General features: G+C 71.7%; 45 protein-coding genes, 1 pseudogene and 1 riboswitch (2 of these 47 cut by a window edge). Of the genes and pseudogenes, 31 read left to right on the top strand and 15 right to left on the bottom strand.

What is annotated here, in order from left to right:
* Positions 1 to 574 carry the 5' end (the start) of a DNA topoisomerase (ATP-hydrolyzing) subunit A gene (locus tag ACIQUT_RS21100; RefSeq protein ID WP_403564575.1) on the bottom strand. Its footprint begins 1,883 nt before the window's first position, so the window shows 574 of its 2,457 coding nt (coding positions 1–574); it begins with the start codon at positions 572 to 574; the stop codon falls past the left edge of the window.
* 259 nt (positions 575 to 833) lie between these two features.
* On the opposite strand from ACIQUT_RS21100, the gene ACIQUT_RS21095 reads away from it, so the two are divergent.
* The 4 genes from ACIQUT_RS21095 to ACIQUT_RS21080 all read left to right on the top strand — a co-directional run bounded on the left by ACIQUT_RS21095 (position 834) and on the right by ACIQUT_RS21080 (position 5,640).
* Positions 834 to 2,207, top strand: coding sequence for a M16 family metallopeptidase (locus ACIQUT_RS21095; protein WP_403564573.1), 1,374 nt, complete (start codon positions 834 to 836; stop codon positions 2,205 to 2,207).
* Between the two features lie 20 nt (positions 2,208 to 2,227).
* Positions 2,228 to 3,595, top strand: coding sequence for a M16 family metallopeptidase (locus ACIQUT_RS21090; RefSeq protein WP_403564706.1), 1,368 nt, complete (start codon positions 2,228 to 2,230; stop codon positions 3,593 to 3,595).
* 210 nt (positions 3,596 to 3,805) lie between these two features.
* Positions 3,806 to 3,961: riboswitch (cyclic di-AMP (ydaO/yuaA leader) on the top strand.
* A gap of 13 nt (positions 3,962 to 3,974) precedes the next feature.
* Entirely contained in the window at positions 3,975 to 4,769 is a 795-nt protein-coding gene (locus ACIQUT_RS21085) for a M23 family metallopeptidase (RefSeq protein ID WP_403564571.1), read from the top strand.
* Between the two features lie 205 nt (positions 4,770 to 4,974).
* The gene (locus ACIQUT_RS21080; RefSeq protein ID WP_403564569.1) at positions 4,975 to 5,640 is read left to right on the top strand and encodes a GntR family transcriptional regulator; all 666 of its coding nucleotides are present in this window, start codon (positions 4,975 to 4,977) and stop codon (positions 5,638 to 5,640) included.
* Between the two features lie 232 nt (positions 5,641 to 5,872).
* Here the strand turns inward: ACIQUT_RS21080 and ACIQUT_RS21075 are convergent, their stop codons facing one another.
* Positions 5,873 to 6,154: an HPr family phosphocarrier protein gene (locus tag ACIQUT_RS21075; protein ID WP_403564567.1), complete on the bottom strand. Its 282-nt coding sequence runs from the start codon at positions 6,152 to 6,154 to the stop codon at positions 5,873 to 5,875.
* 184 nt (positions 6,155 to 6,338) lie between these two features.
* Here ACIQUT_RS21075 and ACIQUT_RS21070 point away from each other — a divergent pair, with 184 nt between their 5' ends.
* From ACIQUT_RS21070 to ACIQUT_RS21055, 4 genes are all read left to right on the top strand, one after another.
* Positions 6,339 to 9,050 carry a GNAT family N-acetyltransferase gene (locus ACIQUT_RS21070; protein ID WP_403564565.1) on the top strand — a complete coding sequence of 904 codons (2,712 nt, stop codon included), beginning with the start codon at positions 6,339 to 6,341 and terminating at the stop codon, positions 9,048 to 9,050.
* Between the two features lie 51 nt (positions 9,051 to 9,101).
* On the top strand, positions 9,102 to 9,698 hold the full coding sequence (locus tag ACIQUT_RS21065) for a DUF5998 family protein (RefSeq protein WP_361093837.1): 597 nt from the start codon (positions 9,102 to 9,104) through the stop codon (positions 9,696 to 9,698).
* Positions 9,698 to 10,900 carry an alkaline phosphatase family protein gene (locus ACIQUT_RS21060; protein WP_403564563.1) on the top strand — a complete coding sequence of 401 codons (1,203 nt, stop codon included), beginning with the start codon at positions 9,698 to 9,700 and terminating at the stop codon, positions 10,898 to 10,900. Before ACIQUT_RS21065 ends, ACIQUT_RS21060 begins: the two co-directional genes overlap by 1 nt.
* Before the next feature lie 104 nt (positions 10,901 to 11,004).
* Positions 11,005 to 11,655 (top strand): thymidine kinase, encoded by a 651-nt coding sequence (locus ACIQUT_RS21055; RefSeq protein ID WP_403564561.1) that lies wholly within the window; start codon positions 11,005 to 11,007, stop codon positions 11,653 to 11,655.
* A gap of 107 nt (positions 11,656 to 11,762) precedes the next feature.
* Here the strand turns inward: ACIQUT_RS21055 and ACIQUT_RS21050 are convergent, their stop codons facing one another.
* Both ACIQUT_RS21050 and ACIQUT_RS21045 read right to left on the bottom strand, forming a co-directional pair.
* Entirely contained in the window at positions 11,763 to 13,172 is a 1,410-nt protein-coding gene (locus ACIQUT_RS21050) for an MFS transporter (protein ID WP_403564559.1), read from the bottom strand.
* Between the two features lie 92 nt (positions 13,173 to 13,264).
* Entirely contained in the window at positions 13,265 to 14,071 is an 807-nt protein-coding gene (locus ACIQUT_RS21045; RefSeq protein ID WP_403564557.1) for an HAD family hydrolase, read from the bottom strand.
* A 451-nt stretch (positions 14,072 to 14,522) separates the two neighbouring features.
* Between ACIQUT_RS21045 and ACIQUT_RS21040 the strand changes: the two genes are divergently transcribed.
* The gene (locus ACIQUT_RS21040; protein WP_403564556.1) at positions 14,523 to 15,704 is read left to right on the top strand and encodes a hypothetical protein; all 1,182 of its coding nucleotides are present in this window, start codon (positions 14,523 to 14,525) and stop codon (positions 15,702 to 15,704) included.
* 256 nt (positions 15,705 to 15,960) lie between these two features.
* Positions 15,961 to 17,712 carry a hypothetical protein gene (locus ACIQUT_RS21035; protein ID WP_403564554.1) on the top strand — a complete coding sequence of 584 codons (1,752 nt, stop codon included), beginning with the start codon at positions 15,961 to 15,963 and terminating at the stop codon, positions 17,710 to 17,712.
* A gap of 6 nt (positions 17,713 to 17,718) precedes the next feature.
* On the opposite strand, the gene ACIQUT_RS21030 is transcribed toward ACIQUT_RS21035, so the two are convergent.
* The gene (locus ACIQUT_RS21030) at positions 17,719 to 18,003 is read right to left on the bottom strand and encodes a hypothetical protein (RefSeq protein ID WP_403564552.1); all 285 of its coding nucleotides are present in this window, start codon (positions 18,001 to 18,003) and stop codon (positions 17,719 to 17,721) included.
* A 336-nt stretch (positions 18,004 to 18,339) separates the two neighbouring features.
* Entirely contained in the window at positions 18,340 to 19,164 is an 825-nt protein-coding gene (locus tag ACIQUT_RS21025) for a VOC family protein (protein ID WP_403564550.1), read from the bottom strand.
* Between the two features lie 174 nt (positions 19,165 to 19,338).
* On the opposite strand from ACIQUT_RS21025, the gene ACIQUT_RS21020 reads away from it, so the two are divergent.
* The gene (locus ACIQUT_RS21020; RefSeq protein WP_403564548.1) at positions 19,339 to 20,190 is read left to right on the top strand and encodes a sulfurtransferase; all 852 of its coding nucleotides are present in this window, start codon (positions 19,339 to 19,341) and stop codon (positions 20,188 to 20,190) included.
* A 170-nt stretch (positions 20,191 to 20,360) separates the two neighbouring features.
* On the opposite strand, the gene sepH is transcribed toward ACIQUT_RS21020, so the two are convergent.
* The 3 genes from sepH to ACIQUT_RS21005 all read right to left on the bottom strand — a co-directional run bounded on the left by sepH (position 20,361) and on the right by ACIQUT_RS21005 (position 24,586).
* Positions 20,361 to 21,413, bottom strand: a complete 1,053-nt coding sequence (gene sepH, locus ACIQUT_RS21015; RefSeq protein WP_403564546.1) for a septation protein SepH — start codon at positions 21,411 to 21,413, stop codon at positions 20,361 to 20,363.
* 604 nt (positions 21,414 to 22,017) lie between these two features.
* Complete coding sequence (locus ACIQUT_RS21010; protein ID WP_403564544.1) at positions 22,018 to 23,379, bottom strand: D-arabinono-1,4-lactone oxidase; 1,362 nt, start codon at positions 23,377 to 23,379, stop codon at positions 22,018 to 22,020.
* Positions 23,306 to 24,586, bottom strand: coding sequence for an MFS transporter (locus ACIQUT_RS21005; RefSeq protein ID WP_403564543.1), 1,281 nt, complete (start codon positions 24,584 to 24,586; stop codon positions 23,306 to 23,308). The genes ACIQUT_RS21010 and ACIQUT_RS21005 overlap by 74 nt, the downstream gene beginning before the upstream one ends.
* Positions 24,587 to 24,757: 171 nt before the next feature.
* Here ACIQUT_RS21005 and ACIQUT_RS21000 point away from each other — a divergent pair, with 171 nt between their 5' ends.
* Positions 24,758 to 25,927, top strand: coding sequence for a ferrochelatase (locus tag ACIQUT_RS21000; protein WP_403564542.1), 1,170 nt, complete (start codon positions 24,758 to 24,760; stop codon positions 25,925 to 25,927).
* Positions 25,928 to 25,940: 13 nt separating this feature from the next.
* Positions 25,941 to 26,780 (top strand): inositol monophosphatase family protein, encoded by an 840-nt coding sequence (locus ACIQUT_RS20995; protein WP_403564540.1) that lies wholly within the window; start codon positions 25,941 to 25,943, stop codon positions 26,778 to 26,780.
* A gap of 85 nt (positions 26,781 to 26,865) precedes the next feature.
* Here ACIQUT_RS20995 and ACIQUT_RS20990 read toward each other — a convergent pair whose 3' ends face one another.
* The gene (locus ACIQUT_RS20990; protein ID WP_403564538.1) at positions 26,866 to 27,033 is read right to left on the bottom strand and encodes a hypothetical protein; all 168 of its coding nucleotides are present in this window, start codon (positions 27,031 to 27,033) and stop codon (positions 26,866 to 26,868) included.
* 243 nt (positions 27,034 to 27,276) lie between these two features.
* Between ACIQUT_RS20990 and ACIQUT_RS20985 the strand changes: the two genes are divergently transcribed.
* From ACIQUT_RS20985 to ACIQUT_RS20970, 4 genes are all read left to right on the top strand, one after another.
* Positions 27,277 to 27,930, top strand: a complete 654-nt coding sequence (locus tag ACIQUT_RS20985) for a response regulator transcription factor (RefSeq protein WP_179178221.1) — start codon at positions 27,277 to 27,279, stop codon at positions 27,928 to 27,930.
* Between the two features lie 5 nt (positions 27,931 to 27,935).
* Positions 27,936 to 29,186 carry a sensor histidine kinase gene (locus tag ACIQUT_RS20980; RefSeq protein ID WP_403564535.1) on the top strand — a complete coding sequence of 417 codons (1,251 nt, stop codon included), beginning with the start codon at positions 27,936 to 27,938 and terminating at the stop codon, positions 29,184 to 29,186.
* A gap of 392 nt (positions 29,187 to 29,578) precedes the next feature.
* Entirely contained in the window at positions 29,579 to 29,875 is a 297-nt protein-coding gene (locus ACIQUT_RS20975; protein ID WP_179178219.1) for a DUF4193 domain-containing protein, read from the top strand.
* A 12-nt stretch (positions 29,876 to 29,887) separates the two neighbouring features.
* The gene (locus ACIQUT_RS20970; protein WP_403564533.1) at positions 29,888 to 30,814 is read left to right on the top strand and encodes a hypothetical protein; all 927 of its coding nucleotides are present in this window, start codon (positions 29,888 to 29,890) and stop codon (positions 30,812 to 30,814) included.
* A 118-nt stretch (positions 30,815 to 30,932) separates the two neighbouring features.
* Here the strand turns inward: ACIQUT_RS20970 and ACIQUT_RS20965 are convergent, their stop codons facing one another.
* A complete protein-coding gene (locus tag ACIQUT_RS20965; RefSeq protein ID WP_403564532.1) occupies positions 30,933 to 31,406 on the bottom strand; it encodes a DUF3093 domain-containing protein in 474 nt (157 codons plus the stop codon).
* Between the two features lie 58 nt (positions 31,407 to 31,464).
* Between ACIQUT_RS20965 and ACIQUT_RS20960 the strand changes: the two genes are divergently transcribed.
* From ACIQUT_RS20960 to ACIQUT_RS20930, 7 genes are all read left to right on the top strand, one after another.
* On the top strand, positions 31,465 to 32,049 hold the full coding sequence (locus ACIQUT_RS20960; protein ID WP_403564530.1) for a PaaI family thioesterase: 585 nt from the start codon (positions 31,465 to 31,467) through the stop codon (positions 32,047 to 32,049).
* Positions 32,049 to 32,594 (top strand): dUTP diphosphatase, encoded by a 546-nt coding sequence (dut, locus tag ACIQUT_RS20955; RefSeq protein ID WP_403564529.1) that lies wholly within the window; start codon positions 32,049 to 32,051, stop codon positions 32,592 to 32,594. Before ACIQUT_RS20960 ends, dut begins: the two co-directional genes overlap by 1 nt.
* Position 32,595: 1 nt before the next feature.
* The gene (locus ACIQUT_RS20950) at positions 32,596 to 33,372 is read left to right on the top strand and encodes a DUF3710 domain-containing protein (protein ID WP_403564527.1); all 777 of its coding nucleotides are present in this window, start codon (positions 32,596 to 32,598) and stop codon (positions 33,370 to 33,372) included.
* A gap of 169 nt (positions 33,373 to 33,541) precedes the next feature.
* Complete coding sequence (locus ACIQUT_RS20945; RefSeq protein ID WP_403564525.1) at positions 33,542 to 36,265, top strand: ATP-binding protein; 2,724 nt, start codon at positions 33,542 to 33,544, stop codon at positions 36,263 to 36,265.
* Entirely contained in the window at positions 36,262 to 36,948 is a 687-nt protein-coding gene (locus ACIQUT_RS20940; RefSeq protein WP_179174693.1) for a response regulator, read from the top strand. Before ACIQUT_RS20945 ends, ACIQUT_RS20940 begins: the two co-directional genes overlap by 4 nt.
* Before the next feature lie 25 nt (positions 36,949 to 36,973).
* A complete protein-coding gene (locus tag ACIQUT_RS20935; RefSeq protein ID WP_403564523.1) occupies positions 36,974 to 37,393 on the top strand; it encodes an OB-fold nucleic acid binding domain-containing protein in 420 nt (139 codons plus the stop codon).
* A 3-nt stretch (positions 37,394 to 37,396) separates the two neighbouring features.
* Positions 37,397 to 38,200, top strand: coding sequence for a DUF3159 domain-containing protein (locus tag ACIQUT_RS20930; RefSeq protein ID WP_403564522.1), 804 nt, complete (start codon positions 37,397 to 37,399; stop codon positions 38,198 to 38,200).
* A gap of 241 nt (positions 38,201 to 38,441) precedes the next feature.
* Here ACIQUT_RS20930 and ACIQUT_RS20925 read toward each other — a convergent pair whose 3' ends face one another.
* Together ACIQUT_RS20925 and ACIQUT_RS20920 are read right to left on the bottom strand one after the other, a co-directional pair.
* Positions 38,442 to 39,107 carry a potassium channel family protein gene (locus tag ACIQUT_RS20925; protein WP_403564520.1) on the bottom strand — a complete coding sequence of 222 codons (666 nt, stop codon included), beginning with the start codon at positions 39,105 to 39,107 and terminating at the stop codon, positions 38,442 to 38,444.
* The gene (locus tag ACIQUT_RS20920) at positions 39,104 to 39,772 is read right to left on the bottom strand and encodes a potassium channel family protein (protein WP_403564518.1); all 669 of its coding nucleotides are present in this window, start codon (positions 39,770 to 39,772) and stop codon (positions 39,104 to 39,106) included. The genes ACIQUT_RS20925 and ACIQUT_RS20920 overlap by 4 nt, the downstream gene beginning before the upstream one ends.
* A 221-nt stretch (positions 39,773 to 39,993) precedes the next feature.
* Between ACIQUT_RS20920 and ACIQUT_RS20915 the strand changes: the two genes are divergently transcribed.
* The 4 genes and pseudogenes from ACIQUT_RS20915 to ACIQUT_RS20900 all read left to right on the top strand — a co-directional run.
* Positions 39,994 to 42,045 carry an APC family permease gene (locus ACIQUT_RS20915; protein WP_403564516.1) on the top strand — a complete coding sequence of 684 codons (2,052 nt, stop codon included), beginning with the start codon at positions 39,994 to 39,996 and terminating at the stop codon, positions 42,043 to 42,045.
* A gap of 120 nt (positions 42,046 to 42,165) precedes the next feature.
* Positions 42,166 to 43,497, top strand: a complete 1,332-nt coding sequence (locus ACIQUT_RS20910; RefSeq protein ID WP_403564515.1) for a class I SAM-dependent RNA methyltransferase — start codon at positions 42,166 to 42,168, stop codon at positions 43,495 to 43,497.
* A 187-nt stretch (positions 43,498 to 43,684) separates the two neighbouring features.
* Positions 43,685 to 43,951: a hypothetical protein gene (locus ACIQUT_RS20905; protein WP_403564513.1), complete on the top strand. Its 267-nt coding sequence runs from the start codon at positions 43,685 to 43,687 to the stop codon at positions 43,949 to 43,951.
* A gap of 53 nt (positions 43,952 to 44,004) precedes the next feature.
* Positions 44,005 to 44,493: pseudogene (locus ACIQUT_RS20900) on the top strand (helix-turn-helix domain-containing protein); the annotation flags it as partial.
* Positions 44,494 to 44,692: 199 nt separating this feature from the next.
* Here ACIQUT_RS20900 and ACIQUT_RS20895 read toward each other — a convergent pair.
* A complete protein-coding gene (locus tag ACIQUT_RS20895) occupies positions 44,693 to 44,965 on the bottom strand; it encodes a hypothetical protein (RefSeq protein ID WP_403564511.1) in 273 nt (90 codons plus the stop codon).
* Positions 44,966 to 45,042: 77 nt separating this feature from the next.
* Positions 45,043 to 51,264, bottom strand: coding sequence for an RHS repeat domain-containing protein (locus tag ACIQUT_RS20890; protein WP_403564509.1), 6,222 nt, complete (start codon positions 51,262 to 51,264; stop codon positions 45,043 to 45,045).
* 699 nt (positions 51,265 to 51,963) lie between these two features.
* Between ACIQUT_RS20890 and ACIQUT_RS20885 the strand changes: the two genes are divergently transcribed.
* From ACIQUT_RS20885 to ACIQUT_RS20875, 3 genes are all read left to right on the top strand, one after another.
* The gene (locus tag ACIQUT_RS20885) at positions 51,964 to 54,690 is read left to right on the top strand and encodes a DNRLRE domain-containing protein (protein WP_403564507.1); all 2,727 of its coding nucleotides are present in this window, start codon (positions 51,964 to 51,966) and stop codon (positions 54,688 to 54,690) included.
* Between the two features lie 409 nt (positions 54,691 to 55,099).
* Positions 55,100 to 56,725 carry a TIGR02677 family protein gene (locus tag ACIQUT_RS20880; RefSeq protein ID WP_403564506.1) on the top strand — a complete coding sequence of 542 codons (1,626 nt, stop codon included), beginning with the start codon at positions 55,100 to 55,102 and terminating at the stop codon, positions 56,723 to 56,725.
* A protein-coding gene (locus ACIQUT_RS20875) for a TIGR02678 family protein (RefSeq protein ID WP_403564505.1) crosses the window boundary here: on the top strand, positions 56,722 to 57,671 show its 5' portion. It continues 298 nt past the right edge of the window; 950 of the gene's 1,248 nt are visible here — the first part of the coding sequence; the start codon lies at positions 56,722 to 56,724; the stop codon falls past the right edge of the window. Before ACIQUT_RS20880 ends, ACIQUT_RS20875 begins: the two co-directional genes overlap by 4 nt.

Below are 57,671 nucleotides of genomic sequence, written 5' to 3'. Positions count from 1 at the left end.
TGGTCGCCATGCCGACCGCGATCCCGGATGCGCCGTTGACCAGCAGGTTCGGGTAGGCGGCGGGCAGCGCGACCGGCTCCCGCTCCTGGCCGTCGTAGTTGGCGGTGAAGTCGACGGTGTCCTCGTCGATCGACTCCGTCATCAGCGACGTGGCGTCGGCCATGCGGCACTCGGTGTAGCGCATGGCGGCCGGCGGGTCGTCGTTGCCCAGCGAACCGAAGTTGCCGTGGCCGTCGACCAGCGGGAGCCGCATGGAGAAGGGCTGGGCCATGCGCACGAGGGCGTCGTAGATCGACGCGTCGCCGTGCGGGTGGAGCTTGCCCATGACCTCGCCGACGACGCGGGCGCACTTCACGTAGCCGCGGTCGGGGCGCAGGCCCATTTCGTTCATCTGGTAGACGATGCGCCGGTGCACCGGCTTCATGCCGTCCCGGGCGTCGGGCAGGGCGCGGGAGTAGATCACCGAGTACGCGTACTCGAGGAAGGAGCCCTGCATCTCGTCGACGACGTCGATGTCGAGGATGTTCTCCTCGAACTCCTCCGGCGGCGGGGTCTTCGTGCTGCGGCGGGCCATCGCTGCGCGGCTCCTTAACCAAGAAAGAAGGTGTGCTGGGGGTCTGGCTGGGTCGGACGGGTCCGGCTGGTTCCGGCGGATCGGCCGGTCTGGTGACAGGGGCTGACGTGGGTCGTCGCGACCATTGTGTCCCGAGGCACCGACAGGCCCGACTCCGACCCAGGCGTGCGGCGGGAACTTCTACGGTGCCCGGCGCGCTTGCATACAGTGGCAGGTCTGACGGAATTCTCTGCATCGCGATCGAAGGGACCACATGCCCATGGGTCACACGGCCACATCCCAGGCCGGCTCCGGAGGCCTGACAGCGACGGAACACCGGCTGGCCAACGGCCTGCGCGTGGTGCTGTCCGAGGATCACCTGACCCCGGTCGCCGCGGTCTGCCTCTGGTACGACGTCGGCTCGCGCCACGAAGTCAAGGGACGCACCGGTCTGGCTCACCTCTTCGAGCACCTGATGTTCCAGGGCTCCGCGAGCGTACCCGGCAACGGGCACTTCGAGATGGTCCAGGGTGCGGGCGGGTCCCTGAACGGTACGACGAGCTTCGAGCGCACCAACTACTTCGAGACCATGCCGGCCCACCAGCTGGAGCTCGCCCTGTGGCTGGAGGCGGACCGGATGGGCTCGCTGCTGGCCGCCCTGGACGACGAGTCCATGGAGAACCAGCGCGACGTCGTCAAGAACGAGCGCCGCCAGCGCTACGACAACGTCCCCTACGGCACGGCGTTCGAGCGGCTCACGGCGCTCGCCTACCCCCAGCCCCACCCGTACCACCACACCCCGATCGGCTCGATGGCCGACCTGGACGCGGCCTCGCTGGAGGACGCGCGTGCGTTCTTCGGCACCTACTATGCGCCCAACAACGCGGTGCTGTCGGTCGTCGGCGACATCGACCCCGTCGAGACGCTCGCCTGGATCGAGAAGTACTTCGGCACCATCCCCGGCCACGACGGCAAGCAGCCGCCGCGCGACGGCACGCTGCCGGACACCATGGGCGGCGAGCTCCGCGAGGAGATCGTCGAGGACGTCCCCGCCCGCGCGCTGATGGCCGCCTACCGGCTCCCGCACGACGGCACGCGCGAGTGCGACGCCGCGGACGTGGCCCTGACCATCCTGGGCGGCGGCGAGTCCTCCCGCCTGCACAACCGCCTGGTACGCCGCGACCAGACGGCCGTCGCGGCCGGCTTCGGCATGCTCCGCCTGGCCGGCGCGCCCTCCCTGGGCTGGCTGGACGTGAAGACCTCCAGCGGGGTCGAGGTGCCCGCCATCGAGGCGGCCGTGGACGACGAGCTCGCGCGGTTCGCCGCCGAGGGCCCGACCGCCGAGGAGATGGAGCGCGCGCAGGCCCAGCTGGAGCGCGAGTGGCTGGACCGGCTGTGCACGGTGTCCGGCCGCGCCGACGAACTGTGCCGCTTCGCGGTGCTGTTCGGCGATCCGCAGCTGGCACTGACCGCCGTGGAGCGGCTCCTCGACATCACCGCCGAGGAGGTGCAGGCCGTGGCCGCGGCCCGGCTGCGCCCCGACAACCGCGCGGTGCTGGTGTACGAGCCCCTCGCGGCCGACGCCGCCGAAGGCGCCGACGCCGCACAAGACGCCGACGCGACCGAGAACGAGAACGAGGGGGCGGAGCAGTGAGCGACAACGCAGCCGTCACGATGACCTTCCACCCGCGCCCCCAGGCCGGCCGGCCCCGGCCGTGGGCCTTCCCGGCCCCCGAGCGCGGCTCCCTGCCCAACGGCATGACCGTGCTGCGCTGCCACCGGCCGGGCCAGCAGGTGGTGGCCGTCGAGGTCAACCTCACCGCCCCGCTGGACGCCGAGCCGGCGGGCCTGGACGGCGTGGCCACGATCATGGCCCGCGCCCTGTCGGAGGGCACCGACAAGCACACCGCCGAGGAGTTCGCCGCCGAGCTGGAGCGCTGCGGAGCCACCCTCGACGCGCACGCCGACCACTCGGGCGTGCGCGTCTCCCTGGAGGTCCCCGTCTCCCGGCTGCCGAGGGCCATGGGCCTGCTCGCCGAGGCCCTGCGGGCGCCCGCCTTCGCCGACAGCGAGGTCGACCGCCTGGTCCGCAACCGCCTCGACGAGATCCCGCACGAGCTGGCCAACCCGCAGCGCCGCGCCGCCAAGGAGCTCTACCGCCGGCTCTTCCCGGCCGACCTGCGGATGTCCCGCCCGCGCCAGGGCACCGAGGAGACGGTGGCCCGGATCGACTCCGCGGCCGTGCGCGCCTTCTACGAGGCCCACCTGCGCCCCGCCACCGCGACCGCGGTGGTCGTCGGCGACCTGACCGGAATCGACCTGGACGCCGTGCTGGCGGACACCCTGGGCGCCTGGACCGGCACCGCGGGCCGGCAGGCGGAGGTGCCGCCGGTCACTGCCGACGACACCGGCCGCGTGGTCATCGTCGACCGGCCCGGAGCGGTGCAGACGCAGCTGCTCATCGGCCGGATCGGGCCGGACCGGCACGACACGGTGTGGGCGGCGCAGGTGCTCGGCACGTACTGCCTGGGCGGCACCCTCACCTCGCGCCTGGACAAGGTCCTGCGCGAGGAGAAGGGCTACACCTACGGCGTGCGCGCCTTCGGCCAGGTGCTGCGCTCCACGGCCGACGGCCGGGGCGCCTCGATGCTCGCCATCAGCGGCTCGGTGGACACCCCCAACACGGGCCCGGCCCTGGACGACCTGTGGAAGGTGCTGCGCACCCTCGCCGAGGGCGGCCTGACCGATGCCGAGCGGGACGTCGCCGTGCAGAACCTGGTGGGCGTGGCCCCGCTGAAGTTCGAGACGGCCGCGGCCGTCGCCGGCACGCTGGCGGACCAGGTGGAGCAGCAGCTCCCGGACGACTACCAGGCGCAGTTGTACGCGCAGCTGGCCGCGACGGGCACGGTGGAGGCGACCACGGCGGTGGTGAAGGCCTTCCCGGTGGACCGCCTGGTCACCGTGCTGGTGGGTGATGCCGCGCAGATCGAGGAGCCCGTGCGGGCCCTCGGGATCGGCGAGGTCACCGTCGTCACCAACTGACGGCGTCCTCCGCCCGCGGCAACCGGCGGGTGATTCAAGGGGCTTCGGCGGCTTGTCCGCCGAAGCCCCTTATGTCTGTTTGGCCCGAAGGCTGGCTTATGCGGTGTGGCGTGCGCAACAAAAGGCCGTGACCATTTGGTGATTGACTGATGATCCGCCTAGCGTCGGCCGTGCTGTTCGTCAGTTGGTACGCGCCGCACCCGCGGCACCGGACAGCGATCGCCGAGTCCCCGTCAGGCGCAAGCCTGGGGAGCCGGGGACCCACACGTCCCTGGGGTGAATCGGGCCGCCTCGCAAGAGGGGCCCGTAGGAGACCTTCCTGCTCCGAACCCGTCAGCTAACCCGGTAGGCGAGAAGGAAGGAAAGGATCAGCCTCCTCATGGCCTTTGGCAGCCGTGCCGCCGGCAAGCACCGTGGTTCCAGCCGTCTGAGCCGCAAGACCGCCGGTTACGCCGGTGTGGCCGCCCTCGCGACCACCGGCGTCGTGGGCACCCTCGCGGGCCCGGCGTTCGCCGCTTCGGACAAGGCCCCCTCCATGGAGGACACCGGGCTGAACGCGGTCGTCACCGCCGCCGACGTCGCAGGCGACGTCGAGGCCCAGGCCGAGGCCCAGAGCGCCGCCGCAGAGGCCGCCGCCGCCAAGGAGAAGGCCGAGGCCGACGCGAAGGCCCGGGCCGCCGAGGCCAAGCAGAAGGCCGAGGAGAAGGCGAAGGCCGAGCGCGAGGCCGCCGAGCGCGCCGCCCGCGAGGAGGAGCGCAAGCGCCTCAACACCTTCGTCTCCCCGCTCGACGACTCCTATGTCTCCACCCAGTACCGCGCGGGCGGCGGCATGTGGTCCTCCGGCAGCCACACCGGCATCGACTTCCACGCCGCGTCCGGCACCTCCGTGCAGGCGGTGGGCCTCGGCACCGTCGTCGAGGCCGGCTGGGGCGGCGCGTACGGCAACAACGTCGTCATCAAGCACGCCGACGGCACGTACACGCAGTACGGCCACCTGTCCTCGCTGAGCGTCTCCGTCGGCCAGCAGGTCACCCCCGGCCAGCAGATCGGCCTGTCGGGCTCCACCGGCAACTCCAGCGGCCCGCACCTGCACTTCGAGGCCCGCACCGGCGCCTCCTACGGCTCGGACATCGACCCGATCTCGTACCTGCGTTCGCACGGCGTCAGCCTCTGATCCAGGCGCGTCGCGCACGCACCCGCACACGCTTCGCCCGAAGGCCCCGGCTCACCGAGCCGGGGCCTTCGGCGTTGTGGCCCGTAAATACCCCCGATTTCCTTCCCCGCTCGGAAAATTCCGCCGGTTGCAATAGAGTCCCCGTACGATCCCAGTACGGTCACGGCATTGTCGCCGGCAATCGGAAACAAGCGGAGGTCCCGTCTTGCGTATTCCCGCGCACGCGGTATGCACTGCAATCCGCGACGACATCGTCTCCGGGGTGTTCGAACCGGGCGGCAGGCTGACCGAGGAGGTGTTGGCCCGCCGCTACGGTGTCTCGCGCGTCCCGGTCCGCGAGGCGCTGCGGACGCTGGAGTCCGAGGGCTTCGTGACCACCCGCCGCCACGCGGGCGCCTGCGTCGCCGAGCCCACCGAGCAGGAGGCGGCCGACCTGCTGGAGCTGCGGATGCTGCTGGAGCCGCTGGCGGCCTCGCGGGCCGCCCGCCGGCGCAGCGAGGGCCACCTCAAGGTGCTGCGCGGGCTGGTCAGGCTGGGCCAGGAGCGGGCCAGGCAGGGGCAGGGCGAGGACCTGCGGGCGCTGGGGAGCTGGTTCCACGAGACCTTGGCGCAGGCCTCCGCCAGCCCCGGGCTGATCACGCTGCTCACCCAGATGCGGCACAAGGTCGCCTGGATGTACGCCGTGCAGGCCCCGGCCCGGCCGGCGGAGTGCTGGGCCGAGCACGGCGCGATCGTGGACGCGGTGGCGCGCGGGGACGCCGAGCGGGCGAAGGTGCTCACGGCTCTCCACGCCGACCGGACGACCGGGTCCTACCGGCTGCGGGTGAGGACTTCGCAACCTGCCGTAAACACGGGGAGCCGCTCCCATTAACAGGAGCGGCGTATGAATGGGGGATGCCGCCGCGCCCGGGCATTTCACGCCCCGGAATTTCCGCCCGGCTTTCCCGGCCGGGTGATGTGAATTCCCGCGGCCGCCCGATGCCCCGCCCGGACGCCCGCCCGGAATTCTCGCGGCGAGGCGGGGGCGGAAAACAGTGAAGCCGCGGTCCCGGATTTCCCCGGAAGCCGCGGCCCCACCGTCCGCGCGGTGCGAACCCGAAGGGTCAGACGGTCTCGGGGAGCTCCTCCAGCCCCTCGGCGACCAGCTTCGCGAGGCGGTCCAGCGCCGCCTCGGCGCCCTCGGCGTCGGACGCCAGGACGATCTCCTCGCCGCCCTGTGCGCCCAGGCCCAGCACCGCCAGCATGGAGGCGGCGTTGACGGGGTTCCCGTCGGCCTTGGCGATGGTCACCGGGACGCCGGAAGCGGTCGTCGCGCGGACGAAGATCGAGGCGGGACGGGCGTGCAGGCCCTCGGTCCAGCCGACGTTGACGCGGCGCTCTGCCATGGTGATGCCCTTCAGGTTCTCACGGTTGTCTAGACCAGTCTCTCACGACGCCCCGAGTGCTCCGGCCGACCTCCGACCCGGATCACCCGCCGCTCGACGTACCCCAGCTTGCACCGGTTTGCCCGGTGTTGCCGTACGCGCCGCGCAGGGGCTGTCCTGCCCGTCCTGGGCTTAGGATCGCCGCATGACCACCGCGTCGGACCCCTCGTACCCGGCCCACTGGGAAGCCGACGTCGTCCTGAGGGACGGCGGCACCGCCCGCATCAGGCCCATCACCACCGAGGACGCCGGGCGGCTGGTCGGCTTCTACGACCAGGTCTCCGACGAGTCGAAGTACTACCGCTTCTTCGCCCCCCACCCCCGGCTCTCCGACCGCGACGTGCACCGCTTCACGCACCACGACTACGTGGACCGCGTCGGCCTCGCGGCCACCGTCGGCGAGGAGTTCATCGGCACCGTCCGCTACGACCGCATCGGCCCCGACGGCCGCCCCGCCTCCGCCCCCGCCGACGAGGCCGAGGTCGCCTTCCTCGTCCAGGACGCCCACCAGGGCCGCGGCGTCGCCTCCGCACTGCTGGAGCACATCGGGGCCGTCGCCCGGGAGCGGGGCATCCGCCGGTTCGCGGCGGAGGTGCTGCCCGCCAACACCAAGATGATCAAGGTGTTCACGGACGCCGGCTACCAGCAGAAGCGCACCTTCGAGGACGGCTCCGTCCACCTCACCCTCGACCTCGAACCCACCGCCGAGTCCCTGGCCGTCCAGCGCGCCCGCGAACAGCGCGCCGAGGCCCGCTCCGTGCAGCGGCTGCTGGCCCCCGGCTCGGTCGCGGTCGTCGGAGTCAGCCGCTCCGGCGCAGGCGTCGGAGCGGCGGCCCTGCGGAACCTGCGCGACAGCGGATTCCGCGGCCCCCTCCACGCCGTGAACGAGGCCCGCGCCCCCGGCGCCGAAGGGGACCTGCTGGAGGGCGTACCGGCCTACCGCTCCCTCCGCGACATCGACGCCCCGGTCGACCTCGCGGTCGTCGCGGTCCCCGCCGAGCGCGTCCCGCAGGTGGTGGCCGACTGCGGCGAGCACGGCGTCCAGGGCCTCGTCGTCCTGTCCGCCGGATACGGGGAGAGCGGCCCGGCCGGGCTCGGCCGGCAGCGCGAACTGGTCCGCCAGGTGCGCTCGTACGGGATGCGGCTGATCGGGCCGAACGCCCTCGGCGTGATCAACACCGCCCCCGAGGTGGGCCTCAACGCCTCGCTCGCCCCGATGCCGGCCCCCGTCCCCGGCCGGATCGGGCTGTTCACGCAGTCCGGCGCGATCGGCATAGCGCTGCTGTCCGCGCTGCTGCGGCGCGGCGAGGGGCTGTCGTCCTTCGTGTCCGCGGGCAACCGGGCGGACGTCTCCGGCAACGACATCCTCCAGTACTGGTACGAGGACGAGGCCACCGACGTGGCCCTGATGTACCTCGAAACCCTCGGCAACCCGCGGAAGTTCACCCGGCTCGCGCGCCGCACCGCCGCCGTCAAGCCGGTCGTCGTCGCCAAGGGCGGCCGCCACACCCCGGCCGGCCACGTGGTCCCGGGGACCAGGCTGCCGGAGACCACCGTCTCCGCACTGCTGCGGCAGGCCGGCGTGATCCGGGTCGACACGGTGACCGAGCTGGTGGACGTGGGGCTGCTGCTCGCCTCGCAGCCGGTGCCGGCCGGGCCGCGCGTGGCGATCCTCGGCAACTCGGAGTCCCTCGGCTTCCTCACGTACGACGCCTGCCTCGCCCGGGGGCTGCGGCCCGGCGCCCCGCTCGACCTGACCACGGCGGCCTCCGCGGCGGACTTCGGCCGGGCCCTGGCCGCCGCCCTGGCCTCCGACGCCCACGACGCGGTGGTCGTCACCGCGATCCCGTGGGTGAACGAGGGGGCGAGCGCCGACGACCTCGCCGACGCGCTGCGCGACGCCGTCTCCGCCCACCCCGGCAAGCCGGTGGCGGTCGTCCACGTGGAGCTGGCGGAGCTCGTCGAGTCCCTCTCCCGCGCCGACGTGCGCATCCCCGCCTACCCGGCCGCCGAGCGGGCAGTCCGCGCCGTCGCCGAGGCCGTCCGCTACGGGCAGTGGCGGCGGGTCAACGCCGAGTCCGGCCACGTCCCCGAGTACGAGGACATCGACGAGGCCGGGACCGCCGACCGGCTCGCCGGGCTGCTGGCCGAGGTCGGCGTCGGCGACGGCGTGCTCACCCTCGCCGAGGCCGACGCCGCCGCGCTGCTCGCCCGGTACGGGATCCGGGTGCTGCCGACCCTGCCCGCCCCCACCGCCGACGCCGCGGTCAAGGCCGCGGAGGCCCTCGGCTACCCGGTCGCGCTCAAGACCACCGCCCCGCACCTGCGCCACCGGGCCGACCTGGGCGGCGTACGCCTCGACCTGGCGGGCGAGGCCGCGCTGCGCCGCGCGTACGGCGAGCTGACCGGCCTGCTCGGCTCGCCCGCCGAGCTGCTGCCCGTGGTCCAGGCCATGGTCCCGCGGGGCGTGGACACCGTCGTGCGGTCCGTCATCGACCCCGCCGCGGGCGCCGTCCTGTCGTTCGGGCTGGCCGGCGTGGCCTCCGAGCTGCTCGGCGACACCGCCCACCGGATCGTGCCGGCCACCGACCGGGACGTCGCCGGACTGATCCGGTCCATCCGCGCCGCACCGCTCCTCTTCGGCTGGCGCGGCAGCGACCCCGTCGACACCCCGGCCCTGGAGGAGCTCCTCCTGCGCCTCTCCCGGCTCGTGGACGACCACCCGGAAGTGGTCGGCGTCACCCTGGAGCCCGTCGTCGTCGCCACCGAGGGCCTCTCGGTGCTGAGCGCCGTGGTCCGCATCGCCCATCCCCCGGCCCGCACCGATCTCGGTCCCCGGACGCTCCCCAGCTACTGAGGGCGTCCGGTGGCGGCCGGGGCGCCCCCTGCGGGCCTTAGGATGGACCCCATGGCGAAATCCGGTACGACGACCCAGGGGCTGCGCGCGGCGATCGAGCGCAGCGGCTACTACCCGGCCCTCGTGGCAGAGGCCGTGGAGGCCGCGGTGGGCGGCGAGCCGATCTCGTCGTACCTGGTCCACCAGGAGACGACGTTCGACTCCAACGAGGTCCGCCGGCACGTGACCGTGCTGGTCCTGACCGGCAACCGCTTCATCGTGAGCCACACCGACGAGCAGGCCGCCGACGCCGGGTCCCCGTCCCCGTACGCGACCACCTCCACCGAGTCGGTGAAGCTGTCCGGGATCTCCTCGGTGGTGCTCAGCCGCGTCGTCGCCAACCCCGAGTCCTACACCCCGGGCACCCTGCCCCGCGAGGTCGTCCTGACCATCGGCTGGGGCGCGGTCTCCCGCATCGACCTGGAGCCCGCCGCCTGCGGCGACCCCAACTGCGACTCCGACCACGGCTACACCGGCAACTCCACCGCCGACGACCTCAGCCTGCGCGTCAGCGAGGCCGGCGACGGCCCCGAGGCGGTCCGCCAGACCCTCCTGTTCGCCCAGGCGCTGTCGGAGGCGACCGCGGCGACCGCCTCCTCCGCCCGCTGATGTCCTACTCCGCACCCGCGAACTGGGACGAGCCCGAGCTGCTGGACCTGGCCGGCGCCCCCGTCCCGGAGTACGGGACCGGCTCGCTCGCCGACCTGCTGCCGACCCTCGCGGCCGGCCTGGGGGTCCCCGGCTTCACCGCCGCCATCACCGAGCTGACGCCGGCCGACCGCAACTGCGTGTTCCTCGTCGACGGCATGGGCTGGGAGCAGATAAAGGCCCACCCGGACGAGGCCCCGTACCTGACCTCGCTGCTGGGCACCTCGCGCGGCGGCACCGGCCGCCCGATCACCGCGGGCTTCCCGGCGACCACCGCCACCTCGCTGGCCTCCGTCGGCACCGGCCTCCCGCCGGCCCGCCACGGCCTGCCCGGCTACGCGGTCCGCAACCCGGCCACCGGCGGGCTGATGAACCAGCTGCGCTGGCACCCGTGGACCCCGCCGGAGCCCTGGCAGCCGTACCCGACCGTCTTCCGGCTGGCCGACGCGGCCGGGGTGGCCACCGCGCAGGTGTCCTCGCCCACCTTCCAGACCACCCCGCTCACCAAGATCGCGCTGAGCGGCGGCACCTTCGTCGGGCGGATGACCGGCGAAGAGCGCATGGACCTGGCGGCCGAGCGCCTCGCAGCCGGGGACCGCTCACTGGTCTACACGTACTTCAGCGAGCTCGACGGAGCCGGCCACCGGCACGGCGTGGACTCCGACGCCTGGCGCGGCCAGCTGATGTACGTCGACCGGCTCGTGCAGCGGCTCGCCGAGCAGCTGCCGCCGCGCACCGCGCTGTACGTGACCGCCGACCACGGCATGGTGGACGTCCCCTTCGACGAGGACTCCCGCATCGACTTCGACGAGGACTGGGAGCTGGGCGCGGGCGTGGCCCTGCTCGGCGGCGAGGGCCGGGCCCGGCACGTGTACGCCGTGCCCGGCGCCGAGGCAGACGTGCTGACCGTGTGGCGCGAGGTGCTCGGCGACCGGTTCTGGATCGCGAGCCGCGAAGAGGCCCTGGAACTGGGCTGGTTCGGGCCGCCGGGGGAGTGCGACGAGCGCGTCCTCGGACGGATCGGCGATGTGGTCGCGGCCGCGCACGCCGATGTCGCGATCACCGCGTCCGTGAACGAGCCCAACGAGTCCGGGCTCGCCGGAATGCACGGCTCCATGACCGCGGCCGAGCAGCTCGTCCCGCTGCTCGAAGTGCGCACCTGACCGCCCCGGCCCCGACACCCCCGCACCGCCAGCCCGAACCGGCCCCCGGCCCCGACGGCCCCCGGCCCCACCCCCACCACGACCCGGAAGGTCCCGTTTCCTCCATGCCTGAACTGGTGTTTTTCTCCGGCACGATGGATTGCGGGAAGAGTACGCTGGCGCTCCAGATCGCCCACAACCGCGACGCGCGGGGCCTGCAGGGCGTCATCTTCACCCGTGACGACCGGGCGGGCGAGGGCAAGCTGTCCTCCCGCCTGGGCCTGGTGACGGAGGCGGTCGAGGCGCCGGAGGACATGGACCTGTACGCGTATCTGGTCGCCCAGCTCTCGAAGGGCGGCAAGGCGGACTACGTGATCGTGGACGAGGCCCAGTTCCTCACGCCCGAGCAGATCGACCAGCTCGCCCGCATCGTCGACGACCTCGACATGGATGTCTTCGCCTTCGGCATCACGACGGACTTCCGCACGAAGCTGTTCCCGGGCTCCCAGCGCCTGATCGAACTGGCGGACCGCCTGGAACAGCTCCAGGTGGAGGCCCTGTGCTGGTGCGGGGCCCGTGCCACGCACAACGCCCGCACGGTGGGCGGCGAGATGGTCGTCGAGGGCGCCCAGGTGGTGGTCGGCGACGTGAACCGGCCGGCGGAGGAGATCGGCTACGAGGTCCTCTGCCGCCGCCACCACCGCCGCCGCATGACGAGCGCCGCGGCCCGCGCGGCCGCGATCTCCCCCGACGTCCTGCCGGTCAACCCCGCCTGACGGCCGGGACGGGCTGCAGCGCGGACGCGAAGAACGGCGGGCTCTCCCCTCCCCCCCCGCCGTCGTGACCGGGGGGAGGGGAGACCGCTGACCGGGGAGGGGAGACCCTATGCCGTGCGCAGGGCGCCGGTGAGCGCCTCCCGGAACGCCGTGGTGTGATCGGCCGGCGGGTCGTCGGCCAGACCGGGGCAGTGGAAGGCGAAACGGGCGGTGTTCCCGGCCCGGAAGTGGCGCCAGCCGGAAGGGGCCAGCCGCTCGGTGACCGCAGAGCCGTCCAGGGTGGTGACGCACGCGAACTTCTGGAAGACGGTGAGCAGGGCGGAGGCCGTGCCGTGCTCCTGGGGGCGCACCGCGCTGACCGCCATGATCGACGCAGCCGGGTAGCACAGGGCCACTCCGGACCCGATGGCCAAGGTGGCGGGCAGCAGCCCCTGTGCGTAGGGGAGTTGGAAGCCGACCGTGCCCAGATAGACCAGCGCGGAGGCCACCAGGGCCATGCCCGCCGCCAGCACCCGGCCGGGACCGTGGCGGGTGACGAGGCGGCCGCCCCACACGCCGGCCGCCGCGTTGCTGATGCTCTGCGGTGCGAGCGCCAGTCCCACGGCGAACTCGTCGTGGCCGCGGTTCAGGGCCAGTTCGAGACCGGTCAGGTACATCGAGGCGACGATCGCCGCGAAGACGCCCGCCAGCGCGGTGCATCCGACGATCACACGGGACGAACGCAGAACGCTCGGGGGGAACATGCGGGTTCCCCGCCGCCTGCCCCGGTGGACCAGCAGGGCCGCGAGGCCGGCCGCGGCGGCGAGCAGGCCGCCGCTCGCCCAGGGTGACGTTTCGCCGATGCTGCCGACCGTACCGACGGCCAGGATCACGGCGGCCGTCAGGGCCACCGCCGACACGGCGTCGACGCGGGCGCCGGTGCCGGGGGCGGAGCCGATGGTACGCGTCACCAGCAGCACGGCGACGACCAGGGGGACGTAGACCAGGAAGCTCGCCCGCCAGCCGAGTTGGGTCACGAGGAACCCGGGGACGACGAGCCCGAGCGTGAACCCGGCCGCCCCCATCGAGCCGTAGAGGGCCAGTGCCTTGTTGCGCAGTCGGCCCGGAGGCAGATTGGCCGTGATCAGGGCGATGGCCGCGGGCGCGCTGAAGGCCGCTCCCGCGCCTTGGACGAACCGTCCGAGGACCAGCCACCAGCCCGAGGTGGCGGCGGCGCACAGGACGGAGCCCAGGCCGGACACTCCCACGCCGATCATGAACATCGCCCGCCGGTCCCATGCGTCGACGAGCCGACCGGCTGCCGGCAGCAGGCCGGCGTAGGCGACGAGGAAGATGCTCGCCGTCAACTGGAGCTGCAGAGGGGTGAGGTGCAGGCTGCTTCCCAATGCGGCGATCTGCACGTTGATGCTGGAGGAACTCATGCCTTCCAGCAGCAGCACCGAGCAGATGAAGCCGATCCGCCACCACGACACGTCCGTTGCGGTGGCCTCGTCCGGCGGTTGTCCTACCTTGTGCATGGATCCCCCGTAGTGGCGCCGCCGTGAACCGGCGGCGCCGAACTGCTCGACAATGCCGTTGCGCCGTCCGACCGACCCGTCCTCTGACGAGGTCAGAGGGAGAAGAGCTGCTCCAGGGCGACGGCCACGCCGTCCTCCTCGTTGGAGGCCGTGTGCCGGGACACCGCCGACAGGACGCTGGCGTGGGCGTTGGCCACCGCGTAGCCGGCTCCCGCCCAGGTGAGGATGGACAGGTCGTTGGGCATGTCACCGAAGGCGACCACCTCGGCCGTGTCGATTCCGCGCTCGGCGCACAGGGCTGACAGGGTGCCCGCCTTGGTGACGCCGGAGGCGCTGATCTCCAGCAGCCCGCTGCCGCCGGAGTGGGTGAACTGTGCCACCGAGCCGGCAGCGCGTTCGGCGGAGGCGAGCATGGTGTCGGCGTCGAACGCGTCCGACCACGCCAGGAGCTTGACGATGGGCGCCTCGGACCGCCACAGGTCGTCGACGGAGGGGACGGCGAACTCGGCGTCCACGTCCTCGGGGAGGCGGTGGCCGTATCCCGGCGCGAACAGTACCCGGTGGCCCGTTTCGACGGCGAACCCGATTCCGGGCACGGCCTCCGTCAGGGCTTCGGCCGCACGCCGCGCGGAGTCGACGGGGAGGGTGCGCGAGGAGACCACGCTGCGGGAGGTCATGTCGTACACGAGGGCCCCGTTGCTGCACACGGCCGTCCCGGCGAGGCCGTAGGCCGCGATGAGTGCGTCGACGTAGCGGGGCGGCCGGGCCGTGACGAGCACGACTTCCGCGCCGGCGTCGGTGGCTCCCCGGAGTGCCCGCCGGGTCCGCTCCGAAATCTTTCCGTCGTTGCGCAGAAGAGTTCCGTCGAGGTCGGTGGCAATCAATCGGTGAGGAATCATTCGCGCATCGTACCCAACGTCCGTGTAGGCGCCACCGGCTCCTTTTCTGCATCGGATTTCGGACGCGTCGACGGTGAAATTCACGCCACCTTGGAGGGGGATCCGGCCGCCTCCAAGGATGAAATGCACCCCTTATCTGACGGCGAGTGCGACAGCAGTGGAATGTCCATTGTGCGGTGATTGGCGGAAGGAAGGATGAGAAGATCTCGCAGGAAGCTGCGAAGCGAGGCCCGCATAAAGGCGGTTGATATGGATGATCATCCTGCTTCGTGATCGTTAGGGAGCCGGGCCGCTGCCGCCCAGAGAGGGGCAGTGCGCCGCATTTCGCTCATGTCGCCCGCCCGTTTCTCATGGCGTTTCCATATCGCCCCGCAGCCGCCTTCCGTGCTGCCGTAATTCCCGTCGTCGGGAATGAAGTCTCTTCATCCCAGTTCTCTCAGGGGGAAAGTCGGTGCGTCATTCCGCCATCATCGGTGACGCCTTACCGCTCGGCGGCAGGGTCCTGTCCGACGGCTCCGGGAAACGCCTTCTGTTCGGCACCGGGCAAGGTTGCTACCTCGCCGCTCGCAGCGTATGGAACGAGCAGACCAACCCGCGCCCCTCGGCCTTACCCTCCGTACGCATCGTGGCCGCCGGGGAACTCGCCGACGATCCGCTCCGGGACGCGCACCTGCGCTACGGCGGACCCGACTCCTTCAGCGTCGACCTCCAGGGCATCGACGCCTTCCTCTTCGCCCGGGCCAAATACTTCCGGGACGAGACCGCCCGGCAGGCCGTGATCGCCCTGGGCATGGCGAAGCCCGACACCCGCTACCTGAGGGTCGGCGCGGCGGGGGCCCCGCCCACGGACGACCACCCGGGCGGGGAGGTGCTGGAGCATTCGCTGCTCGCCGGCCCGCACCTCTCCGGCGAGTCCTCCACCGCCAGCGGCCACCTGCCGCAGGGCGGCGATTTCAGCGTGGCCATCCCGCTGACCGTGCCCCCCTCGCCCCGACTGCTCGAACGCCGCAGCGTCTACTTGCACACCGCCTTCCTCCCGCAGACCGACGGGCCCGCGGCGCCCGGAAGCCACCTGCTGCGCCTCGAAGGCTCCCCGGACGGGCTGAACGCGCTGGACGCGGTCAAGGCATTCGTCTCGGTCAACCGGATCGACTCCTACGCCGTCCGGATTTTCGTCCGCGTCACCGACGCGGACCGGCCCCCGCGCATCATCGGACGGGTTCTGCGGCGCATTCCGCACCGGCGCCTGACCCATGTGCAGCAGGCCACCGACATCGCCTCCGAGCAGGAATTCCACCTCCTTCCCGGCCAGGAACTGCACTGCTACGGGACGTACTGGCCGCGCCGGTCCGTCGATTGGGAGGCATTGCGCGGCGGTAAGCCGTACGAGCCCCGCGGCCACATCCACATGGAAGTCCGCGGACTGCCGGCCGGGCCGCGGCAGCACGCCATATCCCACCTCCGCGAGCTCTTCGTCACCCCGGGAACGGAATGCCTCGCCCTCATCAATCCGATCCGCGACGTCGTTCGGATCGAGCCGGTCGTCCAACGAGGGGAAAAGCTCATGAGCAGATGCAGTGGGAGGCCCGTCGCCGACGATTTCAGCTCAACGGCGTGGAGCAGCATATCGTGACTGTATCGACCAATAACGGACCGCAGCGGTCGTGGATCGTCCTCGACGTCGACCGTACCCTGATGAACACCACCGCGTGGTACCACGCGTGCGCCTCGCCGGGCCTTCTGCTCGACGAGCGGGGCGTCCGGGAATTCCTCTCCCTCAATGCCCGCGCATACGGACCGGAACCCACTCTTTCCGATGCGGAATTCCGCCGCCGGACCCTGGACCTGATCAACGCCTCCCCCCCCTCGGCCCCTGGACCGGGCAGCGGATGGAGGACGTCGGGGCAGCCGTCGCCGCCGGCCTCGCGCTCTACCCCGAGGTCGCCGGCTACCTGCGTCACCTCCAGTACCGCCAGGACCCGGACTTACGCATCCTGTTCCTCAGCGCGGGGTACCGGCCCTTCATCGCGGGCGTCGTCGAAGCCCTGCTCGCCCGATGCCTCCTCAACGGGCTGCCGTACGAGGTCACGGGCTCGACGCTCGACTTCGAGGACGGACGGTGCCGCATGGGCACCGTGGTCGACGGCGACCGCAAGGCCGACGCCGTGCGCGACCTGCTGGACACCGGGGCCCGCATCGAGCTCCTGGCGGACGACAACTACCACGACCACGAGCTCTTCGACCTGGTCGAGCGGTCCGGCGGCCGCACCGTCCGCGTCGTGCACGAGCCTGGAGCCCGGTCCAGCCGCAGCTGGCGGGAGTTCATGGCCACCCTCCCGGACATCGAGCTCCAGCACCGACTGGCCACCGGCCCGGCGGACTACGCGCTGGCCGACCTCGACGGCGTACACGCCGCGTACGGGCACGCGCTGGCCAACCTCCCGCCCGCGGACAACAGCATCGGCGTCGGCGCCCTGCGGCAGGACCTGTACCTCCGCGCGCTCGACGACCTGTGCCGCACGGCCACCGGCGACCCCGCCGAGCGCGCACGGCTGCGCGGCCTCCTGCTCGGGCTCACCGAGACCGGGGAGGACCGCGTCCTGCTGCGGGGCAGGCTCTTCCACCTCGCCTCCCCGCCCTACCTGTTCGCCGATCCCGGCACCGGCCGGGAACGGTGGCACCGGGCGCTGGACCTGTCCCTCGACTGCCTGCGGATCCTCGCCGACGGAGGGGTCCTCGCCGGCTGGGAAGCCCTGCCCCGCGCACAGCGGTGGCTCGTCACAGGCGTCCTGGACCACCTCAAGAACGCCGCCACCCACGCCCTGGACGTACTGGTCAAGGCCAACGTCGCCGACGGCGCGCCCGGCGGCCTCGACGAGGACGTCGAGCGGCTCGTCGAGGACTGCCACCTCGCCTACTGGAGCACCGTGTTCGACGCCCCGCAGGTGGACCACGTCCTCGGCGCCGAGGACTGGCCCGCCGGCGTGATCGACTTCCCGTCGGGCGCCCTGGACCTGGGACTCGCCTTCCGGGTGATCACCCGGCTGACCCGCCCGGACCAGCCCCCCGTGGGCGTGGCCCACATGGCGTACTCGTCCAAGAACGCGATGCGCGGCCTGGAGGAGGACGGGTCGCCCGGCTTCGAGCGCCTGATGAACCGGGTGCCCAAGCACTTCCAGGAACGCGTCCTCGCCTGGCTGGACGGCGACGGCGCCGTCGTCCTCTACGACAACAACGTCACGACCTTCTCCACGCTGGCGAACGTGAAGCGGATCCTGGGCGAGCACGCCCCGGCCCGCATCCGGGCCGCCGTCGCCTGCTTTCAACTACGAGAACATCGCCAAGCGCCTGCGCGGGGCAGCGGCCGAGCCGCTGTGCGAGGGCTGGGAGAACGTACTCGACCTGCGTCCCGTGGCCGACTACGTGACCGCCTTCGCCACCTGGGGCACGAGCGCCAAGACCCAGGCGCTCCACCGGCTGTACGCGGCCCTGCCCGCGGCGGCCCCGGAACCGCCCGCCCCCCTCGGCGACCGGCCGGACTGGGTCTTCAAGGTCTGCCGTGTGCACAACGCCGTCGACCTGGCCGCCGTCGTGCGGGCCGGGGCCAACGCGATCGGCGTGCACGCCGTATCCCCCCGTGAGCCCGCCTACTCCCGCAGCCAGGCGCGCCACATGCCGGGCCTGGAGCCGGCCGCGGCAGCCGCCGACCTGCCGCTGGCGCACCACGAGACCGCCGCCGTACGGGCGATGGCGGCTGCCCTGCCCGAAGGCCTGCTGGCGGCCGTCGTCATGGAGGACGTGCCCACGGCCGACGACTGGCGGCGCATCCGGACGGACCTCGGACTGCCCGCGACGTCCGCGCTCCAGCTCCAGTGCCGGGTGACCGCCGAGGAGATCGCCGTCCTGCGCGAAGCGGTCCCGGGCGGGCTCATCTGCGCGATCGGCGCCGACCAAGCCGACTTCGCAGCGTACTTCCGCTTCCTGGACGGCCTGCTCGACCCGGCCACGGATCACGTCCTGGTCGACTCCTCGGCCCACCAGCCCGACCTGATCACCGTGGCCCGGGACACCCCGGACGCCGCCGCCTCCCCCCTGCCGCGGCCGACGGGCGACCCGCTCCCCGCCACGGCCATGCGCGGCAACCGCGTACCGGTCCTGGTCGCGGACGACGAGCCACCCGCACGACGTGACGATCACCGCAGAAGCCCCGAACTACCGCTTCTGAGAGGGGGCTCACGGCAGCCCGACGGCTGTCGGCGCGGGGCCGCTCAGAGGCCGTTGCCGGGCCGGAGCTCGACGAGGGCCAGCAGCGCGCCCTCCGGGTCCGTGACGGTGGTGACCCGGCCGGTGAGGCCCTCGCGGGGCGGCTGGACCACGCGCCCGCCCAGCCGGTGCACCAGGGCCGCGGCCGCGTCGGCGTCGTCGACGGCGAAGTACGTCATCCAGTGCGGCCCGCGGTCGTGCGGCAGGGAGCGCCCGACGCCGTGCACGGCGGCGACGGGCCGGCCGTCCAGGAGCAGGGTCAGGTAGTCGAAGTCGGCGGCCGGGGCTGTCGGGGCGGCCGAGGCGGGGGCCGTGGTGCGGTGCACGGCCTCGTGGCCGAAGACGTGCTCGTAGAACTTGCCGACGGTCGTGGTGTCCTGCGTGACCAGCTCCGCCCACACGGGGGTGCCGTGGACGCCGGACAGCTGGGTCCCCGCGCGCTCCTCGGCCTGCCAGAGCCCGAAGACCGCGCCCAGCGGGTCGGAGCAGATCGCCGTCCGGCCCGTGCCGGCTGCGTCGAGCGGGCCCACGGCGACCGTGCCGCCGCAGGAGCGGACCGCCTCGGCCGCCGCGTCGGCGTCGTCGGTGGCGAAGTACGTCGTCCAGGCCACCGGAAGGTGCCGGTCCGGCGGCATCTCGCCGATCCCGGCGACCTCCCGGCCGCCGAGGAGGGCACGGACGTACGGGCCGAAGGGCTCGGGGCCGGGCTCGTACTCCCAGCCGAAGAGGTCGGTGTAGAAGGCCTCGGTGGTCCCGAGGCCGTGCACCATCAGACTCGACCAGCACGGGGTGCCGGGCGGGCGCCGCATCGCGTGTGCTGCCTCGGTCATGTCAGCAGTCTCCTCCCTCGTGGGGCTGTGCCGGACCAGATGGTTTCACTCCGGCGGGTCCGGCGCGCCCCGACCGGCCGGGATTCGCCGGAGCGGGGGTAGATGACCGAATCGGTGCGGCCCGCCGGTATCGGGCTTGTTACGCGGGCTGCGGGCGGGGAGGAAGATGGCTGCATGACTGCGAACTCTGCGATTCTCTCCGCCGCCGAACTGGCGGACGGGCTGGCCGGTCCCCGGCCGCCGGTGCTGCTGGACGTCCGCTGGCAGCTGGGCGGCCCCGACCTGCGGTCCGCGTACGAGGCCGGCCACCTGCCGGGCGCCGTGTACGTCGACCTCGACCGCGAACTGGCCGGTCCGCCGGGGTCGGGCGGGCGGCATCCGCTGCCGGACCCGGACGCGTTCGGGGCGGTCATGCGCCGGGCCGGGGTCAGGGCCGACACGGACGTGGTCGTGTACGACGGCGGCCTGGGCTGGGCCGCCGCCCGCGCCTGGTGGCTGCTGCGCTGGACGGGTCACACGCGGGTCCGGGTGCTGGACGGGGGCCTGGCCGCGTGGACCGCGGCGGGTGGTGCGCTGACGGACGAGCCGCCGACCCCTGTCGAGGGCGATTTCAAGCCAAGTCCGGGAGCCGTCGGTCTGCTCGACGCGGACGCCGCGGCAGCCCTGGCGCGCAGCGGGATCCTGCTCGACGCACGGGCCGGGGAGCGCTACCGGGGCGAGGTGGAGCCGATCGACCCGGTCGGCGGGCACATCCCCGGGGCGGTGTCGGCGCCGACGACGGAGAACGCGGGCCCGGACGGGCTGTTCCGGCCCGCGGAGGACCTGCGGGCCCGCTTCGCCGCGCTGGGCGCGGGCGGCACGGTGCCGGTGCCGGTGGGCGTGTACTGCGGTTCGGGTGTGTCGGGGGCGCACGAGGTGCTGGCCCTGGAGGTGGCCGGCATCCCGGCCGCGCTGTACGCCGGCAGCTGGTCGGAGTGGTCCTCGGACCCGGAGCGGCCGGTGGCCACGGGCCCGGACCCGCAGTAGCCGCGGGTGGGGCGGGGCGGGCCCGCCGGTGTCCCGGGGTGCCGCTGCGCGGAGCCGTTCCCCAGCCCCGCCCCTTCCCGAAACCGGGGCTCTGCCCCGGACCCCGTTCCGGGCGCTTCGCGCCCGGTGCGCTCAATCGCCGCGCGGGCTGGATTGCCCAGCCCGCGCGCTTACTCCTGTTTCTTGCGGCGGGTGCCGAAGACGATTTCGTCCCAGCTGGGGACCGCCGCGCGGCGGCCCGGGCGGACGCCGTCGGCCTCGGCCTGGCGGTCCGTGGTGCCGGTCAGCCGATCGCGGTGGCCTGCCACCGTCCGCGGCATGAGGACGTCCGCGTACGCGGCGCCCGCGCCCGCCGAGGCGGCCGGGGGCTCCTCGGCCTCCGCCTCCTCCGCCGGGGGGTCGTCGCGCTCGGGGACCACGAGGTCGCCGCGGAAGCTCGGCACCGCCTCCAGCAGGCTGGTGAGCGAGTCCCGCTCCTCCTCCGGCTCCGGCGCGGGCACCATGGGGCGCTCCGGCCGGTCGAGGGCGCGGTCGAGGGTGCGGTCGAGCGGGCGGTCCCGCGGCAGCCGGGCGATCCTCGGCACGAACGGGTAGCTCGGCTCCGGGGCGGTCGGCAGGTCGTCGGCCTCGCCGATCAGCGCGCGGGCCTCGTCGTCCACGGCCACGACCAGCCGGCGCGGCGGATCGTAGGTCCAGCTCGCCGAGTGGGTTTCGTTCGCGACCCGGTAGACCAGCAGGACCTCCCAGGTGCCGTCGTCGCGGCGCCAGGAGTCCCACTGGACGGAGTCCTTCTCGACGCCCCGCATCAGCAGCCGCTCCGCCACGGCCTCGCCGAGCTGGGGGCCGGTGTTCTCGCCGGGGCGGCGTACGGGGGTCTTGCGGGCCCGCTCCGCCATGAACGCGCGCTCGGCCAGCACCGGGCCCTCGAAGCGGCGTACGCGGTCGACGGGGATGCCGGCGAGCTGAGCGACCTCCTCCGCGGAGGCGCCGGCCCGTATGCGCGCCTGGATGTCGCGGGGGCGGAGGTGGCTCTCCACCTCGATCTCGATCTGGTTCAGGCGCGCGCGGTCGTTGCGCACGGCAGCCCGAAGCCGCTCGTCGATCGGAAGGGTGTACTCCGTGCTGTCCGCAGCCTTGAGCACCAGTCGTGTGCCGTCATTCGAGACGGCCACGACACGCAGTTCGGGCATGGGGACCTCCCGGGTGGTGCCTGCCGACGTCACGTGCGTCGCTGCTTCCGCTAGTCGAGTGTGGCCTGCCCGGGTGCAGCCTGCCACAACCTTGCCGAGTTCAACCGGCGTGTCGGGCATGCGCCCTTGATCGCCGTTATGGCACGGTTACCTGTTGGGTACGCACAGTGACCGAGTGGTTACTGTGCGCAGCAGGCGCCCGTGCAATGCCGCGGCATCACCGGTCCGAGTGCCGCTTTCCCCGTCAACCGGCCCCCTCTCCCGGGTCCGGACAGCCGAAAGGAAGGACGGCCCCCAGGCGTCGCCACAGTACTCCATTCGGGCCACCGCGGTGGACCGCCGCGCCGCCGAAATTGTCGGTGTCGGCGGCAGTTGGGCTGCCCCGGATCGGGCCGGAGCTGCGATCGTGCCCGTTTTCGGGTGTCTTGGTGCACAGAATCCGCAGAAACGGAGTCATTCGTTTCGCTCGGGAGTCGCGTGACTCCCGGGAGCGATGGGGCACGAGAGTCCAAGAGTGGTGGGACACACACCAGGTGACGGGGGGACAGGAAACGGAGGGGCGGGACCCCGGCCCGCGCCGCACGCGGTCCGGCGCCGCACCGGAGAACGGCGCCGGACCAGGGGTCCCGCGGCGGGCTCAGTCGCCCAGCACCCGCCTCAGGTAGTCGTTGCCGAAGCGCCGGTCCGGGTCCAGCCGGTCCCGCAGGGCCGTGAACTCGCCGAACCGCGGATAGGCCTCGGCGAGGTACGCGGCGTCCCGGGTGTGCACCTTGCCCCAGTGCGGCCGCCCGCCGTACGCGGTGAAGATGCGTTCGGCGGCGGTGAAGTAGGCCTGGTACGGCGTGCCCTTGTACATGTGCACGGCGATGTACGCCGTGTCCCGCCCCGAGGCCGTGGACAGCGTGATGTCGTCCGCCGGGGCCGTGCGCACCTCCACGGGGAAGCTGATGCGCAGCCGGGAGCGGTCGACCATCGCCTTGAGCTCCCGCAGCGCCGCGACGGCGTGCTCGCGCGGAAGGGCGTACTCCATCTCCACGAACCGCACCCGGCGCGGGCTGGTGAACACCTTGTACGGGATGTCCGTGTACGTGCGGGCGGACAGGGCGCGGCTGGCGACGCGGGCGATGCCGGGTATGGCCGCCGGGACGGCGCGGCCCAGCGAGTTGACGGCCTGGAAGACGCCGTTGGACAGGAGTTCGTCCTCGATCCAGGCGCTCACCGGCCCGGGCGGGGCGGCGGGGCCCTGGCTGCGGTTGTTGCGCTTGGTGTTGCAGTTGCCGGTGTGCGGGAACCAGTAGAACTCGAAGTGCTCGTTCTCCGCGAAGTGCTCCTCGAACTCCGCGGTCACCCGGTCGAAGCGCATGGGCTCCTCGCGGGCGGTCAGGAAGAACAGCGGCTCGACGGCGAAGGTGATCGCGGTGACGATGCCGAGCGCGCCGAGGCCGATCCGGGCGGCCGCGAAGACCGCGCGCTCCTCGTCGTTTCCCTTCTCCGAGCAGGCCAGCAACCGACCGTCCGCGGTGACCAGCTCCAGGCCGCGGATCTGGGCGGCGATGGAGGCGGAGTCGCGGCCGGTGCCGTGGGTGCCGGTGCCGGCCGCACCCGAGACCGTCTGCTCCATGATGTCGCCCATGTTGGTGAGCGACAGGCCCTCGGCGGCGAGCGCCCGGTTGAGGTCCTTCAGTGCCGTGCCCGCCGCCACCGTCACGGTGCCGGCGGCCCGGTCGATGCCGAGGATCCCGGCGAGCGCCTGGGGGCGCAGGAGCACCCCGTCGGTGGCGGCCGCCGCGGTGAAGGAGTGGCCGGTGCCGACCGCCTTCACCCGCAGCCCGTCCTCGGCGGCCCGCCGCACGGCCTCCTGGACCTCCCCGACCGAGGCCGGGGCCACCACCCGTGCCGGCCGGGCGGTGACGTTGCCCGCCCAGTTACGCCACGCTGCCGGATTCCGCGGTGTGCCCGGTGCCCCCGGCCGCCGCCGTCCTGCTGTGACCGTCCCCATCGTCAGCTGGCTCCTCCCCTTGCGCCGGCCTCGTCAGCCGGCGGTAACCCGCGAACGCGACCGCCGCCGCGGCGGCCCCCGCCGAGATGGAGACGACGTACCCGGTCTTCGCACCGGCGGCGTCGATGACCCAGCCGGCCGCGGAGGACCCGAGCGCGACACCGACCGCGAGACCGGTGCTGATCCAGGTCATGCCCTCGGTCAGCTTCGCGCGTGGTACGTGCGCCTCGATCAGGGCCATCGTGGTGATCATCGTGGGAGCGATCGCGAGGCCCGAGACGAAGAGCGCCACGGCCAAGAACGGCAGGTTCCCGGCCAGTAGGAGGGGGATCATACTCACGGCCATCGCACACACGCCCAGTACCCAACGGCGTTCGGCCTTCCCCTTCAGCTGGAGGAGGCCGAAGACGATGCCCGCGATGCAGGAGCCGGCCGCCCAGATCGCGAGGATGAAGCTGGCCGCGGACTTGTGGCCCTGCTCCTCGGCGAAGGCCAGGGTGACCACGTCGATGGAGCCGAAGATCGCGCCGGTCGCGACGAACGTGGCCATCAGCACCTGCAGGCCGGGGGAGGCCAGCGCGGAGGTGCGGTCGGCGGCCGGGTCGCGCGGGTGCGGGGGCGGCTCGGTGGCGCGCTGCGCGGTCAGCCACCAGACGCCCACCAGCAGGCAGAGCGCGGCGACCAGCGGGCCCGCCTCGGGGAACCAGGTGGTCGACAGGCCGATGGCGAGGATCGGGCCGAAGATGAAGCAGACCTCGTCGACGACGGACTCGAAGGAGTACGCCGTGTGCAGCTCGCGCGGCCGGTCGCGGTAGATCGCGGTCCAGCGGGCGCGGACCATCGAGCCGACGCTCGGCACGCAGCCCGCCAGCGCCGAGAAGAGGAACAGGGTCCAGTCCGGGAGCCCGTTCGCTGCGGACAGCAGCAGTCCGGCGACCGCGGCGAGCGCGACCAGGGTCGCCGGGCGGAGCACCCGCCGCTGGCCGTACTGGTCCACCAGGCGGGACACCTGCGGGCCGACGACGGCGGCGGACAGGGCCAGGGTCGCGGTGAGCGCGCCGGCCAGCGCGTAGCGGCCGGTGAGCTCGGAGATCATGGTGAGGATGCCGACGCCGACCATCGACAGCGGCATCCGGCCTATGAAGCCGGCGGTACTGAACCCCTTCGTGCCGGAGGCGGCGAAGATGGCGCGGTAGGGACTGGGCAAGGGCCCTCCGTAAGGGACGTCGCTGGCCCATACAGGTTACGTGTGCCGACAGGCGCCCGCACGGGGGTGGTCCAGACAGGAAGTTAGGTTTACCTTACCTGCGGTTCGGCGGGGGTGGGGCGCGGCGGGCCCCGTTCCCCGCCCCAGGGGCCGGGTGGCAGGATTCGAGGCATGTCAGACCAGCTCCGTGCCGCCGCCTCACCCCCGGCCCAAGGCCCTGCCGGCCCCTACGACGCCCTCCTGCTGCTCTCCTTCGGCGGCCCCGAGGGCCCCGACGACGTCGTCCCCTTCCTGGAGAACGTCACGCGCGGGCGCGGGATCCCGCGCGAGCGGCTCAAGGAGGTCGGACAGCACTACTTCGGCTTCGGCGGGGTCAGTCCGATCAACGCGCAGAACCGGCTGCTGCTGGACGCGCTGCGCAAGGACTTCGCCGACCACGGACTGGACCTGCCCGTCTACTGGGGCAACCGCAACTGGGCGCCGTACCTCACCGACGTGCTGCGGGAGATGGCCGCCGACGGACGCCGGCGCATCGCGGTGCTGGCGACCAGCGCCTACGCCTCCTACTCGGGCTGCCGCCAGTACCGCGAGAACCTCGCCGACGCGCTGGCCGCCCTGGAGCAGGAGGGCGTCGCCGAGCTGCCGCGGGTCGACAAGCTGCGGCACTACTTCAACCACTCCGGCTTCGTGCAGCCGATGATCGACGGCGTGCTGGCGGCGCTGGAGTCGCTGCCGGAGGAGGTGCGCGCGGGCGCCCGCCTGGCCTTCACCACGCACTCGATCCCGACCGCCGCCGCGGACGCCTCCGGCCCGGCCGGGGACCACACCGCCGGCGGCGAGGGCGGGGCGTACGTCCGGCAGCACCTGGACGTCGCCCGGGTGATCGCGGACGCGGTGCGCGCCGAGACGGGCACGGAGCTGCCCTGGGAGCTCGTCTACCAGTCGCGCAGCGGCGCCCCGCACATCCCGTGGCTGGAGCCGGACGTCTGCGACCACCTGGAGGCGCTCCACGGGGCCGGCGCGCCGGCGGTGGTGATGGTGCCGATCGGCTTCGTCTCGGACCACATGGAGGTCATGTACGACCTCGACACCGAGGCCCTGGCCAAGGCAGCGGAGCTGGGGCTGCCGGCGGTGCGCTCGGCGACGGTCGGCGCCGACCCGCGCTTCGCGGCGGCGGTCCGGGAGCTCCTGCTGGAACGGGCCGCGGCGGAGCGGGGCGAGCCGGTGGAGCGGTGCGCCCTGGGGCTGCTCGGCCCGAGCCACGACCTGTGCCCGGCCGGCTGCTGCCCGGCGCGGACCGCCCGGCCGGCGGCCGCGGGCGCCGACAGCCCGTACGCGTGAGGGGGAGCGCACCGTGACATCCGAATCCGAGACGCACGCGGGGCCCGCCGGGGCCCCGGACGGGCTGGCCGCCGAGCTGCTGGAGGTGGCCCGGGAGGCCGCCCGGGCCGCCGGCGAGCTGCTGCGGGACGGCCGGCCGGCCGATCTGGCGGTGGCCGCGACGAAGAGCAGCCCGATCGACGTGGTGACCGAGATGGACCTCGCCGCGGAGAAGCTGATCACCGCCGTCCTGGAGCGGCGGCGGCCGCACGACGGGATCCTGGGCGAGGAGGGCGCGGACCGGCGGGGCACCAGCGGGGTGCGCTGGATCGTGGACCCGCTGGACGGAACCGTCAACTACCTGTACGGCCTCCCGTCCTGGAGCGTGTCCGTCGCGGCCGAGTACGAGGGGGAGACCCTGGCCGGCGTGGTGGAGGCCCCGATGCGCGGGGAGACCTTCCACGCGGTGCTCGGCGGCGGCGCCTGGCTGGGGGAGACCCGGCTGGCCTGCCGGGCGGCCGCACCGCTGGACCAGGCCCTGGTGGCGACCGGGTTCGCCTACCTCCAGCCCCGCAGGGCGCAGCAGGCGGACGTCGCGCAGCAGGTGATCCCGCGGGTGCGGGACATCCGGCGGGGCGGGTCGGCGGCCATCGACCTCTGCGACGTGGCCGCGGGGCGGCTGGACGCGTACTACGAGCGCGGGCTCAACCCCTGGGACCTGGCGGCGGGGGTGCTGATCGCCCGCGAGGCGGGGGCGCTGACCGGCGGCCGGCCGGGGGAGCCCGCCTCCGGCGAGCTGGCGCTCGCGGGCACGCCGGCCGTGTTCGAGGCGCTGCAGCCGCTGCTGGAGGCGGCCGGGGCCTGGCACGACTGACGGCGTACGGCGGGAGTCCCGGGCCCGGACGTGCAGGGACCCCGGCCGCCTGCGGGCGGCCGGGGTCCGGGGGTGGGCGGGAGGATCAGCAGGCGGAGACGGGCACGCCGTGTTCTGCGGCAAGGCGCTGGAGGTCCTCCAGTTCGGCCTGTTCCACTTCCACGAGGTGGTCGTCGCCTGTCTCACGGGCGTGCTGGAGGTCGGACTGCGTGGTCCTGATGCGCTGCAGGAGACCTGTGGTGAATGCGTCCATGGTGGGTTCGCCCCCTCTTCGTGGGTCGGCGGCGGCACGCGGCAGCCGCCGTCAGGGAGTGGTCGGGGTGTTCTGACGTCCTCCCCGGCACCCTGGGCCCAGAAACCTCGCAAGCCCAGGGAATCCTCACTTCCGCCGTGGATCGGCCCCCGTGTGGCGCCTTACAGCCGGTTTACGGCTGAAACGGGCAGGATGGACGGCGCAATACACGTGTGCCCTGAGGGCTTGAGGGAAGGAAACGACGTGCGCGTACTCGTCGTCGAGGACGAGCAGCTGCTCGCCGATGCGGTGGCCACCGGACTGCGCCGCGAGGCCATGGCCGTGGACGTCGTGTACGACGGTGCCGCGGCCCTGGAGCGCGTCGAGGTCAACGACTACGACGTCGTCGTGCTGGACCGGGACCTCCCGCTCGTGCACGGCGACGACGTCTGCCGGAAGATCGTCGAGCTGGGCGTGCCCACGCGGGTGCTGATGCTGACCGCGTCCGGGGACGTGAGCGACCGGGTGGAGGGCCTGGAGCTCGGTGCCGACGACTACCTGCCCAAGCCCTTCGCCTTCACCGAGCTGACCGCCCGCGTGCGCGCCCTCGGGCGGCGTACGACCGTCGCCCTGCCCCCGGTGCTGGAGCGGGCCGGGATCCGGCTCGACCCGAACCGGCGGGAGGTGTTCCGCGAGGGCCGTGAGGTGCAGCTGGCGCCCAAGGAGTTCGCGGTGCTGGAGGTCCTCATGCGGAGCGAGGGGACCGTCGTCTCCGCCGAGCAGCTGCTGGAGAAGGCATGGGACGAGAACACCGACCCGTTCACGAACGTGGTCCGGGTCACGGTCATGACCCTGCGCCGCAAGCTCGGGGAGCCGCCGGTCATCGTGACCGTGCCGGGTTCCGGATACCGGATCTGACGAGGGTGGCACCGACTCCGGCGCCGCCGTCCGCGCCCCCGAAACCCGCCTGGGACCCCGGCCCGCCCGAGGGTCCCTTCCCTTGGCTCCGTCCCACCATCCGCATACGCCTCACCCTGCTCTACGGCGGCATGTTCCTGATCGCCGGGATCCTGCTGCTGTCGATCATCTACCTGCTGGCGGCGCAGGCGCTGCGGGAGGGCAACGCCCTCCCGTTCAAGATCGTCAGCGTCAGCGGGCAGAAGATCGTCGTCTCCAGCCCGACCTGTCCCGGGGTGGGCGGCGAGCAGCCCTTCGACCAGTTCTACGCCGCGATCCAGTCCTGCATGCTCGAACAGCGCCGGCACGCGCTGGACGACCTGCTCAGCCGGTCGCTGATGGCCCTGCTGGGGCTGAGCATCATCGCCTTCGCCTTCGGCTACGCCATGGCCGGCCGGGTGCTCTCCCCCCTGGGCAAGATCACCCGTACCGCCCGCCGCGTCGTGGGCTCCGACCTGACCCGGCGCATCGAGCTGGACGGGCCGGACGACGAGCTCAAGGAGCTCGCCGACACCTTCGACGAGATGCTCGACCGCCTGGAGCGGGCCTTCACCGCCCAGCAGCGGTTCGTCGCCAACGCCTCGCACGAGCTGCGCACCCCGCTGGCGATCAACCGGACGCTCCTGGAGGTGCACCTGTCCGATCCGGGCGCGCCCGTGGAGCTGCAGCAGCTGGGCAAGACCCTGCTCGCGACCAACGAGCGCAGCGAGCAGCTGGTCGAGGGCCTGCTGCTGCTGGCCCGCAGCGAGAACCAGATCGTCGAGCGCAAACCCGTGGACCTGGCCGAGGTCGCCTCGCGGGCCATCGACCAGGCCCGGGCGGAGGCCGGGGCGAAGGGCGTGGAGGTCCGCGGCGAGCGCGCCCCGGCGGTCGTGCAGGGCAACGGCGTGCTCCTGGAGCGGATCGCGCTCAACCTGGTGCAGAACGCCGTCCGGTACAACGTGCCGGAGGGCGGCTGGGTGGAGGTCACCACCGAGGCCCAGCACGGCCAGGCGGTCCTCGTGGTGTCGAACACCGGTCCGGTGGTCCCCGCGTACGAGGTGGACAACCTCTTCGAGCCCTTCAGACGGCTGCGTACGGAGCGCACGGGCAGCGACAAGGGTGTCGGCCTGGGGCTGTCCATCGCGCGCTCCGTGGCGCGCGCCCACGGCGGGCGGATCACGGCGACGCCGAGGGAGGGCGGAGGCCTCGTGATGCGCGTCACGTTGCCCCTCTGAATCCCCGAATCCTTGTTCGCCGACAGCTGAATGACTGGCCTGTGAACAAGTTGAATTCTGTGTGATCGGTCACATGGTCGAGTGTGGGGTCATGTGCGTTCAGTGGCCCAAAGAAGGCGCGGAAGGCCTGGAAAGTCCGGCAAGTCCGGGTTTCCGGGCACCCGCCCGGCGGAAAATACACCGGGTGGCCTTTGTGCAAGGCGGTCTGTGGACCGTGTACGGTCCCGGTCGTCATCCCAGCCGGTCGCCCCTTCAGGCGCGCGGCTGGGTGTCGATTGAGTAACAGACCTTGATGTGAGGCAAAATCTCCGCCTCAGGTCGGGCACAAGTCCGGCCTCTCGCGCGTTACGTGCGCTGAGACACCGCTAAATCCCAGAGGGGGAGAGCGAAACATGGCAACGGACTACGACACCCCACGCAAGACCGACGAAGACGTCGACAACGACAGCATCGAAGAGCTGAAGGCCCGGCGGAACGACAAGTCGGCCTCGAGCGTCGACATCGACGACTTCGACGCCGTGGAGGGCATGGAGCTCCCCGGCGCGGACCTCTCCAACGAGGAGCTGGCCGTCCGGGTGCTGCCCAAGCAGGCCGACGAGTTCACCTGCATGAGCTGCTTCCTGGTGCACCACCGCAGCCAGCTGGCGCGGGAGAAGAACGGTCAGCCGATCTGCCGCGACTGCGACTGAGAGGCGTCGGCCGTGACCGGCTCGACACCCTTCCGCAGGCTTCGCCTCCGGAAGTCCGCTGATCCGGCGGAGACACCGGCGGGAGCCACCGGCCCGGAAACGGGCACAGGAGCTCCCGGCGTCCCCGTCGTGCACTCCGACACCGCCGCGGTGGCCCCGGCGGCCGCGGAGTCCGGCCCAGGGCGCCGGCAGCGGGCCGGAGCCCGTCGGCTGCAGGCCGTCAAGAGCGGTGTGCGCAAGGGCGGCGAAGGCGCCAGGGCCGCCGCCCTGTACATCGCGGACCGCATCATCGAGATCGCCCCGCGCATCCCGGTCCGGGACCTCGCGACCCTGCGGGCCCAGTTCCCGGGCCTCGGCCCCGATCAGCTGGCAGACAAGCTGATCGCCGGCGCCGCGAACGGCACCTCCACGGTGGGCGCGGGCATCGGTGCGGCGGCCATGCTGCCCGTGCCGCCCGCCATGCCCGTGGAACTGGCCACGGAGATCACCGGCGTCGCCGCCATAGAGCTCAAGCTCGTCGCCGAGCTCCACGAGGTCTACGGCCTGCGGCCCCCCGGCAACGTCAAGGACCGCAGCCTCGCCTACCTGACCGCATGGACCGAGGAGCGCGGCGTCGACCTCACGAGGCCGTCGACGCTGAACTCCGTCGTCAGCGGCCACATGAAGAGCGAACTGCGCCAGCAGATCATGAAGCGGATGATCCGCAGCCTGCCGAACCTGATGCCGTTCATGGTGGGCGCGGCCGTCGGCGCGGTCATGAACCGCCGTGACACCCGCAGGCTCGCCGAGAAGGTCCGTGCGGACCTGCAGGGCCGGGCCGTGCCCTGGAGCGCCCTGCCGTCGCTTCCGCCCCTGCAGCTGCCCGCCCAGCGCCTCCCCGAGGCCCCTGGCGACCCCGGGCCCGCCCTCGAAGGACCGCGTACCGAGCCCCAGGGCTGATCCCGGGGCCGGACCGGGAGCGGGAGCATGCCCCGGCCCGGCGGCGCGCCCGGCCGCCCGGATGCCCGGCCGCCCGGATGCCCGGCCGCCCGGATGCCCGGATACCCGGTTGCCCCGGTCAGCCCGCGGCCGGGGAAGCGGCCCTGGCCGCCCGGACCGCCGCGGCCAGCGCCTCGGGCCGCCGGCTGGAGAGGTACACGTACGGCGTCGGGTCGGCCGGGTCCGTCACCGGGATCCGCACCGCCCCCGGGACGTAGCTGCGCATCAGCATGAACGCACGGGTGTCCGCCTTGTACGTCCGCCAGGCGCGCGCCTCCTCCGCGTCCAGCACCTCGGGCTCGCCCAGGGCCGACACCGGGATCCGCGCGTCCCCGGCGGCCAGCGACCCGTTCACCACGCGCACGCGCGCGGAACCGTACGAGCTGACCAGCAGCCCCGCCAGCGCCGCGCCCCCGATCAGCCCGGCCAGCAGCGGCAGCGTGCCCAGCGGCAGCAGCATCAGGGCGCCGGCGAGCCCGGTGAGTACGGCGATGCCCCACCAGGAGCGGGGGGCGGTCAGGCGTTCGTCGTGGTGCGCGGGGGAGAGCTGCATGGCGTCAAGCCTGCCACGACGCGACCGGCGGGTAGCGGCGCGGGTAAGGTCTGCGCCTGTGAGTGGACGAAACACAGCGTTGACGCCCCCGGACGATGCCGCCGCACCCGTCCGGCACCCCGAGGCCCCGGCGCCCGGCGAACCGCTCGGTTCGCACTACGAGCACTGCTTCGGCTGCGGCGGGGGCCAGCCGCACGGGCTCCACCTGGAGGCGCGGGCGGGCGACGGCGTGAGCGTCACCGCCGAGTTCACCGTCAGGCCCGTCCACCAGGGTGCTCCGGGCCTCGCGCACGGCGGCGTCCTGGCCACCGCGCTCGACGAGACGCTGGGCTCCCTGAACTGGCTGCTGCGCGTCATCGCGGTGACGGGGCGGCTGGAGACCGACTTCGTGCGGCCGGTGCCCGTGGGCACCGTGCTGCACCTGCGGGCCGAGGTGACCGCCGTCGCCGGCCGCAAGATCTACTGCACCGCGGTCGGCCGGATGGACGGCCCCGACGGCCCCGTGGCCGTACGCGCGGACGCGCTCTTCATAGAGGTGAAGGTCGACCACTTCATCGACAACGGTCGGCCCGAGGAGATTCGGGCGGTCATGGCCGACCCGGACCAGGTCAGGCGCGCACGCGCCTTCGAGGTGAACCCCTGATGGCTCTGAACAATCACGACCCCCGTCCCGCGATCGACGTGCTGATCAAGCGCGTCGACCCCGAGGTGCCCCTCCCCGCGTACGGCCACCCCGGCGACGCCGGCTGCGACCTGGTGACCACCGAGGCCGCCGAGCTCGCGCCCGGCGAGCGCGCGGTGCTGCCCACCGGGGTCTCGATCGCCCTGCCCGACGGGTACGCGGCGTTCGTGCACCCGCGTTCGGGACTGGCCGCCCGCTGCGGGCTCGCGCTGGTGAATGCCCCAGGGACGGTGGATGCCGGGTACCGTGGGGAGATCAAGGTGATCGTGGTCAATCTCGATCCGCGCGAGAGCGTCCGGTTCGAGCGCTTCGACCGCATTGCCCAGCTGGTTGTCCAGCGGGTCGAGAAGGTGCGCTTCCACGAGGTGGCGGAGCTTCCCGGCTCGGCGCGGGCCGACGGGGGGTTCGGCTCCACCGGAGGCCATGCGGCCGTGGCCGGAAACGGCGCTGGTCAGCAGGGTGGGAATGGCTACGCTTCGGTCGTATCCGACCGGGAAGGACAGTGACGTGTTCGGACGTCGCAAGAAGAACGACTCCGCCAAGGACGGCGGCGCGGCCGAGCAGGTCGTGGACGGCGTGGCTGCCGATGGCCAGGACGGCGAGGAGATCGACGCCGCCCCCCGCAGGGTGAACCTGCCGCCGGCTCCGCGACCCGACGGCCCGTGGGACGTCACCGAGGTGCCCGGTTCCCCGGCAGAGGGCCGGGTCGACCTCGGCGGCATCCTCGTACCGGGTGTCGAGGGCATGGAACTGCGCGTCGAGGTCGCCGGTGACGCGATCGTCGCCGCGACGGTCGTGCTGGGCGACAGCGCCGTGCAGCTGCAGGCCTTCGCCGCACCCAAGAAGGAAGGCATCTGGGGCGAGGTCCGCGAGGAGATCGCGGCCGGCATCGTCCAGCAGGGCGGCCTCATCGACGAGGTCGAGGGCCCGCTCGGCTGGGAGCTGCGCGCCCAGGTGCCCGTGCCGATGCCCGACGGCCAGACCGGCGCCCAGCTGGTCCGCTTCGTCGGCGTCGACGGTCCGCGCTGGTTCCTGCGCGGCGTCATCTCCGGCCAGGGCGCGGTGCGCCCCGAGTCGGCGGGCGTGCTGGAGGCCATCTTCCGGGACACCGTCATCGTTCGCGGTGACGGCCCGATGGCTCCGCGCGACCCGATCGTGCTCAAGCTGCCGAACGACGCCCAGATGGTGCCGGACGGCGTGCAGACCGATGACCAGGAGGGCTCCCGCTTCTCCGGCGGCATGGGCCAGCTGGAGCGCGGCCCGGAGATCACCGAGGTCCGCTGACCCGCTCCTGCCGGAACCGGCCGTGTGCCGGCGTGCGCGACACGGGCCGCACCCCCTCGGGGTGCGGCCCGCAGCCGTCTCCGGTGGCGGGCGTCAGGGATGCGTCAGAGATGGGCGGACGACCGGCCAAAAGTGCGTGAACAGCACAAACGTCCTTGAGAATGGGCGCATGGCACGCGGCAAGCTTCGGATCTACCTCGGCGCGGCCCCCGGTGTGGGCAAGACGTACGCCATGCTCTCCGAGGCACACCGCCGCGTGGAGCGCGGCACGGACTGCGTGGTGGGCTTCGTCGAGCACCACGGGCGGGCCCGCACGGAGGTGCTGCTCCACGGCCTGGAGGCCGTCCCGCGCCGGGAGGTCGCGTACCGGGGCGCGGTGTTTCCCGAGATGGACGTGGACGCGGTGCTGGCGCGGCGGCCGGCGGTGGCGCTGGTGGACGAGCTCGCGCACACGAACGTGCCGGGCTCGCGGAACGCCAAGCGCTGGCAGGACGTCGAGGAGCTGCTGCAGGCGGGCGTCGACGTGGTCTCGACGGTGAACATCCAGCACCTGGAGTCGCTGGGCGACGTCGTGGAGACCATCACGGGGGTGCGCCAGCGGGAGACGGTGCCGGACGAGGTGGTGCGGCGGGCGGACCAGATCGAGCTGGTCGACATGTCGCCGCAGTCCCTCAGACGGCGCATGGCGCACGGCAACGTCTACGCGCCGGACAAGGTCGACGCGGCGCTCTCGAACTACTTCCGGCCGGGCAACCTGACGGCGCTGCGCGAGCTGGCGCTGCTGTGGGTCGCGGACCGGGCGGACGAGTACCTCCGGGAGTACCGGGGCGAGCACGGCATCCGCGCCACCTGGCAGGCCCGCGAGCGCATCCTCGTCGGGCTGACCGGCGGACCGGAGGGGCGCACGCTGATCCGGCGGGCGGCGCGGCTGGCGGAGAAGGGCGCGGGCGGCGAGGTCATGGCCGTGTACGTCGCCCGCAGCGACGGCCTGACCGCGGCCTCCCCGAAGGAGCTCGCCGTCCAGCGCACCCTGGTCGAGGACCTCGGCGGAACGTTTCACCATGTGATCGGCGACGACGCCGCCACCGGCCTGCTGGAGTTCGCCCGCGGGGTCAACGCCACCCAGATCGTGCTCGGCTCCAGCCGCCGCAGGCCCTGGCAGTACGCCTTCGGGCCCGGCGTCGGCGTCACCGTGGCCCGGGAGTCCGGACCCGACCTCGACGTGCACATCGTCACCCACGAGGAGGCCGCCAAGGGGCGCCGCCGCGGCCTGCCGCCCGCCCGCTCGGTCGCCCTGCTCGGCCGGACCCGGGTCATCGCCGGCTGGGCGGTCGGCACCGTCTGCCCTGCCCTGCTGGCGATCCTGCTCACGCACGTCGACGCCGACCCGGGCCTGGCCAACGAGATGCTGCTGTTCCTGGCGCTCACCGTGGCCGCCGCGCTGCTGGGCGGGCTCTACCCGGCGCTGGCCTCGGCCGCCTTCGGATCGCTGCTGCTCAACTGGTTCTTCGCGCCGCCCGTGCACCGCCTGACGATCTCCGACCCCAAGAACATCGTGGCCATCTCGGTCTTCTTCGGCGTCGCGGTCTCCGTCGCCTCGGTGGTCGACCTCGCCGCCCGCCGCACCCACCAGGCGGCCCGGCTGCGCGCCGAGTCCGAGATCCTGTCCTTCCTCGCGGGCAGCGTGCTGCGCGGCGAGACCACCCTGGACGCACTGCTGGAGCGGGTCCGCGAGACCTTCGCCATGGAGTCCGTGGCCCTGCTGGAGCGCGGCGGCGACCGGGAGCCCTGGAAACCGGCGGGCAGCGTCGGCCCGCACCCTGCCGCCCGCCCCGAGGACGCCGACGTGGACATGCCGATCGGGGACCGGATGGCGCTGGCCCTGACGGGGCGGGTGCTGCCCGCCGAGGACCGCCGCGTCCTGGGCGCCTTCGCCGCACAGGCGGCCGTCGTCGTGGACCGGCAGCGCCTCCTCGGCGAGGCCGAGGAGGCCCGCCGCCTCGCCGAGGGCAACCGGATCCGCACCGCGCTGCTGGCCGCCGTCAGCCACGACCTGCGGACCCCGCTCGCCGGGATCAAGGCCTCCGTGTCCTCCCTGCGCTCCGACGACGTGGAGTGGTCCGAGGAGGACCGGGCCGAGCTGCTGGAGGGCATCGAGCAGGGCGCCGACCGGCTCCACCACCTGGTGGGCAACCTCCTCGACATGTCCCGGCTGCAGACCGGCACCGTCACCCCGCTGATCCGCGAGATCGACCTCGACGAGGTGGTCCCGATGGCCCTGGGCGGCGTACCCGAGGACAGCGTCGTCCTGGACGTCCCCGAGACGCTGCCGATGGTCGCGGTCGACCCGGGGCTGCTGGAGCGGGCCGTGGCCAACGTCGTGGAGAACGCCGTCAAGTACAGCCCGGCGCACGAGCCGGTGCTCGTCGCCGCCAGCCACCTCGGCAGCCGGGTCGAGGTACGCGTCGTCGACCGCGGCCCCGGCGTCCCCGACGAGGCCAAGGACCGCATCTTCGAACCCTTCCAGCGCCACGGCGACGCCCCCCGCGGGACCGGCGTCGGCCTCGGGCTCGCCGTCGCCCGCGGCTTCGCCGAGGCCATGGACGGGACGCTGGCCGCCGAGGACACTCCGGGGGGCGGGCTGACCATGGTGCTCACCCTGCGCGCCGCCCCGCGCGGGCGCGCGCCGGCGCCCGGCCACATCCCGGACCGCGACCCGACCGACCCCTTGCCCGAGCCGACCGACCCGTTGCCTGGCCCGGCCGACGCCTCGCCCGAGCCCGCCCCGGCCGACGCCTCGCCTGACCCGACCGGCCCAACCGGCCGCTCGCCTGACCCGACCGATCCCACCGACCCGATACGCCCCGTACGGCAGAAAGCAGGACCTTCATGACCCGGGTGCTCGTGGTGGACGACGAGCCGCAGATCGTCCGAGCCCTCGTGATCAACCTCAAGGCGCGCAAGTACGAGGTCGACGCCGCCGCCGACGGCGCCGGCGCCCTGGAGCTCGCGGCCGCCCGCCACCCCGACGTGGTCGTCCTGGACCTCGGCCTGCCCGACATGGACGGCGTCGAGGTGATCAAGGGGCTGCGGGGCTGGACCCGGGTCCCGATCCTGGTCCTGTCCGCCCGGCACAGCTCCGACGAGAAGGTCGAGGCCCTGGACGCCGGCGCCGACGACTACGTCACCAAGCCCTTCGGCATGGACGAGCTGCTCGCGCGGCTGCGGGCCGCCGTGCGCCGGGCCGAGCCCGCCGCCGGCGCCGGCGGGGAGGAGGTCGTCGTCGAGACCGACGGCTTCACGGTGGACCTGGCCGCGAAGAAGGCGGTGCGCGAGGGGCGCGACGTACGGCTCACGCCCACCGAGTGGCACCTGCTGGAGGTGCTCGTCCGCAACGCCGGCAAACTGGTCGGCCAGAAGCAGCTGCTCCAGGAGGTGTGGGGGCCCTCGTACGGCACGGAGACGAACTACCTGCGCGTCTACATGGCGCAGCTGCGGCGCAAACTTGAAGCGGACCCCTCGCATCCGCGGCACTTCATCACGGAACCGGGCATGGGATACCGCTTCGAGAGGTAGTGCGGGCGCCGGTACGCTTCCTGGTATGAGTGCTGAACCGCGTCCCGAGAAGTCCGCCAAGCCGGTCCGGCAGGCGGGCCGGTTCCGCCGGATGATCGAGCGGCTGTCCTCCTCCCAGGAGGAGCTGCATTCGGCGGAGCTGCAGGAGGACGCAGAAGCCGCGGGATGCACGCGGATCTGCGATTCCCACGACCGCGAGATAGTCAAGGTCACCGGGACCCTGCGTACCGTCACCCTCCGGCCCCGTGCGGGCGTCCCCGCGCTGGAGGCGGAGCTCTTCGACGGCTCCGCCGCACTGGACGTGGTCTGGCTGGGCCGTCGCTCGATCGTGGGAATCGAGCCGGGCCGCCGCATGATCGCCTCCGGTCGGATCGCCATGAGCCACGGTCGCCGGGTCCTCTTCAATCCGAAGTACGAACTCCGACCGCTCGGACAGGAGCACTGACCGGTGACGTCACTCGACAAACCCCCGACGCCCCCCGGGCAGCCCGCCCACGGGCCGCAGGGACACCACGGACCCCAAGGACCCCACGGACCCCAGGGACAGGGTCCGGATCCCGCCGCTGACCAGGGCGCGGTGACCCAGGCGGCGCTCTTCGACGCCTTCGGCGGCATCCGGGGCACGGTGGAGACGATGCTCCCCGGCCTGCTCTTCGTGATGATCTACACGATCAACAAGGACGTGAAGATGTCCGCCATCGCGGCGGGCGCGGTCGCGGTCCTGCTGGTGATCGTGCGGCTGCTGCGCCGGGACACCGTCAAGCACGCCTTCAGCGGGGTCTTCGGCGTGGGCGTGGGCGTGGCCTTCGCGCTCTTCACCGGCAGCGCCAAGGGCTTCTACCTGCCCGGCATGATCTACGGCGCCGGGCTGGGCGTGGCCTTCACGCTGTCCGCGCTGGTGGGCTTCCCGCTGCTGGGGGTGATGCTGGGGCCGGTGTTCAAGGAGAACATGTCCTGGCGCACCCGCAACCCCGGCCGGAAGAAGGCGTACACCAAGGCCAGCCTGGCCTGGGGCCTCATCTTCCTCGCCAAGTACGCGATCCTCTTCCCGCTGTACTGGTGGGGCGACGCGACCCAGCTGGGCTGGCTGCTGATCGCGCTGAAGCTGCCGCCCATGGTCCTCGCGGTCTACTTCACGTGGGTGTTCCTCGCGAAGGCGCCGCCGCCGATCGACGTGATGGCGGAGTACGAGGCGGAGGAGGCCGCGCGGAAGGCGGCCAAGGCCGCGGCCTCCCGGCAGCCGGGGGCCTGACGGCCCCGGCCGTCAGGCCGCTGTGACGGGACGAGGCGGGGCGAAGGGGCGGACAGCCGGGCAACCGGCCGTCCGCCCCTTCCCCCTTCCCCGTGCCGCGGGCCCGGGCCGGGCCCGCGTGCAGCACGCCGCGCGGCCGCGGGCCGAGCGTGCCGCTGTCGGGCCGAGGGTGCCGCGGCCGGGCCGAGGGTGCCGCCGTCGGGCCTTGCCGGCGCGGCGGCGGCACCGTCGTTGCTACTGGCTACTGCCGCGGGGCCTGCAGCAGGTCCTCCAGCTGGCCCTCGCGGGCCTGGGCTGCCACGAACAGCAGCTCGTCGCCCGGCTCCAGGGTCTCCTCCGCGTGCGGGGTCAGGACCCGGTTGCCGCGGATGATCGTGACCAGCGAGGTGTCCTCGGGCCAGCGGATCTCGCTGATCTGGGTTCCGGCGACCGGGGACTCCGCGGGCAGGGTCAGCTCGACCAGGTTGGCGTCGCCGTGGCTGAAGCGGAGCAGGCGCACCAGGTCGCCGACGCTGACGGCCTCCTCCACCAGGGCCGACATCAGGCGCGGCGTGGACACGGCCACGTCGACGCCCCAGGCCTCGTTGAAGAGCCACTCGTTCTTCGGGTTGTTCACGCGCGCCACGACCCGCGGAACCCCGTACTCGGTCTTGGCCAGCAGGGAGACGACCAGGTTGACCTTGTCGTCACCGGTCGCCGCGATGACCACGTTGCAGCGCTGCAGCGCCGCCTCGTCCAGCGAGGTGATCTCGCAGGCGTCGGCCAGCAGCCACTCGGCCTGCGGCACCCGCTCCACCGAGATGGCGGTCGGGGCCTTGTCGACGAGGAGCACCTCGTGCCCGTTCTCCAGCAGCTCGCCCGCGATGGAACGGCCCACCGCGCCGGCTCCGGCGATCGCGACCCTCATGCGTGTGCCTCCTCGGGGCCCTCGGCGAAGGCCGCCTCGACCTTGTCGATTTCGTCCGTGCGCATCATCACGTGGACGAGGTCGCCCTCCTGCAGGACCGTCTGCGACGTCGGCAGCATGGCCTCGCCCAGGCGGGTGAGGAACGCCACGCGGACGCCCGTCTCCTCCTGGAGCCGGCTGACCTTGTGCCCGATCCAGGCCGGGGAGGTGTGCACCTCGGCGAGCTGCACCCCGCCGCTCGGGTCGCGCCACAGCGGCTCGGCCCCGGACGGCAGGAGCCGGCGCAGCATCTGGTCGGCGGTCCACCGCACGGTGGCCACGGTGGGGATGCCCAGGCGCTGGTAGACCTCGGCGCGCTTGGGGTCGTAGATGCGGGCGGCGACGTTCTCGACGCCGAACATCTCGCGGGCCACGCGGGCGGCGATGATGTTGGAATTGTCACCACTGCTGACGGCGGCGAACGCGCCCGCGTCCTCGATACCGGCCTCGCGCAGCGTGTCCTGGTCGAAGCCGACGCCGGTGACGCGGCGGCCGCCGAACCCGGCCCCCAGCCGGCGGAAGGCGGTGGGGTCCTGGTCGATCACCGCGACCGTATGCCCCTGCTGTTCCAAGGTCTGCGCGAGGGCGGAGCCCACCCTTCCGCATCCCATAATGACGATGTGCACGGCCGTCCTTCCGGCTGTCAGCGCTCGCTGGTTCGCAGCCTCAATACATGCTCTGGCTTCACAGGGTCTCAGACCACCGCCCAAGCTACACACGGGTGGTCGGCCGTGGCAGCGCATCGGAGGTGCTTCCAGGGCGCATCACCGGCGCATCCGAGGTTCATTGCGCCGGAATACCGGCGGGGGGTTCGTCACCCCGATTTCGAACGCATACGATCCTCTCCGTGTCCAAACTGACCGACCTGCCCAAACGGATCCTGATCGGCCGGGCGCTGCACCGCGACCGCCTCGGAGAAACACTCCTCCCGAAGCGGATCGCCCTCCCCGTGTTCGCGTCCGACCCGCTCTCCTCGGTGGCATACGCCCCCGGTGAGGTCCTGCTCGTTCTGTCCATCGCGGGTGTGTCGGCGTACCACTTCAGCCCCTGGATCGCCGCCGCGGTCGTCGTGCTGATGTTCACCGTGGTCGCCTCGTACCGCCAGAACGTCCACGCCTACCCCAGCGGCGGCGGCGACTACGAGGTCGCCAACACCAATCTCGGCCCCAAGGCCGGCCTCACCGTCGCGAGCGCCCTGCTCGTCGACTACGTACTGACCGTGGCCGTGTCGATCTCCTCCGGAGTGGAGAATCTCGGCTCCGCCGTGGATTTCGTCATCGAGCACAAGGTGCTCTCGGCGATCGTCATGATTCTCCTGCTCACACTGATGAATCTCCGCGGTGTGAAGGAATCCGGGAAGCTCTTCGCGATCCCGACGTACGTGTTCGTCGGCGCCGTCTTCGCAATGATCATCTGGGGTGCCTGGCGCGGCCTCGTCCTCGGCGACACCATGCAGGCGCCCACCGCCAACCTCGAAATCAAGCCCGAGCACCAGGGACTCGCCGGATTCGCGCTGCTCTTCCTGCTCCTGCGGGCCTTCTCCTCCGGCTGTGCCGCCCTGACCGGCGTCGAGGCGATCAGCAACGGCGTCCCCGCCTTCCGCAAGCCCAAGAGCAAGAACGCCGCTTCGACGCTCGCCCTCATGGGCCTCCTCGCGGTCACCATGTTCTGCGGGATCATCGGCCTGGCCATGGCCACCGACGTGCGGATGGCCGAGACGCCCGCCACCAACCTGCTCGACAACGGCGTCCCCGTCGGCCCCGACTTCGTGCAGAACCCGGTGATCTCCCAGGTGGCCGAGGCCGTCTTCGGCAACGGCAGCATCGCCTTCATCATCCTGGCGACCGCCACCGCGCTCGTGCTGTTCCTGGCCGCCAACACCGCGTACAACGGCTTCCCGCTGCTCGGCTCGATCCTCGCCCAGGACCGCTACCTGCCGCGCCAGCTGCACACCCGCGGTGACCGGCTCGCCTTCTCCAACGGCATCGTGCTGCTGGCCGGCGCCGCCATGCTGCTGGTGTGGATCTACGACGCCGACTCCACCAAGCTGATCCAGCTCTACATCGTCGGCGTGTTCGTCTCCTTCACGCTGAGCCAGATCGGCATGGTCCGGCACTGGAACCGGCACCTGAAGACCGAGCGCGACAAGTCCGCGCGCAACCGGATGATCCGCTCCCGCGCGATCAACACCTTCGGCGCGATCTTCACCGGCCTGGTCCTGGTCGTCGTCCTCGCCACCAAGTTCACGCACGGCGCGTGGGTCGCCCTGCTCGGCATGCTGATCTTCTACGGCACGATGACCGCGATCCGGAAGCACTACGACCGGGTCTCCGAGGAGATCGCCGCCGCCGAGGGGCCGAGCGACGACAGCGTCCGCCCGTCCCGCGTCCACTCGATCGTCCTGGTCTCCAAGGTCCACAAGCCCACGCTGCGCGCCCTGGCCTTCGCCAAGCTGACCCGCTCCGACACCCTGGAGGCGCTCAGCATCAGCGTCGACCCGGCCGAGACCAAGGCCCTGCGGGCCGAGTGGGAGCGACGCGGGATCAACGTCCCGCTCAAGATCCTCGACTCCCCGTACCGCGAGATCACCCGCCCGGTCGTCGAGTACGTGAAGGGCCTGCGCAGCGAGAACCCGCGCGACGCCGTCAGCGTGTACATCCCCGAGTACGTCGTCGGCCGCTGGTACGAGCACCTGCTGCACAACCAGAGCGCGCTCCGGCTCAAGGGCCGCCTGCTGTTCACCCCGGGCGTCATGGTCACGTCCGTCCCCTACCAGCTGCAGTCCTCGGAGCTCGCGAAGAAGCGGGCGAGGAAGCGGCAGGAGTGGAACGCCCCGGGCTCGGTGCGCCGCGGACCGGTGGACACGCCGCGCCCGGCGAAGACCGCGGCGAAGCAGTAGCCGTACGAGCAGCAGCGGCAGCCGGCGTGGCGAACGGCCGGACGGGATCCACGTAGACTGGTGGGTCGGCCGTCCGGCCGTTCGTTCACGCCCGACCCGAACCCTGGAGCACCCCCCGCCATGACCCAGCAGAACGAGAAGCAGTCACTGGTCGGGGAGGAGTACGAGGTCGAGGTCGGCCCCGTCGCGCACGGCGGGCACTGCATCGCCCGGACCGACGACGGCCGCGTCCTGTTCGTCCGCCACACCCTGCCCGGCGAGAAGGTCGTCGCCAAGGTCACCGAGGGCGAGAGCGACTCCCGCTTCCTCCGCGCCGACGCGATCACCATCCTCTCGGCGTCCAAGGACCGCGTCGAGGCCCCGTGCCCGTACGCCGGCCCCGGCAAGTGCGGCGGCTGCGACTGGCAGCACGCCAAGCCCGGCGCCCAGCGCCGCCTCAAGGGCGAGGTCGTCGCCGAGCAGCTGCGCCGCCTCGCCGGGCTCACCCCGGAGGAGGCCGGCTGGGACGGCACGGTGGCCCCGGCCGAGGGCGACAAGCTGCCGGCCGGCCAGGTCCCGCAGTGGCGGACCCGCGTCCAGTACGCCGTGGACGCCGAGGGCCGCCCGGGCCTGCGCAAGCACCGCTCGCACGACATCGAGCCCGTCGACCACTGCATGATCGCCGCGCCGGGTGTCACGGAACTCGGCATCGAGAAGCGCGAGTGGCCGCAGATGGCGACGGTCGAGGCCATCGCCGCGACCGGCTCCCAGGACCGCCAGGTCGTCCTCACCCCCCGCCCCGGCGGCCGCCTCCCCCTGGTGGAGCTCGACAAGCCGGTCTCCGTCCTCCGGGTGGAGGAGAAGGACGGCTCGACGCACCGCGTCCACGGCCGCCCCTTCGTCCGCGAACGCTCCGACGGCCGCACCTACCGCGTCGGCATGGGCGGCTTCTGGCAGGTTCACCCGCAGGCCGCCGACACCCTGGTCCGCGCCGTCATGCAGGGCCTGATGCCGCGCAAGGGCGACATGGCCCTCGACCTGTACTGCGGCGTCGGCATCTTCGCGGGAGCCCTCGCCGAACGCCTGGGCGAGACCGGCGCCGTCCTCGGCATCGAGTCCGGCAAGCGCGCGGTGGAGGACGCCCGGCACAACCTGGCCGAGTTCTCCCGCGTCCGCATCGAACAGGGCAAGGTCGAATCCGCCCTCCCCCGCACCGGCATCACGGAGTGCGACCTGGTCGTCCTGGACCCGCCCCGCGCCGGCGCCGGCAAGCAGACGGTCCGCCACGTGGCGTCCCTCTCGGCCCGCCGCATCGCGTACGTGGCCTGCGACCCGGCAGCCCTGGCCCGCGACCTGGCCTACTTCGCGGAGGCGGGCTACAAGCCCCGCACCCTCCGCGTCTTCGACCTCTTCCCGATGACCCACCACGTGGAGTGCGTGGCGATCCTCGAACCTATCGCAAAGGGTGCCTGACCTGCGGCTTAGGGTAGTGTGCATGATGTGTGGCGTGGGCGATACGGGCGATATCGTCACGCTGATCTGACGCACGTGACGCACGTCTGACGGATCTACTGATGGATGGTCGCCATTAGCGGAAAGCCGCCTCTCGGCGCAGTGCCGTATCAGGCAACGTTCGCCCTGTCCTGGATGTGGTGCGCCCATGAGTGGTGGTGACCAGCCGGATCTGGACGAGATCGAGGCGTGGTTCGCTGATGTCGTTGAGGGGCGCGTGAGCCGTGATGCGGCTGACCGGTGGGCCGGACGTTGGTACAACGATGACGGACTGGGATGGGACGATCTGTCGTGGTGGGCTCTGGGCCTCCTCTACGGAATCGATCTGAAGCCGGGCCCTGAGGAGCCATACCTGCACGACGATGAGCAGGTATGCGGGTGGCTCGAGGAGCTGCGGCGCCGCCGCGCCGAGTGACGCACCGCCAGGATCCTGTTCTTGCCCGCTGCTTGCCGCCAGGCTGTCGGCCCATGGCAGGGCGAGTGCGGGTCCGCGAGATCGATGACAGTGAGGGATGGCGGCTTCTGCGGATCATTCGCAGGTGCACAGGCTCGCTGGCGACCTGGCGCCGAGCCCAGACGGTGCTGTTGTCCGTGCAAGGCATGCCCGTGGCGAAGATTGCCGAGGTGACGTTCACCAGCACGGACCGGGTCCGGGACGTGTTCCACAACTTCAACGCGGACGGCTTCGCCTCGCTCTGCCCCACATACAAGGGCGGCCGCCCGAGGGCCTTCGGGTCCTGCTCCGCGAGGAGGGCGTGTCGTTTCAACGCGTGACGACCTGGAAGACCTCCCGCGACCCCGACTACCCAGCCAAGAAGGCCCGCATCGAGCATCTCTACGCGATTGCCGACGACGAGGTCATACCCGAGGACGGCGAGCCCGAAGTCGTCCTCTGTCTGGACGGGTTCGCGGCCGCTCAACCTCCAGCCCCCTCCCGACCGACAATGGGCCGTGCGCCGCCTACGGCTTTGCCGAAGACCAGCAAGGCCCGGGGCAGCAGGTTCCGCCGCTACATCATCCGGCGGAACAAGCACGCCGCTGACGAACGTTTTCGCGAGGTTGTGGACGAGCGAACGTTGCCTGATGCAGCACAGGTTGTACCCCTACTGCCGCACTTCACACCGCAGTAGGGGTATGTCAAACGTCGACAGAAGTGTCATTCAGGCTGTGCGATGTCGTTGAACACGTCGATCAGGTCCTCGATCTCCTGCCCGCGCGGCGTCACCGCCCAGTCGTCCGTGAAACCTGTACGTGTGAGCTCGTCGGACAGAAAGTCCAACATCGTGTCCGCTGCGGATTCGCTCGGAACTGTGGAGGAAACGGCTGTCTCCATCGCATCCGGATGTCCCTCCACGAGGTTTAGCAGGCACTGGTAAAGCTTGGTGCCTCCGCGAAACCACTCGGGGACGGTGCGGTTCTGCTCGCTCATTCTTCCTGCCATTGGATGCTGCGTAACGGAACGGGAAGTCGGCCCCGGCGTACTGGCATTGCCGGGGCCGATTTCGGCTAGTGCATGTCCTTTGGCCTTGCGGACCGTTTGGCCATGTTCATACCACGGGACTTTCCGAATACTGTGATCACCTTGGAGGCTGCGGTGAGAACCACCGTGGCCTTCTTGTTCCCCTTGCCTTCGAACTTCCATGCAAGGCCGCGATGGTCAACCGAGTGCGTCACCCGCTTCGGGTCGGCCACCGCGTCCTTCATCTTAGCGATACTGACGCCTCGGCCGTCATTTCGGCCGATGGCTTGATGGAGGCCGTGGGTCGTGTAACCCTCGATCTTGGTCGGCTGGTTCGGATGGACAGAACACCCGGAAGCCCCGGTGCACCCGGACTCCGAATTCTTGCTCGGAGAGGGGTTGTCCACCGACCTCTTTGCTTCCGCGGCCTTCTTCGGCGCGGCGGCCTGCTTCTGGGCGGGCTCCTTCTTCGCTGCGGCGTTCTGCTTCGGTGCGGCCTTCTCCGCAGGCTTCTTCGCGGCCTGCTTCTTCGCGGCCTGCTGGGCCGCCTGCTTTTGTGCCTGCTTCTTGGCGGCTTCCTGGGCCGCCTTTTTGGCGGCTTCCGCGGCCGCCTTCTTCGCAGCCTCGGCCGCTGCCTTCTTCGCAGCTTCTTCCACCGCCTTCTTCGCGGCTTCCTGGGCCGCCTTCTTGGCGGCCTCCGCCGCCAAGCGCTTCGCCAGTTCGGCCGCTGCCCTCTTCGCGGCCTCGATCGCGGCGCGGCGGGCGATCTCCATGGCGATGCGCTGGGCCGCGATACGAACGGCTATGCCGACCAGAATGGGGATGATCTTGCCGTCGGGGTCCGAGATGGACACCGGGTTGTTGTTGGCGTAGGCATACCCGTTCATCTGCTGCGGGTCGTCGACGTCGATCAACGGGTCCACCGACAGGAACCGCCCGGTGGCCGGCTCGTACGAGCGGACACCCAGCTGGGTCAGACCGGTGGAGGCGTCGATGGTGCCACCGACGAAGCCCTTCTGGTCCGGCCATGCCTGCGGTGCGGTGCCCCGCGTCTCGCCGTAGGGGCTCATGTCCCGCCGGGTGGCGGTCATGGACCCTGCGGCGTCCACCGCGATGGTCGCGGTGTTGTGGTGGTCGGCCGCCAGGTAGGAGACCTTTCCGTCCGAGGAACGCACGGCGACGGCCGAGTCGCCGAAGGCGTAGCTGCGGGTGGCCTTCGTGTTGCCGTCCGGGCCCAGGGCCACCTCGGTGCCGCCCAGGTAGAGCGTGGTTCCCGAGGGGTCCTTGCGCAGCAGGCGGTTGCCCTCGGCGTCGTAGACGTACTCGGTGACCTTGGTGCCCTCGGTGACCTTGGTGAGCTGTCCCTCGGCATCCCACTCCAGCTTCTGCTCGGAGTTGCCGATCTTGCGGACGGTCGTGTTGCCGGTGGCGTCGTACGCGTACGAGTCCTTGCGGGTCCCGGTGGGTTCGACGACGTCGACGCCGCTCAGGGCGTGCGGCTGCTTGCCCTGGGCCGCCGGGTAGGCGTAGGTGCGGCGGGTCTCGCCGTTGCCGACGTCGTGCTTGGTCTCGCTGGTGCGGTTGCCCGTCGGGTCGAAGGTGTATGAGTGCCAGTACGGTGCCACGCCGCCGACGGTGGCCGCGGAGGGTCCACTCGCGCAGCTCTCCTTCGCCGTCCAGCCCTCGGTCATGCGACGCAGGTGGTCGTAGCGGAAGCACTGCGTGTCGCGGGTCGTCTTCTCCCGCAGCTCGCTGAGGGACGTGATGTTGCCTGCGGGGTCGTAGGTGTAGTCGACCTCGGACAGCTCGAACGGACCGACCTCACGGTCCGCGAACGACTTGGTGACCCGGCGGGTCGAGTCGTCCAGGTGCTTGGTGTGGATCATGCGCTTGCCCTTGGCGCCCTGCATGTACTGCATGAGCTCGCCGAAGGGGGTGTAGCGGCTGCTGCTGACGTACTCGGCCGCGCCCTTGAGGGTGCTGGGCAGCCCCGTGGCGTTGTAGCCGAAGTCCACTTTCTCCGCGGCGAGTCCACCTGCGGCAGGCAGGTGTACCGAAGCGGGGTGGCCGGCGCTGTTGTAGTCGATCTTCGACTCGTAGCTCCCGGAGAGCTTGCCCAGCCCCTCCGGGACGGTGATCTTGGTGCCGGTCGGCGCACCGCTGCTGTCGTAGCCCAGGACGGAACTGGTGTACGGCTTCCCGTCGGTGTAGCGGCTGGCCGAAGTCAGCTGCCCTTTGGAGAGGGTGTCGTAGGTCCACTCCGCGCGCTTCGGGCCGGTCGGCCCGTCCTCCCGCTGCTCCGTCTGCCTACCGAGCGCGTCGTAGGTCACGTGGATGCTCTTGCCACGAGCGTCGGTGCTGGTGACGGGATGGTCGGCGTCGTCGTAGGAGTGGGTGGTCGTGCCGCGGTCGGGGTCGTGCTCCTTGACCTTGCGGCCGCGCAGGTCGTACTCGTACGTCCAGGTGTTGCCCACCGGGTCGACGACCCGGGTCAGTTCACCACCGGGGTCGTAGCTGTAGCGTGTTGCGTCGAACGCGCCGTCGGCCTGCCGTCCCTTGTACTGACGCAGTTCGACCGTATTGCCGCGGACGTCGTTGATGGTGGTGGTGACCGTCGCGCCCTCGGGCGGAACGACGTGCTGACGATCGCCGCCGTACGTAGTGGTGGTGCGCCACTTCTCGGTGCCGAGGCTGTAGAACAGCTCGGCGGTCCTGCGTCCGGCACCGTCGTAGAGGTAGCCGTTCTGACGGATGATCTGGTTGTCCGGGACAGAGACCAGAGCGGTGGCCGGGTTCCCCTTCTCCAGATAGGGGCCCGATTCCTTCACCTGCAGGCCGCGGGAGTCGTACACCGCCTCGGTGACGACCCGGCCTGAGCGGGCTTCGTCGTTCTGATTGAGGTCGGCGCGCGTGGCCTGGGTCTGACGCAGCCGCAACAGACCGTCGTACAGCTCATGGGTGACGGTGTAAGAGTCGTCCGCGAGGCGGGTCCGGGTGCTGACGGCGGAGGGGCCGTCCTTCCGCGTCAAGTACGAGATCTCGACGTCGGGCTTCTGCTCCCGGCTGCGTCCGGCCGACCAGCCCTTGGTCAGGCGGCCGAGGGCGTCGTACTCGGACTCGTCCCGGCGACCGTCACCGTCGATCTCGGTCAGGGTCAGACCGCGCGTCGGGTCGATGATGTCCGTCTCGGTGTGGCCGAGCGGATTGGTGACGACCACTTGGTGCGGCATCTCGCCCGTGGCCGGGGTATACGCCGTCTTGGACGTAGCCCCCCGTGCGTCCGTTGCCTCGACGGAGCGGCCGTACTGGTCGAACTTCTCCGTACCGGTGACCACGTAACGCGGCTGCCCGCCGGCGTACTCGGCGAGCTCCTCCGCGGCCGTGGCGTCGCCCCGGTCCGGAGTCTCGCCGAAGCCCTTGCCGTCGTAGTGCGTGCGCTCGTCGGAGATGACGTGCGCGGGCCGCTGGATGGTGGCGTCGCAGGCGACGGAGACCGTCTCCTGGCGGGAGACGAGATCCAGCAGGTGCTTGCCGGCGTTGCGGGCGTACTCGGTACGGACACAGCGGTCGTCGCTGCCGGTGGAGGTGTCGCCGAGGTCGTTGACCTTGGTGACCAGGCCGTGCTCGTCGTACGTCTTCTCCACCGCGGTGCGTCGGAGCCCTCCGCCCTCGACGGTGGTGCGGGTGCGCTGCGCGCCGTTGTTGAACCTTTGTGCGGTGAGTGGCGTCGTCCCGGTGCGGTTGCGGGTCGCGGTCGGCGCGCTGATGACCGGCTCGTACGAGGTCGCCGAGATCAGCGGGCCGCCGTCGCCGTTGTAGGTGAGGGTCTCGCGGGTGACACCGGCCTGGGAGAGGTGGTCGGTGATCTGGTTGCCCTCGGAGTCGGCGACCTTGACGCTGCGCGTGCCGCCCGAGGCGGTGCGGTCGCCGTCCATGCCCCGGAAGTAGACGTTCTCCGAGCGGGTGCGCTGGTCGGCGCCGTCGCCGGTCCGGGTGATGACCTTGCCGTAGCCGCGCCACTGGTTCCAGGTGCGCTCGGTGTCGCGGAGGAACTCGGAGGTGTCGTAGGCCCAGGCCGGGGCGCCGGAGTATTCGTACCGGGTGACGGTCGAGGGGGATCCGCCGACGAGGTCGTTCTCGACGATCTGGGTGGCGACGTACTTGTGGAAGTAGTCCTTGTAGGGCTTGGGACGCCCGTCGGGACCGATGGGCTGGCCCGGAGCGGACCAGTTGACCGGGTAGCAGCGCAGGGTGTTGTCGGCGTCCGAAGCCGGCAGGGTGCCGTTGCGGTTGCACTCGGGAGCCGAGTAGGTGACGCCGATCAGACCACCGGATTCGGTGCTGATGGCATTGATGCGGTAGCGGATGAAGGGCGGCAGGCCCTCCAGGCCGTCGACGCGGTTGGCCAGCTGCACGCCGGAGAAAGTGATTTCAGGGGTGCTGAGTTCACCGTTGGTCTTGCCGGTGTGCTTGACCGAGGCCAGCCACAGGCCGTTGCTGGTGCCGTCACCGGTCTGGGGGAAGGAGTGGGTCAGGTCCCAGCGGTCGACGTCCTTGTACGCGCCCCGGGTCAGTACCTGGGTGGTGATGGCGGAGAACCGCTTGCGGGTCCAGAAGGTCGGGGCGTGCTGGTTCTTGCATTCCTTGCCGGGGGCGCAGTACTGGTCGACGGGAACGTCGGGCCAGTTCTTGGCGTTCTCCTTGGTGAACTTGGCGTCCGAGCAGTCCGCGCCGGGCAGGCAGCGTTCGGCGGTTTCGACGAGGACCTTGGCCGGGGCCTTGGTGCCGTATTCGGCGCCGGTCCGCAGGCCGTACTCGACGCGGGTGAGGTGGCCGCCGCGGGTGTACTCGACGCCCTGGAGCTTCTTGTTCGCGCCGTAGCGGTTGGTCTCCTTGGCGTAGTAGTACACCATGGCGTTCCCCTGCACGTCGGCGACGTGGTCGAGGTTGTAGCGCCAGGCGCGCTGCTTCCCGCCGTCCTTGCCGTACAGCGGGACGGTGAAGGCGGAGTTGGTCTCCTGGTCGCCGGCCTTCCAGTTGCCCGGCCGGTTGAGGCCGAAGGTGAAGACCGTGCCGGAGACGGTGGTCAGGCGGAAATAGCCGCCTTCGGCGTCACCGTTGGTGGCACCGGTGAGGTACTCGATCCTGGAGCCGTCGTCCTTGACGCCCTTCCAGGTGCCGGTGGCGTCGTCCCTGACCAGCTCGGTGCCCGAGCCGTTGAGGGAGAGGATGGCGTTCTCCGAGGCGAAGCACAGGTCGCCCTTGCCGTCCTTGTAGTTCACTCCGGAGCCGGGGACGTCCGAGCACGGCTGGAAGCGGCGCTCGATGAACCCGCCGGAGGTGAGCTCGAACCCGTCGCCCACTGGCGAGGGCTGGGTGTTGCTGGCGGCCATGCGGCCGTCCACGCTCTGCGCGGAGTAGTTCAGCCCGAGCTCGGGAGAGAGGTCTCCGGGAGCCTCCGGGGTGGACATGGGATAGGTCCAGTTGAAGTCACCGGAGGCTCCTCCGGCCTGCCAGCTCGCCGTAGGGGCGAGAGGCGTCGCTTTGAAGTCTCCACCGGTTCCGGAGGCGCCGCCTTCAGCGGCCAGGACCATCGGTGCCGCGGCGGCGGCACTTTTCGCGGACAGCTGCTGCGGTGATTTGGTGCCGGTGCCGGTGCCGTTCAGTGCGATACGGGCGGTCAGCGTCTTGTTCTTGACGTCATTTCCGCTGTCGACCGGAGTGCCGGTCTGACACTCGGCCTTCTCCGGTGTCGTCAGCACACATGCCGGGTACTGCACCATGCGCATGCGGCCGGCGAAATTCGCTCCGAAGGCTCCGGCGAATGCGGAGTAGTCGAGGGCGAGTTCGACCTTGTCGGGCGAAGGTGCGCCCGCGCCCGGTTCCACGGCCATCAGCACACCGTTGATGCCGGCCTTCTCGGCGTGGGCCTGGTTCTTGACCGATACCTTCACATTGGCCGGGGCCGCCGGTGCAGCCGCCGCTCCCGCCCGAGTGAACGGGACTTCCGTGGAACGTATCCCGACGGGAAGGCCGCCGACGTCACTGCGGCCGGAAGAAGGGGTCTTCGCGCGTGCAGCCGTGGTGGAACCGGGCTCCACGAGCGCTTCGCCGCCCTTGGGCCAGGTGACCTTGGGAGCCTTCTTCTGGGCGTTCTGCGCCGCTTCGTTCTTCGGCGGGGACTTCACCGGGACCTTGGCGCCGGTGAGTACCGGCTCGGTCTGCGTGCCGCGGAGCTTGAACCGCTCGGCAGCCTGCGCGGTGCTCACGCCGGCCGAGAGCAGCAGGGCGGAGGTGACGGTGACGGCAATGGTCTGTGCGGAACGGCGAATGTGTTTCGGCCAGTTCCAGACGTTGTCGGAGCTCCAATGGGGCTCGGTTCTCTGGCGTATGTGTGACGGACTCACGCAGTTCCTCTATGCGGAATGAGGAGCGTTGACGATCAGCGCTCCTATCGCGCACACAGTAAACGATCAATCCTGTCAAGGTTTTGCATCCGTCAAGGTGGTCCATAGCGGAATCGGAAGCGCCTCTTCCGAATTGCCCGTAGGTCCGGGGAGGGGGTAAACCCCAGGGCGGATAACTCAAGGAGAAGTCAAGGCTGAGTATAAGTATGATCTAGTTCCGTAAGGTTCTGGGTGTGTGTGGTTTTTCGGCTCGCCTCCGGTCATCCACCCGCTTGGATGCGGCACCTCGAACCTCCCGCGTGCCGCCGACGAGGCGGTCGCCCCTTCCGATCGCCGTCACCCTTGGATGGTTTCGCCATGTACTCCGCCCCTCCCACGAGGAGCCCACGACGACCACGGCCTTGGCCGGAGGCCCTGGCTGCGCTCGCGCTCACCGGTCTGTGCGTCGGCCTGACGCCCGCTCACGCGGCCCCTGCCCCCGGCCCGCTGCCGGCAGCGGCCGCGAAGGATCTGACACCGGAGCAGAAAGCGCAGGACAGCGCCCGTGCCGACGGGCGGCCGGTGGAGATCCTGGAGAAGCGGACGGAGGACACCCGCACGTTCGCGAACCCTTCCGGCACCTTCACCCTGGAGCGCCACACCAGCCCCAAGTGGACCAAAAGGGATGGGAAGTGGGTTGACCTCGATGCCTCACTCCAGGTCTCGGCCAAGGGCGTTCTGACGCCGAAGGCCTCACTCCTTCCCCTCTCGCTGTCCGGCGGCGGAACGGGACCCCTGGTCAGCCTGGCCGACGGGGACAAAGAGATATCCCTGACCTGGCCCCAAGCCCTGCCGAAGCCGCGCATCAGCGGAGACACGGCGACCTACCCCGAGGTGCTCCCGGGAGTGGACCTGAAGGTCCGCGCCGGTATCGAGGGCTTCTCCCAGGTCCTTGAGGTCAAGTCGGCCGAAGCGGCCGTGAATCCGAAGCTCGCCGAGATCGGCTTCGGTCTCCGGACCAAGAACCTCTCCGTGGCCGCCGACGGGCACGGGAACCTGACGGCCAAGGACGCGGCCGGGCAGATCGTCTTCGGCGGACCGACCCCGACCATGTGGGAGTCGACGCCGACCGCCGGACAGCAGAAGGTTGCCTCGCTGGCCCGGAGCGCCCCGGCCGCGCAGGGCGTCGGCGCCCCCGCGGTACCGGACGGCAGCGCCTCCACGGCGTGGGAGCCGGGTCTGAACGCGAAGCAGGCCCCGATGGCCACCAAGGTGGACGGCACCACCCTGAAGGTGGTCCCGGACCAGAAGATCCTCAAGGGCAAGGACACCGTCTTCCCGGTCTTCATCGACCCGTGGATGAGCGGTGGCCGGATCGCCTGGACCCGGGTGTACAAGAAGTACCAGGACACCGCGTACTGGAACAAGAACGAACTGGCCCGGGTCGGCTACGAGAACGAGTCCAACGGGGTTTCCCGGTCGCTCTACCGGATGGACACGGCCGGGCTCGCCGGCAAGAACGTCATCCGGGGCACGTTCTCCACCCAGCTCGAATGGTCCTGGTCCTGTCAGGCCCGACCGGTACAGCTCTGGTTCACCGGTGCGATCGACTCCGGCACCACGTGGCGGAACCAGCCGGCCTGGGCCCAGCACCTGGCCACGGTGAACACGGCCAAGGGCTGGGGTCCCAACTGCCCGGCAGGCGGCGTGGAGTTCGACGTCACCGGCAAGATGAAGGAAGCGGCCGCGGCCGGCTGGTCCGACGTCACGCTGGGGCTGAAGGCGGAGAACGAGTCCGACACCTACGGCTGGAAGAAGTTCCTCAACAGCGCCACCCTCTCCATCGAGTACAACCAGACGCCGAACACCCCCGGCGAGCTGCACATGACTCCGCAGCCCACCTCCCACGGCTACGTCGGCAAGACCAACCTCGCCGACGGTGTGCACCTGCGCGCGCGGATCTCGGACTCCGACGGCGGAAACGTGACCGCTCGGTTCCGCGTGCACTACGTCGATCGTGGCGGCTGGTTCAACGAGGCCACCGTCAACGTTCCCAGTGGTGGTCTCGCCGACTTCCGCATCCCCGACGGGTGGCTGCCCTGGGACGAGTCGTACGCCTGGGAGGTCCAGGCCGACGACGGCACGAGCGCGTCCCGCTGGGAAGGCGGCGGCCGGTTCACCGTGAAGCGGACCGCACCGCCCGCCCCGAAGATCGACATTGATCCCGAAAAGGGCATCGCCACCTTCACCGCGGAGGGCGTCGAGGGCGGGGAACACGTCCAGACCTACCGGTTCGGCATCAACACCGATCAGCCCACACGACGGGTGGAGGCCTGGCACGGACAGGCCTCGGTACTGCTGCCCAAGATGGGTGAGGGCCGCTACGAGATCAAGGCCTACGCCACCGACAAGGCGGGCAACGACTCGACCGCCACGCTCAACAGCGGCATCCAGTGGGACAACAACAACACGGCCACCTCGCTGGCGGACGCCACCACCACCCAGGGCGGCCACATGGTCGCCGTCGCCGGCGGGCGAGTCTGGCACGGGTTCACCGGAGGCAGTGTCCAGGACACCACGTCCGAAACCGGCGAGCTCGCGAACGTCGAACAGGTCGCCACCATTGGCGCCGACAGCCAGCTCCACGTGCTGGCCCTGGCCGACGGCAAGATCCACCACGCCGTGCGCACCCCCGCGGCCTGGCAGCCCTGGGGTGACGCCACCGCCGCCGCCGGCGGCGGCCTGCCCAAGGTGACGCAGATGGCCGCCGCCCAGGACGGCTGGAACATGGTCGTCGCCGCGGTTGCGGACGGCAAGGTCTACCTGACGACCCGCTACCCGGATCGCTGGGACCCCTGGCGGCTCGTCCCGGGTACCCCCGCGCAGATCGACCAGATCACCCTCGCCTCGGTGAACGGCCGGCCGCACGTGGCGATCCTCTCGGAGGGCCGGGCGTACCACTCCGCCCAGATCGCTCCCGGGAACTGGCACCCCTTCGCCCCGCTGCCCGTCGCCGGCCCACTGACCTCGATCGAGGCCTCTGCCGGCGCCGGCACCGGCGCGGAGTTCCAGCTCGCCGCGGCCTCCGGGGGCCGGATCCACCACACCACCCGCAGGGCCGACGGCAGCTGGACCGCATGGGGAGACGTCACCGCGGTCGTGGGCAACCCCGGCTACACCCGCAAGCTCCTGGGCACTCCGGTCGGGGACGGCTTCCGGCTGACCGCCATCGCCAACGGCACCATCAGCCAGACCACCCGCACAGCCAACGGCCACTGGAGCGGCTGGAAGGACATCTACCAGCCGTAACAGCAGCGCCGGTCGGGCTTCGCGCAGAGCGGGGCCGTCTCTCCCACGTCGTGGGGCGGAGACGGCCCCGTCTCTGCGTTCGGCCGCTGGTGCGCTCGCCTGCTCACCGCGTTCGAGAACGCCGCGCAGCGGCGGGTGCGAACGGACACCAGCTCTTCGCGCCGGCCTCCTCGGCCCAGCCGTCGCGCACCTCACGCAGGCCGGCGCTCCGCCGGTGCCCGGCGGTTCGGGGAGGTTCGCCTCCCCGCCGTCGAGGAAGACGACCAGGTGAAGGCGGTCTCGGAGGTCTGCTGCGTGGAGGGATGTCGCGACGCCGGTCCGGGAGTGTGCGCGGTCGAGAGCGATGGGATTCGGTCAAGTTTTTCCGTCTCTGCCGATCACGAGTGGGGGCTCGGGAGAATGGGTGGTGATGGACACGACTTCTCCGCAGCCCCCGGAGCAGCCCGGCGGGTACGGGCCGTTCTCCCACCTCACCGCGCCGAACGTGCTGTTGTACCGCGCGGTGATGCGGGCGTTCCTCGTGGCCAAGGAGCGGTACGCCGTGCATCTGAGGCCCGAGGAAGTGCAGGCCGCGCTGCCTGTCGGGATCCGGCCCGGAGAGCTCGATGCCGTGGTCAAGGCACTTGACAGTCTGGTGGCGTGGGGGAACCTGCGGGCCGATCCGGACACGGGGCGGGTCACGGCCGTCGAGGACTTCTATCGGAAGCGTTTCGTCTACCAGCTGACGAGGGAAGGGGAGGCCGCCGAGCAGGCACTGTCCGCGTACGACGAGGCGCTCGGGCGGCGGGGTGCGCTGCAGGCCGTCGCGCTGCACGACATCGTCACGCAGCTGCGGGTCCTGCTGGTGCTGGCGGCCGAGGAGGAGCCCGATCCGGCCAAGACGCACCTCGCGCTCGACGGGCTCGCCAGCCGTTTCGCCGCGCTCGCCGACAACGCGCGGGCCTTCATGGGGTCGCTCCAGCGGACCATCGATCTTCATGACGTGGGGGAGGAGGTCTTCCTCGCCTACAAGGACCAGCTCATCCAGTACCTGGAGCGGTTCATCCAGGACCTGATCACCCTCGGCGCACGTATCGCCCGGCTGATCCTGGAACTGGAGGACGGCGGGCGCATCCAGCCCTTGTTGCGGGCCGCCGCCGCCCGCGAGGCGGCCGACGCGACGCCGCAGGAAGCCGCGTACGCCGAGCAGGCCGCGCACCGGCGGTGGGCCGATCGGTGGGCGGGGCTGGCGGCCTGGTTCATCGGCCGCGACGGCCGGGAGTCGCAGTCCCGGCTGCTGCGCGGACGGGCCCTCGGCGCGATCCCGCAGCTGCTGGCGGTCGTTCGGGCGCTGAACGAGCGCCGGGCCGGCCGCTCGGACCGCTCCGCGGACTTCCGTACGCTGGCCCGCTGGTTCGCCGAGGCCCCCGACGACGACGCCCGGCACCGGCTGTGGCGTGTCGCCTTCGGGCTGTATCCCGCGCGTCACCTCAGTGTTGATGCGGAGACGCTGGCCGCCCGCAGGGCGCGTCCCGAAGCCGCAGCCACGCCCTGGGCCGACGCCGAGCCGCTGCGCATCAGCCCGCAGCTGCGCCGTACGGGCAGTTACGAGCGCCGCGGCAAGCCCCGCAAGGTCGAGGACCGGCAGGAGGCGCGTCGGCTGCTCGCGGAGACCGCCGCCAAACAGGCCGCCGAAACCGCCGCAGCGCGGGCCCGGCTCGCCGCCGGCGGCAGCACCAGGCTGTCCGGGCTCGGCGAACTCGATCCGGTCAGCTTCCGGCTCTTCCTCCAGCTCCTCGGCGACGCACTGGCCACCTGGCGGCCCGGCATGACCCACACCACGGCCACCAGCAGCGACGGATCCATGGAGATCCGGCTCAGGTCCCTGCCGGACGGATCCACGGCCGAGATCCGTACACCGCACGGAACCTTCCGAGGCCCCGATCACGCCATCGAGATCGTCGATATCGCCGCCGGAACCGCCGGAACCGCCGGAACCGCCGGAACCGCCGGAACCGCCGGAACGGCCGGAACGGAAGGGGGCGACGTACGGTGACCACCCCGCTCGCCGAAGTACTGGACGGGCAGCACGCCGCCGAACTGCGCAAGGCGGCCCGCGCTCTGCTGCGGCAGCCGCTGCTGGTCGCGCAGGGCTCCTTCGCCGACGAGTTCCGACTGGTCCGGCGGCACGCCTCCGAACTGCGCGCATGGTTCGACCGCAACACGGGCTGGTCGCTCCAGGTCGACTCCGAGACGGCCCGGCTGGGCAAGATCCCCGCCCGCCTCGCCGACGCCACCCATCCCGCCCGCGAGGCCACCCGCAGCGCCGCCCCCTTCACCCGCCGCCGGTACGTCCTGCTCTGCCTCGCCCTCGCCGCCCTCGAACGCGGCGAGGCGCAGATCGCCCTCGGCCGGCTCGCCGGCCAGGTCGTGCTGGAGGCCGCGGACCCCCGGCTCGCCGCCGCGGGGATCCAGTTCACCCTGGACCGCCGCGACGAGCGGCTCGACCTGGCCGCCGTCGTACGGCTCCTCCTGAGCCTCGGAGTGCTGCGGCGCGTCGCCGGGGACGAGGACGCGTACGTCAGCGGGGCCGGCGACGCACTGTACGACGTCGAACGGCGTGTGCTGGCCGGGCTGCTCGCCACCCGGCGCGGCCCCTCCACGGTCCTGGCCGCAGCCTGGGAGGAGCGTCTCGCGGAGCTCACCGCCGAGACCGCCCTCGACAGTGATGAGCTGCGCTTCCGCGCCATGCGCAGGTCGCTGACCCGGCGGCTGCTGGACGACCCCGTGCTCTACTACGACGAGCTGACCGACGCCGAACTCGCCTACCTCACCCGTCAGCGGGGCTTCCTCACCGCACGCATCACCGAACTGACGGGGCTGGTCGCCGAGGTCCGGGCCGAGGGCATCGCCATGGTCGACCCCGACGACGACCTCACCGACGTCCGCATGCCGGAATCGGGCACCCACGGCCATGTCACCCTCCTGCTCGCCGAATACCT

This window comes from Streptomyces sp. NPDC090445 (assembly GCF_044769385.1).
GTDB lineage: Bacteria > Actinomycetota > Actinomycetes > Streptomycetales > Streptomycetaceae > Streptomyces.
The sequence above is the reverse complement of the archived record's forward strand: the minus strand, read 5'-3'. Positions and strand labels throughout refer to the sequence as shown.

Bases quoted from the DNA above. Each gene is read 5' to 3' on its own strand.
- ACIQUT_RS21095 (WP_403564573.1), top strand. From the start codon at position 834: ATGGGTCACACGGCCACATCCCAGGCCGGCTCCGGAGGCCTGACAGCG.
- ACIQUT_RS21090 (WP_403564706.1), top strand. From the start codon at position 2,228: ATGACCTTCCACCCGCGCCCCCAGGCCGGCCGGCCCCGGCCGTGGGCC.
- ACIQUT_RS21085 (WP_403564571.1), top strand. From the start codon at position 3,975: ATGGCCTTTGGCAGCCGTGCCGCCGGCAAGCACCGTGGTTCCAGCCGT.
- ACIQUT_RS21075 (WP_403564567.1), bottom strand. From the start codon at position 6,154: ATGGCAGAGCGCCGCGTCAACGTCGGCTGGACCGAGGGCCTGCACGCC.
- ACIQUT_RS21070 (WP_403564565.1), top strand. From the start codon at position 6,339: ATGACCACCGCGTCGGACCCCTCGTACCCGGCCCACTGGGAAGCCGAC.
- ACIQUT_RS21065 (WP_361093837.1), top strand. From the start codon at position 9,102: ATGGCGAAATCCGGTACGACGACCCAGGGGCTGCGCGCGGCGATCGAG.
- ACIQUT_RS21060 (WP_403564563.1), top strand. From the start codon at position 9,698: ATGTCCTACTCCGCACCCGCGAACTGGGACGAGCCCGAGCTGCTGGAC.
- ACIQUT_RS21055 (WP_403564561.1), top strand. From the start codon at position 11,005: ATGCCTGAACTGGTGTTTTTCTCCGGCACGATGGATTGCGGGAAGAGT.
- ACIQUT_RS21050 (WP_403564559.1), bottom strand. From the start codon at position 13,172: ATGCACAAGGTAGGACAACCGCCGGACGAGGCCACCGCAACGGACGTG.
- ACIQUT_RS21045 (WP_403564557.1), bottom strand. From the start codon at position 14,071: ATGATTCCTCACCGATTGATTGCCACCGACCTCGACGGAACTCTTCTG.
- ACIQUT_RS21035 (WP_403564554.1), top strand. From the start codon at position 15,961: ATGGAGGACGTCGGGGCAGCCGTCGCCGCCGGCCTCGCGCTCTACCCC.
- ACIQUT_RS21030 (WP_403564552.1), bottom strand. From the start codon at position 18,003: ATGAGCCCGCCCGGGACCGCTTCGCGCAGGACGGCGATCTCCTCGGCG.
- ACIQUT_RS21025 (WP_403564550.1), bottom strand. From the start codon at position 19,164: ATGACCGAGGCAGCACACGCGATGCGGCGCCCGCCCGGCACCCCGTGC.
- ACIQUT_RS21020 (WP_403564548.1), top strand. From the start codon at position 19,339: ATGACTGCGAACTCTGCGATTCTCTCCGCCGCCGAACTGGCGGACGGG.
- ACIQUT_RS21010 (WP_403564544.1), bottom strand. From the start codon at position 23,379: ATGGGGACGGTCACAGCAGGACGGCGGCGGCCGGGGGCACCGGGCACA.
- ACIQUT_RS21000 (WP_403564542.1), top strand. From the start codon at position 24,758: ATGTCAGACCAGCTCCGTGCCGCCGCCTCACCCCCGGCCCAAGGCCCT.
- ACIQUT_RS20990 (WP_403564538.1), bottom strand. From the start codon at position 27,033: ATGGACGCATTCACCACAGGTCTCCTGCAGCGCATCAGGACCACGCAG.
- ACIQUT_RS20975 (WP_179178219.1), top strand. From the start codon at position 29,579: ATGGCAACGGACTACGACACCCCACGCAAGACCGACGAAGACGTCGAC.
- ACIQUT_RS20965 (WP_403564532.1), bottom strand. From the start codon at position 31,406: ATGCAGCTCTCCCCCGCGCACCACGACGAACGCCTGACCGCCCCCCGC.
- dut (WP_403564529.1), top strand. From the start codon at position 32,049: ATGGCTCTGAACAATCACGACCCCCGTCCCGCGATCGACGTGCTGATC.
- ACIQUT_RS20945 (WP_403564525.1), top strand. From the start codon at position 33,542: ATGGCACGCGGCAAGCTTCGGATCTACCTCGGCGCGGCCCCCGGTGTG.
- ACIQUT_RS20940 (WP_179174693.1), top strand. From the start codon at position 36,262: ATGACCCGGGTGCTCGTGGTGGACGACGAGCCGCAGATCGTCCGAGCC.
- ACIQUT_RS20935 (WP_403564523.1), top strand. From the start codon at position 36,974: ATGAGTGCTGAACCGCGTCCCGAGAAGTCCGCCAAGCCGGTCCGGCAG.
- ACIQUT_RS20925 (WP_403564520.1), bottom strand. From the start codon at position 39,107: ATGAGGGTCGCGATCGCCGGAGCCGGCGCGGTGGGCCGTTCCATCGCG.
- ACIQUT_RS20910 (WP_403564515.1), top strand. From the start codon at position 42,166: ATGACCCAGCAGAACGAGAAGCAGTCACTGGTCGGGGAGGAGTACGAG.
- ACIQUT_RS20905 (WP_403564513.1), top strand. From the start codon at position 43,685: ATGAGTGGTGGTGACCAGCCGGATCTGGACGAGATCGAGGCGTGGTTC.
- ACIQUT_RS20895 (WP_403564511.1), bottom strand. From the start codon at position 44,965: ATGAGCGAGCAGAACCGCACCGTCCCCGAGTGGTTTCGCGGAGGCACC.
- ACIQUT_RS20880 (WP_403564506.1), top strand. From the start codon at position 55,100: ATGGACACGACTTCTCCGCAGCCCCCGGAGCAGCCCGGCGGGTACGGG.